The sequence below is a fragment of the Rothia uropygioeca genome, from assembly GCF_004136585.1.
Classification (GTDB): Bacteria; Actinomycetota; Actinomycetes; order Actinomycetales; family Micrococcaceae; genus Rothia.
This window is the reverse complement of sequence record NZ_NOIR01000003.1, coordinates 1-57,671: the sequence shown is the minus strand read 5'-3', so window position 1 is coordinate 57,671 and position 57,671 is coordinate 1. Positions and strand designations below refer to the sequence as shown.

Genomic DNA, 57,671 nt, shown 5'->3' with positions numbered 1-57,671 from the left:
GGGATAGGCCTCGGAGAGGATTTCACGTGCGCGCCCATCGGCGCGATCGTCCCCGAAGGAGCACGCAATGACGGCCCCATTGGCGACGTAATGGTTGATGTAGCTCCAGTCCACGGGCCCGAAATCGTCGCTGATCCGGCTCGGTGCGGGAACACTCACGATGTTCAGCGGGCGTCCTTCGGCGTCACTCTGGCCTTCGAGCGAGCGGCGGATTTCCTGCGAGACGGCGTGATCCGGATGCTCCGGATTTTCCTGAGAGTGCACGAGCACGGTGCCAGGGGACGCAAAGGCTGCAACGATATCCACGTGGCCGTTGGTTCCAAAATCGTCATAGTCCCTCGTCAGTCCGCGAGGAAGCCAGATGACTTTCCGTGCGCCAAGGGTCCGGGCGAGTTCGGACTCGACACGCTGCCGATCCGCGTAAGGATTTCGGCGAGGGTCGAGTTGGACGGTTTCGGTCGCGAGGACAGTTCCCTGTCCGTCAGTGTGAATTCCCCCGCCCTCATTGACCAGAACGGATGAGACGTGCTCGACGCCTGCAACTTCCGCTGCAAATCGGGCCAGACCAGCGGATTTCTCCCACTCAGCCCACTCATTGGCACCCCACCCGTTAAAAATCCAATCGACCGCGCCGAGGCGTTGCGGATCTTCGACGTCCCGGACAAAAGTCGGTCCGACGTCACGCATCCAGAACTCGTCCACCGGCGCCTCGACGATGTCGATGTTGGCCCCCAGCATCCGCCGAGCACGCTGAGTTTCGGAGGGATCAGCGACCATCGTCACGGGCTCGAATTCGGCGATCGTCCGAGCGACCGCGGCCCAGGCTTCGTAGCCTTCTTCCCGTTGGGTTTCCGAGGAACCGAGCGTTTCTCCACCGCAGGGAAAGGCCATCCAGGTCCGCTCGTGCGGATCCGTCTCGGCCGGCATGTTCCAGGCCATGAGTCCTTCTCTTTTCTCTTCGCGCTACGTCCCAACATGTATCGACGGCCGGCGAAGGCATCTTGTGAGTCCATTTAACGAACATGGTTCGTTTACGTTCTCAGCAAGAGTACATGTGATTTGGAATACTGTGAAGGCGATCATGTAGCGACGCCGTAAAAGACGAGCGCGCAAAAGCGAGGAGCCGAGATGGGACCTCCGGCCCGATGAGCGAGCGAGGCCTCGGGCGCTCAGGCGGAATCGACGTCAGACTTCAGGGCGCTCTGATCACGGCCGAACAGGGCCTTACCCAGTAGGCCGATCAGCTGCTGAACCTCTTCGGCACGCAACTCGCCCAGAGTCCGCTCCTGAGCACGAAGGACCTGCACCCGCGCAACCCTGCGCACTTCATCCCCCTCCGCGGTGGCCCGAATGCGTCGAATGCGCCGGTCTCGACCGTCGGGAATGCGCTCCACCAGTCCCTCGCTCTCCAAACGGTCAACCAAAGACACGATCTGACTGGGGTCCAGCGTGAGCATCTCCGCCAGCGCCTTCTGCGTTGGCGCTTCATCCTCCCCAGCGAGGCTGAGAACGCTGAACGATCTCGCATTCAGGCCGAAATCTTTCAGCTCGCGATTCGCATCGAGGGTGCCGACCGCCCCCAGCTTCTCGAGCAGAAATACTGCATCGCCCGCGATTTCGGTGGATTCCAGGGGCATCCCCCCTTCATCTCGGGCATCGCCGACCGTCCGCTGCACATCACATCGCTTGTTCATGAGGACATCATAGAACGAACCAATGATTGACTTTTTCAACTAATTGCGTTTAGGTGGCTGCAGATGTCACCCAAATCACATGAGGAGTGGATATGACGTTGCAGGACAAGGCCATCATCGTGACCGGCGCGGGAGCCGGGCTGGGTTTGGCCTACGCTCGTGAGATCGCGCGCCAGGGCGCCAGCGTGGTCGTCAACGACGTCGACCAGATCGTTGCGGATTCTGCTGTTTCCCGCATCCGGGAAGAGGGCGGCAAAGCCGTCGCGTGTGCCGTACCGGTGGGCACTACCGACGCCGCCACGCTGTTGGTCTCTGCGTCGCTCAAGGCCTTCGGCCGTCTGGACGGGCTCGTGACCAACGCCGGGACACTCCGGGACAAGTCGGTCCTCAAAATGAGCGACGACGACTTCGACTCGGTGATTCAAGTTCACCTGCGCGGAACGTTCACCTGCGTTCGAGAGGCCTACCGCCACTTCAAGGAAAACGACGTTCAAGGTTCCATCGTCTGCATCGGCTCTCCAACCGGTCAGCGCGGCAACTTCGGCCAAACGAATTATGCCGCCGCCAAAGCAGGAATTGTCGGTATGGTCCGCACCTGGGCCCTGGAAATGAAGAAAGCCGGCGTGCAGATCAATGCCGCAATACCTGTGGCCTCGACCGCCATGACCCGCACCGTCCCCTATTTCCGTAAAGCCATCGAGGCCGAGGACCGGCAGAGCCCTATGCCCGCGTTCTTCCGCCATGACCTAGGGTTCGGCACCGCGGAGGACGTCGCGGGTCTGGTCGCGTACCTCGTCGGCGGCGATCTGGGCGAGACCGGCCAGGTGCTAGGCATCGGCGGTGACCGGTTGCAAGTGTGGACGCACCCGCTGCCCGAGGCCACCGAATACCACGACGGCGGCTGGAGTTACGACGATCTGGCCAGGGACCTTCCGGCACTAGTGAGTGCGCACCGCCAACCCGTCGGCGAAGAGTTTCTGCCCCTGCCCGAAGAGCTCCGGCCCGAGGAGAGCTGATCATGTCTCGCTACGAATGCGCTGTGGACCCCGCACTCGTCTCGGCCATCGACATCCATACCCATATCGAGGAAGACTCTCACGGACACCAGTCAATGCCACGGGAGTTCATCGCTGCCTCGGAAAAGTACTTCAGGTCCGGGGACCGTACTCCGCGTCTGGAGGCCATCGCTCAGAGGTACAGGGATTGGGGCATGGCAGCCGTGGTGTTCACGGTTGATGCGGAGACCGCACTTCATCACGCCCCCATCAGCTCCGAAGAAATCGCCGAGCAGGCCGCGGACCACGCTGACGTTCTGATCCCCTTCGGCTCGGTGGACCCCCGCAAGAGTGAAGCGGCAATAGAGCAGGCCCGCACGCTCGTACACGATCACGGTGTCATGGGATTCAAATTCCATCCCTCGCTCCAGGACTTCGATCCTTCGGATGAGAACTTCTATCCTCTGTGGTCGGCGATCACGGAGCTCGGCGTCCCGGCGCTCTTCCATACAGGCCAGAACGGTATCGGCGCAGGCATGCGAGGGGGCGGCGGAATCAAAGCGCGATTGTCCCATCCAATGTTGTTGGACGACGTCGCAGCGGATTTTCCCGATCTCGACGTGATCATGGCCCATCCTTCGGTTCCGTGGCAGGAGGAAGCCAACTCCATCGCCACGCACAAGACCAATGTCCACATCGACCTGTCCGGCTGGTCGCCTAGGTATTTCCCCGATTCCCTCGTCCGGGCCACCAATCGATTCTTTCCGGACCGCGTACTGTTCGGCACCGATTACCCCCTTATCCAGCCCGATGCTTGGCTCAAAGCCTTCGAGAAAAGGGAATTCCGCGAGGACATTCGCGAGGACATCCTCAAGAACAATGCGGCCCACCTTCTGGGATTGACGCCGCGCGAGAACCCCGGGCAGGAGGCCTGAGATGTCGATGACAGCAGATCCAACTCGGACGCTTTTTCCGCTGTCCGATCCACTGGGAGTTTCCGCCTCGCTGAACGATAGTGAGCGCGGACTCCTCCTGACCCTTCAGGAAACCCTCGAGCGTGATGTCGCACCCCTTGTCAACGAGGCGTGGGACCAGGCGCGCTTCCCACAGGCCATCGTGCAACCACTCGTGGATCTGGATTTGGTGGAACCGGCGGCCCTCGAGGCCGACCCCCGCCCCATATTTCGTGGGTTCCGGTGCTTCACCCTGGCGCGGACGGACGCCTCGGTGGCAACGTTCCACACGGCACAAGCGGGCTTGTTCCGAACCGCTGTGCTCGAGGGCGGCGACAATCAGATGGTCGCCGAATGGCGCCCCAAGATTGCTTCCTGGGAACGCTTCGGCGTCTTCTGTCTCACCGAGCCCGAGCACGGTTCCGACGTCGCAGGCGGATTGGCCACCTCGGCCCGGCGCGAGGGCGAGACCTGGCGAATCAACGGAACCAAACGTTGGATCGGCGCGGCCACCCAGGCTGACTGGTTGGCGATCTTCGCCCGCGACGACGACGATGGCGAGGTCAAAGGTTTCCTGGTGCCCAGCGAAGCACCCGGTGTCAGCATGGAGACCATTTCCGGCAAAACCGCATTGCGCATCGTGCAGAATGCGGAAATCACGCTGGAGGACGTGTCGGTCCAGGAGTCGTTGCGCCTGAAGAACGTTCATTCCTTCAAAGACGTCGCAAGGATGTTGCGCCTCATGCGTTCGGACGTCGCGTGGATCGCGGCGGGCGTGGCCGCAGGGGCGTTCGAGGCGGCACTGCGTTACGTGGACCGGCGCCGGCAGTTCGGGGTACCGCTGGGTTCATTCCAGCTGGTCCAAGAGAAACTGGCCCGAATGCAAGGAAACGTCACACAAGCACTGTCACTCTGCGCTTCCTTGTCCGAGGCGCAAGAAAACGGCTCCTACCGCGACGAGCATTCGGCCCTCACCAAATCGACCGTGTGTCTTCGTATGCGCGAGACCGTTGCCCTGGCCCGAGAGGTCTGCGGCGGGAACGGAATCACGTTGGAGGCCGACGTCGCCCGGTACTTTGCGGATGCCGAAGCCATTTACTCCTACGAGGGGACGCATGAGATCAACAGCTTGATCGTGGGGCGCTCGCTGACCGGTATTGGCTCGTTTCTGCCTCGCACCAACACATAGCATCACCGGTCCAGGACGAAGGAGTTCTCATGACCACCATTGAATACGGAATAGGAACCTATCCCGCGCGCCGCGCCAAGATCCGCGGGGAAGATATCGCTTTCAGCTTCGAGGGATCCGAAACGACGTACGCGGAAGTCGCTGAGCGGGTCAACCGGCTGGCCGACGCTCTCACGACTCTCGGAATCCGCCCCGGCGACCGCGTCGCGTACGCGGGGTTCAACCACCCGGCTCTGCTGGAAGTCTTCTTCGCGGCGACGCTGATCGACGCCGTGTGCGTGCTGATCAATCCACGGCTTGCGGCTCCGGAAGTCGACTACATCCTGCGCGATTGCACTCCCGCGGTGGTCTTCTACGGCGAGGACCAGGCCCAGAATGCGGACCAATTGCGCACGGCTCTGGGCCCGAAGATCACGTGGTTCGGGGTAGACGAGGGTGAGTACGAGCCGTTGGTCGCCAGCGGTGGGACCGACGACGCGACCATTCCACTCGACGAGAACAATACGGCCCTGATCATGTACACGTCGGGGACCACCGGAAGACCCAAAGGGGTCATGCTCAGCCACCGTGCCCTGCTCTTCCAATACCTCAACGCGCTCATCGGGGAAGACTTTCGGCAGAACGACGTCAACCTAGCTGCGGCCCCGCTGTTTCACATCGCTGGTTTGAACATGCTGGCAGTCCCCACGTTCATGATGGGCGGACGGATTCTCATCCATCGACGGTTCAAAGCGGCCGATGCGCTCAAAGCCCTCACGGAACACCGGGTGAACACGGCGTTCATGGTTCCGGCGATGCTCGATGCGCTGTCCCACGAAGAGGGGTTCGACGAAGCGGACTTGTCCATGCTGCGAAATCTCATGGTCGGCGGCGCTCCGTTGCCCGAGCGCATGTTCCGCACGTGGGCGGCCAAGGGGATCTCCATCAGCCAAGGATTCGGGATGACCGAGACGGCCCCTGGCGTGAGGATGCTCGATCCGCGAGACGGCATAGTCAAAGCCGGCACGGCGGGCAAAGAGCACTTCTTCACCGAGTCGCGCATCGTCGATCTGGACGGCAAAGATGTGGCATCCGGCCAGGCAGGGGAAATCTGGGCCCACGGCCCAAACCTCATGAGTGGTTATTGGGGAAAGCCGGAGGAAACCGCCTCGGTGCTGCAGGACGGCTGGTACCACACCGGCGACGTCGGAAGCGTAGACGACGAGGGCTATCTGCGCGTCCACGATCGCATGAAGGACATGTACATCTCCGGCGGAGAAAACGTATATCCGGCCGAGGTGGAGAACGCCCTGCTCAACATCCCGGCTGTCTCGGAAGCGGCCGTGATCGGCGTCGAGGACGAGCGATGGGGTGAATCCGGAGTGGCCTTCGTGGTCCTCGAATCCGCGGCAAGCCACACGGGAAACCAAATCCGCGAACACTTGGCGAAGCGCTTGGCCAAGTACAAGATTCCCCGCGAAGTCCTGGTGGTCGGGGAAATGCCTCGGACCACCACGGGAAAGATCCAGAAGAACCTTTTGCGCAAGACCTACTGATCCCCACGGGATCACAACAACAGCACAACGTCAGGAGACCACCATGGCCATCGTCAACACCACTCTCGCAGAACTCAAGGACCTCGTGGGCAAAGAACTCGGCCCCTGCAAGGCCCAGAGAATCACCCAGGAGCAGGTCAATACGTTCGCGGATGCCACCGGCGACCACCAGTACATCCACGTCGACCCCGAGCGTGCCAAGAACGGTCCGTACGGGACGACGATCGCCCACGGATTCTTAACGCTGTCCCTCACCTTGCCGATGTTTGCCGAAATCCTCGACGTCACGGATGTTTCCACCAAGATCAACTACGGCTTGGAGAAGGTTCGTTTCCCTTCTCCTGTGAAAGTCGGAGACCGCGTCTGCATGACCTCGATTCTCGCGGAGGTCAAGGACATCGAAGGCGGGGTCCAGGTGGAGATCGACAACGCGGTGACATCCGAGGGCGCGTCCAAGCCGGCCGTCGTCGCCCGGTCCGTCTTGAGGTTCTACTCGTGATGCCACGGCGTCAGTCAGCAGAGAGGCCAGATAAAAAATGAGCATCCCCGCTTCGGAAGTCCGAGCAGAGCGGCTCGGCGCAAGGGACAAACAACGCGAGGCTCGAAGAGTCATTGCGTCGAGCTTCATCGGCAGCACGATCGAGTTCTACGATTTCCTGCTGTACGCGACGGCGACAGCGCTGGTTTTCCCACATGTTTTCTTCACAAACCTGGACCCGCTGGCCGGGGCTATCGCCTCGGCCGGCACATTCGCGGCAGGCTACATTGCGCGGCCCCTGGGAGGAGCCGTCTTCGGTCACTTCGGTGACCGTCTCGGTCGAAAGAGGATGCTCGTACTGTCGATGCTGTCCATGGGGTCGGCATCGACGCTGATCGGGTTGGTACCCGGTCAGGCAAGTATCGGCTCTTGGGGTGCGGTCATTCTGATCGTCTTGAGGGTCCTTCAGGGAATCGCGATCGGCGGTGAATGGGGAGGGGCAGCGTTGATGGCCCTCGAACATGCAAAAGGGGGAAAGCGAGGCTTCGCCGCTTCCTTCACCAACGCCGGAGCGCCCATGGGCGCCGCTCTGGGCACCACCGTGATGGGACTTGCGAACCACTGGACCGGGGATGCCTTTCTGGAGTGGGGGTGGAGAATCCCGTTCCTGTTGAGCGTGGTTCTGCTCGCGGTGGGCATTTTCATTCGGTCCAAAGTCTCCGAATCCCCGATTTTCAAGGAAGCGGTGGAGGAAGAGGAAAAGCTGGGCGACAAACCCAAACTGCCCATCTGGCAAATTCTCCGTCGCCCGAAGAACCTGATTCTGGTGATGCTGGGCGGGGCAGGCGGTTTTGCCCTGCAGGCGGTGATCTCGATCTTCGCCATCGGGTACGCGGTCGACAACGGCGCCGATCGTTCCCTGGTTCTATATCTGTTCGCTCTTGCCTCCGTGATCAGCATTCCGTGCGTGGTCGGCTGGGCCCGACTCTCCGACGTGGTGGGGCGCAAGCCGATCATGATCGCGGGGACCGTCATTTACCTGATGCTGATCTTTCCCATGTTCGGCTGGTACGCCTCGGGCAACCCAGGGTTGATTTTCCTCGCGATGGTCATCGGACTGTGTTCTCATGCAGCGATCTACGGGCCCCTGGCAGCGTTCGTATCGGAACAATTCGGAACCTCAGCGCGGTATACCGGCGCATCCATGGGCTACCAGTTGGCCACACTCATCGGGGCGGGTTTTACTCCCACCATCATCACCTCGATCTTCGCCAAGTCCCAGGGCGAGATTGCGCCGGTGCTGTGGTACCTGATCGCTTTGGGAGGGGTCTCCGCGATCTTCATTCTTCTGACCCGCGAGTCGAAGAACAACGATCTGGAGACCTACGAGCACTGAGACTGGAGAAAGCAGACTGCCCTCGCACGTGATGAGCTGCGGGGCGGCAAGTCCGGAATAGAAACTCTCACGGGCCGGTTGATCCAGGTGTGAACACTCGTAAAAATATCGGTTTCCTTTCCTTCGGCCATTGGACTCCGCATCCCACTTCTGCCACTCAGAGCGGAGCCGATGCCCTTGCGCAAAGCGTCGATTTGGCTGTGGCCGCAGAAGAACTTGGGGCCGACGGCGCTTACTTCCGCGTGCACCACTTCGCGCGCCAATTGGGTTCGCCTTTTCCACTTTTGGCCGCCGCAGGCGCCAGGACGAGTCGCATAGAGCTCGGGACCGGTGTCATCGACATGCGATACGTCAATCCTCTCGCTTTCGCCGAGGACGCCGGGGCAACTGACCTCATCGCCAGCGGACGTCTGCAACTCGGCATTTCGCGAGGCTCGCCCGAACAGGTCATCGACGGGTGGCGCTATTTCGGCTTCGAACCGGAGGACGGCGAATCCGACGCGGACATGGCACGCCGGCACACCGAGGTCGTCCTCGCGGCTCTGTCGGGCAAACACTTTGCGCGCCCCAACCCGCAGCCGATGTTCCCGAATCCGCCCGGGCTTCTACGTGTTGAGCCCTATTCCGAGGGGCTCCGCAACCGCATGTGGTGGGGTGCCGGATCGGATGCGACTGCACGCTGGGCAGCTCAGAACGGCATGAATCTCATGTCCTCCACGCTCAAGGACGACGAATCGGGTGAGCCCTTCCACGTGCAACAGCGCAAGCAGATCGAGGCCTTCCGAGAGGAGTGGGCCCAGCACGACCACGGCTTCGATCCCCGCACCTCGGTTTCCCGTTCGATCTTCGCAATCACGAACGACCAGGACAGGCGCTATTTCCTGGGTACCGGAGAACGCGATGACCAGGTCGGGTACATCGACAACACCAGATCCGTATTCGGCCGCTCCTACGCGGACGAGCCCGAGGCCCTCATTGAGCAGTTGCGCGCCGACGAAGCGATCCAGGCCGCAGACACTCTCCTGCTGACCGTGCCGAACCAATTGGGTGTTGATTACAACGCCCACGTGATCGAGTCGATCCTGGCCCACGTCGCCCCGGCATTGGGGTGGCGCTAGCGGCCGGAGACGGGCCGCCCTACCCGAAACCCGTGGTCCCCGCGCGCCGGGCAACACGAGGGGCATGCATATCAGGCAACCTGATTACCCGATGTGCAGGCCCGCATCCGAAGTACGGACTCGTTGCCTCGGCGCGCAGGGAATGAGGGAGCGTGATCCTAGATCAGCTCAGGCGGTACCACAGGTTATTCCACCAGTCGACGACCCGCTCCCACCAGGAGGCGTACCACGGCTTATCCGGCTTGGGCTTCACAGGCGTCGGCTTCGGCTTTACGGGCGTCGGCTTCGGCTTCACCGGCTGAGGTCCTGGACTCGGCTTTTCGGGTGCGGGAGTCGGGGGTGCAGGCACCACGGGTGCGGGAGTCGGCTTGGGCTCCGGAGTGGGTTTTGGTGCGGGCTTCTCCGGGGCAGGCGCGACGGCATCGAACGCCTTTTGGGCATCAATCAGCCCGGCGCCACACCCAAGTCCGCAGGCCACACCCATCGGCCTGGCGGAGGACTTCAGAACTTCCTTGATGCGAGACGGCGTCAGCTCGGGTGCCGCCGACTTCATCAGCGCGACGACCCCACTGACATGAGGCGAGGCCATCGAAGTTCCCTGGTACCAGCTGTAGACGGGCGCAGAGGGCGTCGTCGTTCCGGAGTTGAGCGTAGAAAGAATGCCGCCTCCCCGGGTTCGCACGTCGCCACCCGGTGCCATGATGTCCAGGGTAGATCCGAAGTTCGAGTAGTAGGCCAGCTCACCCTTGGCGTCACTCGCCCCTACCGTCACAATGTTGCTGCAGTTGGCCGGCGTGAACCCTGCGGCATCGGCCGTGCTGTTCCCTGCGGAGACGACCACAGTGGTCCCACGTGCAACGGCCCCGTTAACGGCGTCCTGGTAGATCCTTCCGCATTGTCCACGGCCACCCAGGGACATGTTGATGACCTGAGCGGGCTTATCGTTCATCGGGACGCCGGGAACCTTACCTCCGGAAGCCCACGTGATCGCATCGGCGATGTCGGAGGTCCACCCACCGCATTTGCCCAGAACACGCACAGGCTGGATCTTCGCATGGGGCGCAACCCCGGAGATCCCCTGGCGGTTGTTCTGTAGGGCGGCTATGGTTCCGGCGACGTGCGTGCCGTGCCACGAGGAGCTCTTGGGCTTATTGCCTGTCGTGCATTCGTTCGCGCCGTACCAGTCCCCTTGGTCATGAGGGTCAGAGTCTCTGCCGTCACCATCCCGAGCGGAACCAGGGTCGGAAATGAAGTCATAACCAGGAATCAAGTTGTCCTGGAGGTCCGGGTGGTCGGTTATCCCCGTGTCCAGCACCGCCACGGTGACGTCCTTGCCCGTAGACCTCTCCCATACGCCGGGAACGTTCGCACCCCACTCGCCATGAAGGCCCCACAGGCTGGCGTAGAACTCGTCGTCGATTGGTGCCGGAGTCTTCGGCGCGTCGGTGGCTTTCTGAACTTCGGACGTCTTCAGTGCGTCCTCGTCAATAGTCACCCGCGAATCCCGCTTGACGTAGTCGACGGCGGCATCGCTCTCCAAGGAGCGGATGAATTCGCCAGACTCGCGCTGGTCCAGTTTCTCTTCGGTGACGACGACGAAGCGGTTGTCGGCACCCTCGCGAATCTCAGTCGCTTCCGTGCCCGTGGACCGTTCCGCGTCGCTGAGGATCCGGTCACGCTCCTCAGCGGGGTGGTAGCCGTCTTTGTACTTGACGACGAATCTGTCGGCCTCGCCCTGATTCAGGTCGAGCCGGCTGTCCTCGATCAGCGCCTCCGCGGACGCGGACGAAGGGGCGTCGACGGCTCGGGCTGCGGTCGTCGCGCCCGTGGCCGCACCGAACGAGCCCGCGATCATGGTCGCGGCGGTCAGCGTGCATGCCCACCGGCGGGCAAACCCGGGGACGGCAATGAATGAACCCCTACGTTTTATCTTGTCCAAAGGGACTTTGTCAGAGTTTTGCATTTCTTATCCTCAGCTAAGTGATGACTGATGACGAAACCGCGGCGGAATACCGGACTGGTTCGCAGCGGTATCGGACGGACAGATAGGTTCGTCACGTCCAAAAAGAAAAGTACAACACTTGCAGAGAAAAGTTAAAATCAAAAGAATAGCTTTGGAATTATATCGGCATGAAACACAATTCGGGATATCGATGAGGACCGGGCGGCAGAAGGAAACGGCACACTCGCACGACCCCCAAACGCACAGAATCGACGTCCGTATTCGACTCTGGTGCGACGACTCCAGATCACCCGCGAGCTCGCGGAGCAGCTGTGGGGCAGGATCACTTCTGCCCAGGCGCGGACCCAGGGCGTCCACCGAGCGAATACTTCTGCGATCAAAGCCACCGCTACGGACACAGCATGCGGGCATTATGCCGGCAAGAATGTTTTCGACGGTTTCTTTCTCGCGTCTTCAAGGCAAATCATCCGGAGCAATGGGTGCTCAAAGGCGGGACCGCGATGTTGGCTCGGAAAGGCCGAAGAGCGGGCCCTTAGTCGATGAACTTCTCCGCCAAGTCCCGGGAGGCCTGCGTCAGCAATTGAACATCCGCGCCAACCAGTACGAATGACGCACCAGCGTCGAGGTATTTCTGCGCCTGCTCGTGGTTGAACGCGTTGACGCCGACCCTCTTGCCCGCGGCACGCACCTTGTCGAAGACCGACAGAACGGCCGCGGTGACGTCCGGGTGGGTCTGTTCTCCCAATACCCCCATCGACGCGGCCAGGTCCGAGGGGCCTACGAAAATCGCGTCCACCCCGTCGACCGCCGCGATCTCGTCGGCGTTGGCCACGGCGGTCTCGGATTCGATCTGCACGGTGAGCGAGATGGTCTCCTCCGCCCTACCGAGATATCCCTCAACGGCTCCCCACCGAGAAGCCCGGGCCAGGGCCGAGCCGACGCCGCGCACCCCGCCTGTGGGGTATCGAACGGCCTCGACGGCCCGCCGCGCTTCCTCGGCGGTATCGATCATGGGGACCAGAAGGTTTTGCGCACCCAGGTCGAGGAATTGCTTGATGAGCGCCGGATTCAGCTCGGGGACTCGAACCATCGGCGTCGTCGGATATGCAGCGAGTGCTCTGAGCAGCGAAGCGGTGGTTTCCAGCCCGATCGGAGAGTGCTCCCCGTCCAGCAGGACCCAGTCCAGTCCCGAGCACCCGGCGATTTCTGCCGCGACCGGGGAGCCCGAACAAACCCACATGCCCACAAGGGGCCGGTCCGAGGCGTCCAACGCGCTGGCGAAGGTTTCCGGAAGTTCTACACGAAACGGCATGTGATGGACCCCAAATCTCCGTAATCGGCATGAACGGTGTCCCCCTTCTCGACCCACATCGGGCGAGTGAAGGAACCGGCGAGGATGATCTCCCCCGCCTTGAGCAAATCCCCGTGTTCGGCGAGTTTCCGCGCGAGCCAGACGACGCCGGCCGCCGGATGGTTCAGCACAGCCGCCGCAACACCGGTCTCTTCGATCGTCTCGTTGCGGTACAGCATCGCAGAGACCCACCGCAGGTCCACGGCATCGGGGGCAACCGGGCGGCCACCTAGGACCATGGCGCCCAGCGCAGCGTTGTCGCTGATGGTGTCGACGATCGTGCGACCTTCCATCTCGACGCGCGAGCTCAGGACCTCCAGAGCCGGAGTCACGTATTCGGTAGCTCTGAGGACGTCGTAGATCGTGACGTCAGGGCCCTCAAGGTCCTCCTTGAGCACGAATGCGAGCTCGACCTCGATACGGACATTGGAATACTGACCGTGGTCGATCACCGTACCGTTCTCATAAACCTGATCGCCGAAGATCGCGCCATAATCCGGTTCGGTGATCCCGGTGGCCTGTTGCATGACCTTGGAGGTCAGGCCGATCTTACGGCCAACGAGTCGGCGACCCGCCTGCTCACCTCGACGTCGCCATTCGTTCTGGACGGCGTATGCATCCTCGACCGTCATATCGGGGAACCGAGCGGTCAGCCGCGGAATCATCCCGCGGGATTCCTCCGCCGAAGCGAGCTCGTCCGCGATCGACGTGAGCTGTTCGTTCTCGAGCATTTCTCTCCTTCGATGCATTCCGTGTCGATGCATTCCGTGGATGGTGCACGGGCTCCGCCGCCCGTGTATGTTGCCGGCGGCGGAGCCCCTCGGATCGAGTTTCTTTAGACTTGGTGCCCCAGTTTGAACCCCTTGGACGCCTGCCCACGGTAGGTGCCTTGTTCGTCGTCGGACCGCGTGTAGGAGAATCCGTCCGCGCCGATCGTCACGTCCATCTCCGACTTGTCGTCACGCTCACGGACTTCTTGCGGATTGCCGTCGAGGTCCAGAACCAAGGACGCCTCGGTGTACCACGAGGGCACAACGGGATTGCCCCACCAGTCACGTCGCTGGTTGTCGTGGACGTCCCAGTGGACCACGGGGTTGTCCGGGTCGCCGGTGTAGTAATCCTGGGTGTAGATCTCGATGCGGTGGTCATCCGGGTCAAGGATGTAGAGATAGAACGCATTCGACACGCCGTGGCGCCCTGGACCGCGCTCGATCCGGTCCGAAAGACGGAGGGCGCCCATCTTGTCGCAGATGTAGAGAATGTTGTGCTTCTCGTGGGTTGCGAAGGCCACGTGGTGCATCCGGGGACCGTTTCCGCCGGTCATGGCAGTGTCATGCACAGTCGCTTTGCGACGCATCCACGCGGCGTATTCGGTGCCTTCCGAATCCGAAATGTCCTCGGTGATCCTGAATCCCAAGCCTTCCATGTACCGGCATGCCCGCGGAACATCCGGCGTGACCTGGTTGAAGTGATCAAGCCGCACCAGCGCACCGGCCCCGTACAGGTCGTAACGCCATGCGAGACGCTCCACGTGCTCGACTTCGTAAAAGAATTCGTACGGAAATCCGAGCGGATCCTCCACGCGGACCGCGTCACCAATGCCTTTGACGAAGCCGTCGCGACGTCGCTCGGTACGGCAGCCCATTTCCTTGAAGTAGGCCTCGGCTTTGTCCACGTCCTCCGGTGTGCGCACACGGTAGGAGAAGGCGCGGACCGCGGCCACCGGACCCTGACGGATAATCAGATTGTGGTGGATGAACTCCTCCATGGACCGGAGGTAGATCACCTCGTCGTCTTCTTCCGTCACGACAAGGCCCAAGAGGTCTACGTAGAATTCGCGGGACTTCTTCAGATCGGTCACGATCAGTTCCATGTACGCGCAACGAAGGATGTCCGGCGCAGGGACCGAGGGGGTGGGAATCGGGTTATCGACTGTTTCTGTCATCTCAAGCGTCCTTGCTCTATCGATGGGTTGGTTGGGAGGCCGGGCGCACGTGCCAGGCCATTCGGGCGGCCGCAAGATCTGCGGCCGAAAAGGTCATTCGGCTTTGCCGAAGACCGGGTTGTGCACTTCACCGAGGTTGATGTGAACGGCCTGCTGGTCGGTGTAGAAATCGATCGAACGGTAACCACCTTCGTGCCCAAGACCGGAAGCCTTGACACCCCCGAACGGCGTGCGAAGGTCACGCACGTTGTTGGAGTTGAGCCACACCATCCCGGCGTCGACGGCCTGAGAGAAGTTGTGTGCCCGTTTGAGGTCGTTGGTCCAGATGTATGCGGCGAGCCCGTACTTGGTGTTGTTGGCCAGCTCCAGAGCCTCTTCCTCGGTATCGAAGGGGGTGATCGCGACGACCGGACCGAAGATCTCTTCCTGGAAAATCCGCGCGTCCGAGGGGACATCCACAAATACCGTGGGAGCCACGAAGTTTCCTTCCTCGAAGCCTTCGGGACGGCCCCCGCCGGCGACCAAGCGACCCTCGGACTTGCCGAGTTCCACGTAGCTCATGACCTTTTCGAAATGCTCCGGGTGTACGAGCGCACCGACCTCGGTCGTGGATTCGGAGGGCGGGCCGACCTTGACCCGCTTGGCCTGTGCGGCGTAGCGCTCGACGAATTCGTCATAGACACCGCGCTGCACGAGAATGCGAGAACCGGCGGTGCACCGCTCGCCGTTCAAGGAAAAGACGCCGAAGACGGTCGCGTTGATCGCGGCTTCCAGATCGGCGTCGTCGAAGACGACCGCGGGCGACTTGCCACCCAGTTCCATCGACAACCCCTTGAGATACGGTGCAGCGTTGGAGAAGATCAACTGGCCGGTCTTGGACTCGCCCGTGAAAGAGATCAGGGGGACGTCCGGGTGCTTGACGAGGGCATCGCCCGCATCTTCGCCGAAGCCATTGACCAGGTTGAAGACGCCCTCAGGAAGACCGGCTTCCTCGAAGATTCCGGCCCACAACGAGGCCGAGAGCGGGGTGAACTCCGCCGGCTTGAGGACCACGGTGTTGCCCGTCGCGATCGCGGGGGCGAGCTTCCAGGATTCCAGCATGAACGGCGTGTTCCACGGCGTGATCAGGCCCGCGACACCGATGGGCTTGCGATTGACGTAATTGGCCTGGCGTCCAGGGACCTTGAAGGCGTCGTCGTGCTGGGCAACGATCAGGTCCGCGAAGAAACGGAAATTCTCCGCGGCGCGCCGCCCTTGGCTCAAGGCCTGTGTGATCGGGAGGCCCGTGTCGTAGCACTCCATCTCTGCCAGCTGGTCGCCGCGTTCCTCCACGATATCCGCGATCTTGTTCAGAATTCGCGCACGTTCCCGAGGGAGCATCTTGGGCCAGGGGCCTTCGTCGAACGCCTTCTTCGCCGCGGCGACGGCGTCGTCGATATCGGCCTTCTTGCCCGCGGCTGCCGTGATGTACGGCTTGTTCGTGACGGGATTGATCACGTCGAAGGTCTCGCCGTCCTTGGAATCAACCGATGTCCCGCCGATGTAGTGGCGGATGGTCTCCGGAAGACCCTTCGGCTGGGCAGTGGATGTGGTGTTTTCGGTTGTCATAATGCTCCCTTCGATCAGGAATTCGTGGTGAAGTCTTCAGAATCTGCGGTCGATTGCTTGTTCTTCAGGTAGCTCGTCAGGGTGTTCTGACGGTGTCCGCGTGCCGCCCGCTCGATCTCCACACCGCTCGCCCCGTTCTCGATGAGTTCGAGCACGTGAGCATGTTCTTCGACGGATTCGCGAGCACGCCCGGGGACGAAGGAGAAGGTCGAATCTCGCAAGTGACCCAGTCGCTCCCATTCGGCACTGACCAATTCGGTGAGTCGCTCATTGGGGCACCGAGCGAAGAGAACCTGGTGGAACTCGTGGTTGGTCTGAGTGAATGCATGAGGATCGAAGTCGTCCAAGGAAGCCGCGAGGCGGTCATTGAGTTCGCGTGCTCGGCGAAGGTCCTCCGTGCCGAGGTTCGGTGCGGCGAGCGCGGTTGCCGCACCTTCCAGAATTCCCAGGGTCTCCATCGACGAGCGGTACCGGGATTCATCGACCATGGCCACCTGGGCGCCGACATTCCGCTGGAAAGTTACCAGGCCTTCCGCCTCAAGTTGCCGAATGGCCTCTCGTACCGGCACCACCGACATATCGAGTTGCTGGGCGATGGTGCTCAGGACGAGCCGATATCCCGGGGTGAATTCCTGCCGCGAAATCTTCTGTTTGAGCCACTGGTAAGCTCGCTGCGCTTTGCTCAAGCCGCTCGACGGCACCCGAGTCTCCTGGGTCTGGATCATGCGTGATCTTCCTGGTTAGTGGCGGAATCCTCACGGGAGGACAGCCATGTCTGGTACTGCTCTTTCCACTGTCCGACCGGCGGGAACAAACCGTCCACCGGATGGCCCTCGGCGACCCGTTCCGCGACCCAGGCATCCTGGGTCTCCTTGGCCTCGGCCCCGGACACCACGTCTTCGACCAAATCCCGCGGGATTACGATGACTCCGTCGTCATCCCCCACGATGACGTCACCGGGTAGGACGGTCGCGTTGCCGCATGCCACGGCTACGTCGGATTCCCACGGAACGTGCTTTCGGCCCAGCACTGCCGGGTGCGATGCGGTTGAGAACACCGGCAGCCCGATGTCCCGGACGGCCGCCGAATCACGAACCCCGCCATCGGTCACCACACCTGCGGCCCCGCGGCTCTTGGCCCGCAGCGCCAGAATGTCTCCGAGGGTCCCCGAACCGGATTCTCCGCGTGCTTCGATCACGATGACCTCACCCGGACCGACGGCGTCGAACGCCTGCTTCTGAGCGTTGTAGCCGCCGCCGTGTTTTGTGAACAGGTCCTCGCGGGCAGGGACGAACCGCAGGGTTTTGGCCACCCCCACAAGCTTGCTTCCTGGGATCGAGGGGCGCACGCCCTCGACGCTGACCTGGTTCAGCCCACGTTGCCGAAGTTGGGCCGACAGACCCGCGGTCGGCAATTCAGCGAGTCGTTCCCGCAGGTCCCCGGGAAGTTCGCAAGAATTCGCCGGTTCGGGGAGTCCGGCCGCTTCGCGGGAGCCCCAAGCTTCTTCGCGCTGCTTGTCGTCCACGGAGGGCAGAGCGCCCAGGGTTTCGTCGAATTGTCCGGTTCCTTCGACAACGCGCGTCGACAACCGCCCGGAAGTGGGGGCACCGGAGGCGCTCGGCGCATCTACCTCGACCTCGACGACGTCGCCGGGCTTCACGACGCTCGATCCTGCGGGCGTTCCGGTCAGGATCACGTCGCCCGGGTCGAGCGTGACGTGCTGGGAAAGGTCGGCGACGAATTGCGCGAGAGGGAAGATCAACCGCTCGCAAGATGTGCCATCTTCTTGGACCAGACTTCCGTTGACCCAGGTACGCACCCGGAGGGCCGTCGGATCCACCTGACGGGCATCGATCAGATCGGGGCCGAGCGGTGTATAACCGTCACGGCCCTTGTTGCGAAGGTTCGAGCCCTTGTCCGCCGCGCGGTAATCGTAAATACCGAAGTCGTTGGAGGCCGTGACCGAGCCAACGTAATTCCAGGCTTCCTCGAGCGCCACATTGCGCGCCTGCCGGCCGATCACCAGGGCGATCTCGCCCTCGAAAGCCAAGAGCTCGGTTCCTGCCGGACGCTCGATCTCAGCGCCGGATCCGGCCAGGGAGCTCGCGGGTTTCATAAAATAGGAAGGATTCGCGGGACGTCGGCCTCGCTGTGCAGCGCGCGACTCGTACGCGAGGTGAACCGCGATGATCTTGCCGGGTTGCACCGGCACCTCGGCGATGCCGCTCTCCTGCCGGTTCACTGCCTGCTCGGGGACCTCATACGGGGTGGACATCCAGCCTCCTCATTGATGCTTGATTCATGTCAGATCGTATATCATTTCAGATTTGGCAACAAGTACACCGCGTCACATTCGCAGTGGGATTCGGGGCCGGGGCGCCCGGCAGAGATCACACTACTGACGACCAGAAGCCTGCCATGCCGCGCAAAACCACCACCCCAACGGATCACCCACCCCGAACTGCGATCGTGAGACCTCGGTGTCTTCGACGTCTCATCTTGACCCGATGATGGGATCGTATATTATTCAAAATCATATACTTCGTATCCTGGATCACGTTACCTCCTGGATTACCACGCTGACACTCAGTGCCGCACCAATCCCGCACCGTAAGACAAAGGAGTCTGAGATGACGGCCCAACATGACCCAACCACCACGACGGCCGCACTGCGTACCGTCGAGCAAGCCAAGGAACAACGTCGTGTGATTGCCGGAACAGTGATCGGCACGAGCATCGAGTGGTACGACTTCTTCCTCTACGCCTCGGCCGCCGGGCTGGTCTTCGGCAAACTGTTCTTCGGACCGCTGGGCCCGCAAGCCTCCGTAATCGTGTCCTTCATGAGCGTGGGTCTCAGCTTTCTCTTCCGGCCTCTCGGCGCATTCATCGCCGGTCACTTGGGCGACAAGTGGGGCCGCAAGCGAGTTCTGATGGTCACCCTGATCGGAATGGGAGCCTCGACCACATTGATCGGTGTTCTTCCGACGCACGCGAGCATCGGCGCCGCCGCCCCCATTCTGTTGATCCTTCTGCGCCTGCTCCAGGGCGTCTCCGCAGGTGGCGAATGGGGCGGAGCTGCCTTGATGGCCGTGGAACATGCTCCTGTGGATCGTCGCGGCCTCTACGGCTCGTCACCGCAGATCGGCGTCCCCCTCGGACTGCTCATGGCCTCGGGAATGCTGACCCTCATGACTGCCATCGCACCGGGCGATGCCTTCATGGAATGGGGATGGCGCGTTCCGTTCCTGATGAGCGTGGTGCTCATTGCCGTCGGATACTGGATTCGTCACGGCGTGGAAGAATCACCCGTTTTCACCGAAATCGCTGAACTCAAGGACGAGCGCAAGGCCCCCATCGGTGTTTTGTTCAAGAAGCACGGCCTCCTCGTCATTTTCGCGGCGTTGATCTTCGCGGGCAACAATGCCGCCGGATACATGACCACCGGTGGATTCATCCAGAGCTACGCGACGAATCCGGACGGCCCCCTCGGCTTCGAACGCGGCCCAGTACTTCTTGCCGTCACCGGATCCGCGGTCACGTGGCTGATCTTCACGCTCATCGCCGGTTGGGCGTCGGACAAGATGGGCAGACGCAACTCCTACATCCTGGGTTGGATCCTCCTCTTCGCAGGAATTGTGGCGCTCTTCCCCATCGTCAACACCGGAAGCATCGGAATGCTGTTCTTGGGCCTGACCATTCTGACGATTGGGCTCGGATTCACCTACGGACAGCAGTCGGCGACGTACACCGAGCTCTTCCCCGCCTCGGTGAGGTTCTCAGGAGTCTCGATCTCGTACGCGATCGGCGCGATCGTCGGCGGCGCCTTTGCACCGACCATCGCCCAAGCACTGCTGAACGCAACCGGCAGTACTCATTCCATCACCATCTACTTGTGCATCATGGTGGTCCTGGGAATGGTCGCAACGCTCCTGCTCCGGGACCGCACGGGCATTCCGCTGGGCCACGGCAGCGAAAAGGAGCAGTCGGTCAGCCCGCTCGTCTTCGCCAAGAAGTAACACCCGACGAGTCCCCGACACGCCCCGGTTTGCGAACACAACCGGGGCGTGTCGGGATCTGGGACCAGGACCTTCAATGCGGTCAGACTGCACGGCGTGGTTTAGTATCGCTCAGGTCACGTTTGTTGTCCCGGCACAAAGGCAGTTATCCCATGAGCACAGCATCCAGCGAAGGCACACACCTGACGCGAACTCTCACCCTCCCTTCGCTGGTCCTTTTCGGGCTCGCCTACTTGGCGCCCTTGATCGTTCTGGGCATCTTCGGCGTCATCGCCGAGACGACGGGTGGGGCGGCATCGTCCGCGTACCTCGTGGCCCTCGTGGCCATGATGTTCACCGCCCACAGTTACGGGCGCATGGCAATCGCTCACCCAGTGGCGGGTTCCGCATACACGTATGTGCGGCGCTCGATCGAGCCCCGCACGGGTTTCCTGGTCGGCTGGACCATGTTGCTGGATTACCTCTTCTTGCCACTGGTCATCTGGCTCATCGGCGGTTCGTACCTGACGGCACAGTTCCCGTCAGTACCGATCGGGATATGGATCGTGATGTATATGGCGATCACGACCGCGCTCAATATCCTCGGAATCAAGGTCGCCGACAAAGCCAATTTCCTTCTGATGGCCTTTCAGATGTTGGTCATTGTGATCTTCGTTGCGCTGTGCATCGCTTCGGTCGTCTCAGACCGGGGCGCAGGTTCGTTGCTCAGCGTGCAACCGTTCGTGAACTCGTCCACCAGCATTACCGCGATCACCAGCGGAGCAGCCATCGCAGCGTACTCTTTCCTGGGTTTTGACGCGATCACGACTCTCACCGAAGAAACGATCGAGCCGAAGAAGAACATGCCCCGGGCGATCCTCCTGATTGCCCTGATCGGCGGAGCGATCTTCGTCGTGGTTTCCTACGCCACGCAGCTGGTCCACCCCGGTGGCAGTTTCCCCGACCCCGACTCGGCCGCGAGCGACGTCGCCCTGCAGATCGGCGGCTCTCTCTTCGCGGCGATTTTCCTTGCCGGACTCGTGATCGCCCAGTTCGCGTCCGGTATTGCGGCACAAGCCAGTGCCTCGCGCTTGCTCTACGCGATGGGCCGCGACGGCACGCTCCCGAAAAAGATCTTCGGCCGGCTCAACAGCAAGTTCCACACCCCGGTCATCAACATCGTGATCACCGGTGTGATCGGTCTGGGCGGAATGCTGATGGACGTCGCGACCTCGACGTCGTTCATCAACTTCGGCGCCTTCATTGCCTTCACAGCGGTGAACGTCTCGGTGATCTTCTACTTCTTCAGGCAACGGCGCCAGGGTAGGCGCCACAGCGTCATTGCCTACGTCCTGCTCCCCATCATCGGGGCGGTCATCAGCATTTTCCTCATCACGCAGCTCGACGTCCATGCGCTCACGGTCGGCATCATCTGGTTCTGCCTCGGCGTCGTCGTGCTGGGGTTCATTACCCGAGGGTTCAGGCAGGCTCCACCGGATATGTCGGCCATCTAGAGGTCCGCCGGGGGGCCTCCGCGAGAGTGCACCTCTTATAGGGTGAGCCCATGCGCAGATTCCTTCCGCTCTCCGCCCACATGCGTCTCCTGTATTCCCTGGCGCTGGGGGTTTTGGCGGCGTTCTTCACGACGCTCGGCGCGGACGTGAAATGGGGAGTCCTGGTGGGCCTGACCGTCGTGGCACTGGCTTTCGTGGCACTCAATGGGGCCATCCTGTGGCCCATGGACGCGGACCAGACACAACGGCATTCACTGCGCGAGCAGTACAACCCGGTATTGGAAGAACTCCTGATCACCATCGCCGCGGTCGTCAGCATGGTTGGAATGGTCATGGTCATGGTCATCGACGATTCGGGCCGCGGTTCCCTCGCAGCTCTCATAGGCTTGGCCGGGGTTTTTCTCTCCTGGGCGATGCTCCACATGATGTACACGACCCAGTACGCCCACTTCTACTTCAGCGGCGACAAGGCAGGGGGCCTGGATTTCGGGGAGCCCGGGAAACCTTGTTACGTCGACTTTCTCTACTTCAGTTTCATGGTCGGCATGACCTATGGAACCACCGACGTCGGAGTGATGACGAGAAGATTGCGCGCCATCGTGCTGCGCCACGGGCTGCTGTCCTTCGTTTTCGGTACCGTGATACTGGCAACCGGTGTGAGCCTCGTGTCCGGGATCTTCACCTAGGTTCGGCTGCCTGCCGAACCTCACATGCCCTGGGTAATGATGTCCAGGACGTCGTTGTAATGCACGCCCCCGGGCTTGAGGAATGAGCCGTGAGTATCTCCGGACATTAAATGAAGGCTCGCAAGGCCACCGCCCTGCTGGACCGCCTGGATGTACCGTTGCGAATTCTGCCAGGTGACCACCGAGTCCGCGGTGCCGTGGACCGCGGTCACGGGAATGCCCGTATCGATATTCTGTATGGGGTCGACCTCGGCATACCGGGAGGCGACCTGTGACGGGGGACCGCCCAATGCGTTGTACATGTCCTCGCCACTTTTCCTGGACGCGTAGGTCATGTCCAGAGGTCCGGACAGGGAGACAATCCGGTCCGGCCGGTACTTCGGCTGTCCGCCCAATCGATCCCTGTGGGCAGCGCCGCGGGTACTCGCCCAAACGGCCAGTTGGGCTCCGGCGCTGTGACCGACCACTTCCGATCGTCCGGACAGCTCCGCATGATTGTTCATCAATTGCGGTACGTAATCCAAGGCCGAGGAGACGTCGGTGAAGGTCGTCGGCCAGCCCCCGCCGGAACCGACGCGTCGGTACTCGATGTTGTAGACCGCCACGCCACGAGCCGCGATTGCTCGGGCGTATTTGCTGAATTTGTCCGCGCCGATGGAGTGATGCCATGCCCCTCCATGGACGAGAACGACCATGGGAACCGTCTTTTCTTTGTGAATCCCACCCGGTAGATACAAGTCACCCCAATTCTGGGACGGATCCGCCTGCCCCTGAACGGGGTAATTGATTCGTTCAATTTGCAGCCCGCTTCTTTCCGCCACGGGCTGCTCGGCCAACGCCACGGTGGAATTCTGAACACTCAGGTGAGGGGGTTCGTCGGATGAATGTGCCGTGCACGAGACGAGCAGCAGAACCACCACGAAAACAACTATGGTTTTTCCGGTTCGCACTTTCCACATGGTCACAGGCTGGTCGACCGCCACTAGGGTCCTTTCCACAAAAATCAGCGAACTGGTCCTCGGTACCCCTTCGCAACGTGTCCTGACGATGTCTTCGAACACGACCCGACTGATAGAGGTTACACATCAGCCTAACTTCGATATAAACATCATTGACCGGCTACAAACGTTAACTTTCCGGCATAGGCCGGACAAATCAAGAATTTGGGGTATCTTCACTGGTAGTACCCAGGTTTTTCCGCCTCAATGGCCAAACTGTGAAGAGTCCACAATGAATTTCTCCCCACTGTCGAGGAGGATCACGCGCATAAGCGTCGCAACGGTCCTTGCCATCACCCTGTCGTGCGGCCCCGCTCCTGCAGTAACCGCTCCTGCCCGAGCCGTCGAGTCGGGTACCGCCGCAGCCACCGAAGTCACCCCCAAGGGACCAACGTTCAACGAAATCGCTCGGACCGTTTATATCCCGTCAGACGCCGGTGTGCGCTACTACATCGACGTCGCCGGCAAGAACATCACCAAAGAGGGTCTCCCCTACGCCAAACCCGGCACCTACACCGAGGACGAGGGCATAGCCCCCGGCGCCCCCATCACGGTAACTGCCAAATCAGCGGGCTCGGCGACCGTTCTGACCGGTACGACACGGTGGGAGACGACGTACCGAGATCGTCCCTCCTATTCTCTCGAGGCAGGGGACGAGTTCAACGACCCCTCCGCGCTGCCGTCGAGCCAATGGTCGGTCTACACGACCCGTGCTGCGAACCTCGGAAACAACGGGAACACCGTGTACACGCCGGAAAATGTTTCGGTCAAGGACGGAAACCTCGAGATCAGGACCGAGCGCCACTGCCTGGCCGGTTCGCAAGAGCCTTCGGCCCAAACCGTCAGCCCGGGCGGTGCCGTATGCCCCAGCGGAACCCGAACGGTATACACCTCGGGCCGGATCAATACGGACTTCATTTACAACGCGCCTTTCGAAATGGACGTTCGGGCGCGAATGTCGGATGACGTTGTCGATGGCCTCCACTTCGCGGCATGGATCCGCAACAACCAGCCGTATTGCACGCAAGCAGGGATCGAGAAATCGGCCATTTCGGAGCTGGACACCATGGAGATGTTCAGCCAGCACTCCTACACAACCAATACCTCACATATCTCGTGCACCAAACAGGACGACGGAGGAAGCGGGACCAAGCGCGATGCCCACAAGCTCGATACCCAGATCGCAGGCGCATGGCACAACTTCAAAATGACGTGGGACGGGTACGCGATCCGGTATTACCTGGATGGTCAGCTGGTTCCCTCCAGCTGGGGTCAAACCCCCGAAACCACGAGTTCCACGGTAGGGATGAGCGACGAGGAGTTCCGCGCGACCCTGAACGAGAACCCATATCAGGCGATCATCGATTCGTTGGCTTTCCCGACCGACACCGGCTGGATCAACCCGCCCTGCGCCGATCGGCCGTTCCCTGCACGAGTGGACAAGGTCGACTACATTCGCATGTCGCCCCGCGAGGATGTCTTCCCCACCGGCGCCATCAAGTCCAAGTGGAAAGAATCCGCTTGGCTCGGAGCACCGGTGACGGGTGAACGCGATGCAGAAGTACCGGGATCCCGGGTCCAGACTTTCGAGAACGGGTTGGTCTACTGGTCCGAGAGCACGGGGGCTCACTCCGTCCGTGGCGGCATCAAGGGGTCCTATGAAGCCCACGGTGCGGCGGGCGGCCTGCTCGGCCTGCCCACATCGGATGAACGCCAGCTGAAGGGTGGCGCGTCGCAAAGCTTCCAGGGCGGTCAGGTCCACTGGTCGCCGAGCACGGGCGGACACGCCAGCGGCGGGGCCATCCAGGCGTACTGGGCAGGTCAGGGCTGGGAGAACGGTTGGCTCGGATATCCGACCAGCGATGAGTTCACGGGCCTCGCCGGAGGCGGAGCATCCCAAACTTTCCAGAACGGAACCCTCTTCTGGGACGCTCGCACAGGCACAGTACATCCTGTCAACGGTGCGATCCTCGGGCGATACGGTCAATATCAGTGGGAATCCGGAAAACTCGGGTATCCCCGCACCGGCGAGCAGAAACTCAGAAATGGAGCCTCCCAGGTCTTCGATGGGGGCCAGATCCACTGGTCGCCGAGCACGGGCGCACATGCCACCGGCGGTGCGATCAAGTCCTATTGGGCCGACTCCGGTTGGGAAAACGGGTGGCTCGGTTACCCGACCGGTGAAGAGTCCCCCACCGGCGACGGCGGGGTCCGGCAAACGTTCCAGCACGGAACCGTGACCTGGCACAGGGACCGCCCGATCACGGCCGAGCGCAGATAGGGCAGACAATCACAAGGCGGCCAGGAGCTCGAGGCTCCTGGCCGCCTGCTCATGAAGACGTGCGCCGTAGAGGACTAGACGTGCATGTGCCGGTCACCGGCCCCGCCCGTTTTCCCTTCGTCGCCGCTTTGCGAGGCAGCGGCTCCGGCTGATTGTGGCGATTCCGGGGCAGGCCGGCCCATCCCCAACATTTCTTCGACGTGCGGCGACGTCCTGCGTGATTCTTCGACGGCCTCGACGATCCACGTTGCTCGGATGCTATTGGTGATGCGGCAGTCCAGGACGTACGTCCCGTCCTCGCCACTGGCCACCCATTGCTCGAAGTCGGCGAGGTCGCCCAGGCTGCGAACGGTGCTCCCTCGCGCGCCGAGAGCCGCGAAGATCCCCGCGAAGTCGACATCGGGAATCAGCATGGGCTCCGGAGCCAATCCGCGCGCTGCATATTGATGCACCTCGGCTCCGTATCCGGCGTCGTTCAGGAAAACGATCACGCCGCGACGGGTCGTTCGCACGAAAGTCTCCGCATCTGCGATCCCCATGAGACCACCACCGTCCCCAGAGACCAGCACGGGAAAACGGTCGCCCGCGGCGGTCACGACACCAGCAGCCGAAGGGAAGCCCAACCCGATCGATTGGAATTGCGTGCCCACGGTGATGTGGCTGTCCGGCTCGGTAACGCGGAGATAGGTCAGCGGCCACTGCATGAAATGGCCCCCGTCCGTGAAGACCACGCGGTCCTCGGGCAGGACCTCATTAAGGCGGCTCATGATGCGTCGAGGATCGAGCCGGCCATCCGGTGCGGTCTCGACCCCCTCGGTCCGCTCCTGGGCCTCGTCCGATGTGGGGGAACTGATCGGCTTGCGCCCGGAGACGCCCAACCGGTCGAGGTTCTCGCGAATCGAACGAACGGCGTCGCGGGAATCGGACCGGCAATACTGGTCCACCCGGGGGTTCGTGGCTTCGTCGGTGATACCGATCTGAATCACGCACGCCTTGTCCCCGAATGCATTCCCTAGAGCCATCGTGAACTGGTTGAGCCCCGCACCGACCACGAGGACGACGTCAGCCGCGGCGATCTCCCGGGCCGCCAACGGTGCGGAGAACCCGCCGCATACGCCGAGGTCACGATAATTGGTGACCCGGTCGGCCGCAACGGAGAAGTACCCCTGCGTCGGGACGGTCGTTGCGACGTCGGCCCCGAGGGCTTCCGCGAGCGAGCGGAGATCGGAACGAGCCTCCAGAGCCCCACGTCCGGCGAGAATCAGGGGACGTTGTGCGTCGGCGAGTGTGTGGGCGATCTTGGCCGCAAGCACCTGGTCGGCCCGAGGCAACGGCTCTGCCTCGGGGAGATCCGGAATGATTTCCCCCCGTTCGCCAATCAATTCAGGCGCGAGGTCGTAGGGGATCGCCAGGACGACGGGGCGCGAATTGCTGATCGCGTCCGCGAGCGCCTCAATGGTCACGCTGCCCGCGTCCTGCACCCCCACCGTGTATGTGGGCACGCCCATGGATTCGGCGGTCATGGTCTGGTCGATGTCCAACGGCCGCGGGCCGGTGGTCGGTTTGGAGCCCACGACCAGCACAAGCGGCATTTTGGCCAGCGAGGCCTCGGCCAAGGAGGTCAACGCGTTGGTGAACCCTGCCCCGTAGGTTGCGGTCGCAACCGCAACTTTGCGGGTCATCCGGTAATAGGCATCGGCCGAGGCCACAGTAGCGGTCTCGTGGCGAACGGGGATGGGCGGGACGCCCAGACGTTCGAGGGCATCAATGAAATAGGCGTTGCCGTTGCCCATGAGGCAGAAAAAATGATCGACATGGCGCGTCAGGGCGCGCGCAACCGTTTCGGATACGGATTGCATGATGTTCCTCCGGAACCACATATGAACTTGTAAGCCATATATGTCTCGCTCCGGGATCGCCGTAGCTGAGTGTCCCTTTTTCGAACACCGGACATAACCTGTGATGTCGGACACGCCTAACATAGGCCTTTCCGGCGGATTGCGCAACCGTTACCGCGCGAGGGCATCAAGAAGGAAGTCCCGCGCGGTTCCGGACCATCACCTCGCCCAAGCCCGCCTCAGGAGCCTGAGCCCTCTCCATGCGAGATCACGGCCGCTGCCCGTCCGAGCCTCGCGGCAATTTCCGCTCGGTCGCCTTCCCCCACAAAAACTGCCGCAAGGGCTGCCGGCTGACCGTCATCCAGGGTGAGGGGCACACCGACGGAATGCAGCCCCATAATGACCTCATCGGTCGTCTCGGCCCAACCCTTGGCCACCGCATTCTCAACCTGCGCTCTCTGCTCCCGAGTGATTCCTTCGGGCCACTGCTCCTCCGGGAGTATCGAAAGGATCGCTTTGCCCGGTGCACCCAACGTCACCGGGTGGCGAGTTCCTGGACGTTGGGCAACAACGGCGACGGTCTGCGGCGGCTCCACGCTCGCAAACGTCAGACATTCGCCCCGATCGTAAACCGCCAAGAAACACGTCATCCTCAAGTCACGGGCGGCGAGGGTCAACTCGGGCACGGCGACTGCCTGCAAGTCCCGCTCGACGCCGGCCGCGAGCGCCGCGAGCCGAGTCCCCAGTGCCAATCCGCCGGTATCTTTCCGAACCACCAACCCGTGCTCTTCCAGGGTGCGAATGAGGCGGTAGGCCACCGAACGGTGCACCCCGAGCTGCCGGGCGACGTCGTCGATACTCAGGGGTTCAGAGGCATCCGCCAGGATCTCCAGGACCCTCAGCCCCCTACTGAGAGTTTGCGATCCTGCTCCATTCGGCGCGGAGGGCATGGGCATATTTCACCTTCACTGAGATCCTTGCCACGTGTGACGTGGGTCGTATATGATTTATTCCAGATTCGCTATGTGAACAATACGTTCGCATATAGAACATCGAATATCAATCAAACTCCAACAGCGCGGTTGGGGAAGGAGTTCGTCTCACATGCAGTTCCACCATCACGGATACGTCTCGGGGGATCCGAAGATTAAGGAACCAGCCGGTTACGGCATCGACCGATCCGAGGAACTGCCCGACGAGATGGACGTTCTGATTGTCGGGACGGGGCCCGCCGGGATGATCCTCGCAGCGCAGCTCTCGCAGTTCCCGGAGGTCAACGCCCGCATCATCGAGCGCCGCCCCGGGCGCCTCGAGATCGGCCAAGCGGACGGTATTCAGGCACGCAGCGTCGAGACCTTCCAGGCCTTCGGTTTCGCCCGTCAGATCATCGACGAGGCATACCACATCACCGAAATGTGCTTCTGGAAACCGGACCCCCAGAATCCCGAGAACATTGTTCGTGCCGCCCGCCCCAGCGACGACCCTCAAGGTGTGAGCGAATTTCCTCACCTGATCGTCAATCAGGCACGAGTACTCGACTACTTCGCGGATTTCGCACGCCAGGCCCCGGGACGCATAACCCCCGATTACGGCATCGAGTTCTTGGACCTTCAGAACACGGGCGAAGGGGAATACCCCATCGCCGCCCGGTTGCGGTATACCGCCGGAGAACGCGACGGCGAGGAGCGCACGGTTCGCGCCAAGTACGTCGTCGGATGCGACGGCGCCCGTAGCCCCGTCCGCACCTCGATCGGCCGGAAGCTCACCGGAGACGCGGCAAACCACGCGTGGGGCGTCATGGACGTGCTGGCCACGACCGACTTCCCGGACATTCGCACCAAATGTGCAATTCAATCGGTGAACGGTTCGATCTTGCACATCCCCCGCGAAGGTGGACACTTGTTCCGGATGTACGTGGATCTGGGCGAAGTGCCCGTGGATGACAACCACGCCGTGCGCAACACGACCCTGGACGAGATCGTCGCCAAAGCCAACGCGATCTTGCACCCATATTCCGTCGATGTGAAGTCCGTGGCCTGGCACAGCGTGTACGAGGTGGGCCACCGACTGACGGACAAGTTCGACGACGTCCCCGACGAGGAAACGGGTCAGCGCACGCCTCGCGTGTTCATTACCGGCGATGCCTGCCACACGCACTCCGCCAAGGCCGGTCAAGGCATGAACGTCTCGATGCAGGACGGGTTCAACTTGGGCTGGAAGCTCGGGCACGTCCTGACGGGCCTGAGCCCGGAATCCCTGTTGACCACCTACTCCGAGGAACGGCAGGTCATCGCGAAGAACCTTATCGACTTCGACAAAGAGTGGTCGACCCTGATGGCCGCCAAGCCCGAGGACCTGCCCGACGAATCCTATCTGGAAGACTTCTACGTCAAAACGGCAGAGTTCCCCGCGGGGTTCATGACGGAGTATGCCCCGTCGATGGTCACGGCCGGAACAGATCATCAGGAGCTGGCCAGTGGCTTCCCAATCGGCAAGCGTTTCAAGTCGGCCAGGGTCAACCGAGTCTGCGATGCCAACCCACTGCACTTGGGGCACCTGGCCGAAGCGGACGGACGCTGGCGCATCTATGTTTTCGCCGATTCACCGGCCGCTGGAGAGGATTCCCAGCTCACCGAATTCGCGGATTGGTTCGCTCACGATCCGGCCTCGCCCCAGGTCAGGTACACGCCGCGAACCGGGGATGACGACGCCGTCTTCGACACCAAGGTCGTGTACCAGCAGCCTCACACGGAGGTCGACATCATGCGGGTTCCCCCGATCTTCAAGCCGTCGGTCGGAGAATTCGGCCTGACCTGCTTGGACAAGGTCTATGCGACGCTCCCGGACGACGACATTTTCGTAGAACGCGGGATCAGCAAGGACGGAGCGATCATCGTCGTGCGCCCGGATCAGTACGTGTCCGCAGTTCTGCCTTTGAACGACCGGCAAGGCCTCGCGACGTTCTTCGAGCCGATCCTCGCGGAACGCTGATAGGGCAGAAGCCGGACGGGGCGATCCGAAGGGCCACAGGATCGTCCGGTCCGGCTCCGCTCCACAAGCACTTCGAGGGGCGGAATCGGAAACTGCCGGAGCAAAACGGCCACGCCATAAACATAGCCACGCTTAACATTTCAGGCGGTTCCGTTCCTCTGCCCCTTGAATCCTGCCGGTGGGCGTCTGATCAAATTCTGAGGCTCTTCCCTGCCCGGCGAGTTGGTGGACACGTCCGGCGCACGTGGACATGATGGACTGATAATCCAATGTCTGTACGCGACGGAGTGAAACATGGCTGAGAGCCGAAATCCGCAACACAATTCCCCCAACTTCCTTTCGGAAGCAGACGCGATTGCCAACGAGCTCAGCCATCTCCGACGGACCCTTCACCAGAACCCGGAGCTCGGCAATGATCTGCCCCAGACCCAGGCGACCGTCATCGAGGCCCTGAACGGGTTGCCGCTCGAGGTCCACCGCGGCAAGAACGTCTCGTCCGTCGTTGCGGTCCTCGAGGGAGGCAAGCCCGGCCCGACCGTTCTTCTCCGGGGCGATATGGATGCCCTGCCCATCCGGGAGAATTCCGGCGAAGAGTTCTCATCCACCAACGGCAATATGCATGCATGCGGACACGACCTCCACACCTCAGGTTTGGTGGGAGCCGCCAAATTGCTCAGCGCGCATCAGGATGAGCTCCCCGGCAAGGTCGTCTTCATGTTCCAGCCCGGAGAAGAGGGCCCCGGCGGCGCGAAGCCCATGCTGGACGAGGGACTCCTCGGGGTCACCGGTGAACGCCCGATCGCCGCTTACGGATTCCATGTGGCCCCGGGCGAACCCGGTACTTTCGCATACCGCTCCGGCACGGTCATGGCGGGCGCCTACAACTTGAGCATCACGGTGCACGGCAAGGGCGGTCATGGTTCGGCCCCGCATTCCTCCCTGGACCCCGTGCCGCCGCTCACCGAGATCGCTTCGGCCCTTCAGAATGCCGTGACCAGGCAGTTCAGCGTATTCGATCCCGTGGTTGCGACGATCACCCAGCTCGAAGCGGGAACTGCTGCGGTCAACGTCATCGGCGACGACGCCCGCCTCGGCGCAACGGTGCGCGCCATGTCTCGTGAATCGGGCGACAAATTTGGCGTCGTCGTTCACCGCCTTGCAGAAAACATCGCCGCGGCACACGGTTGCACGGCAGAGGTCGAATTCTCGACCCTCTATCCACCGACAGTATGTGACCAGTCCGAGACGGAGTGGGCCGCCGCAGCCCTCCGGAATGCACTGGGCGAGGAATCCACCCGGGAGATCCCCGAACCCCGCATGGGCTCGGAAGACTTCTCCTTCGTTCTGGAAGAGGTCCCGGGGACATTCATGTTCGTCGGCGCAAGCTACCCGGGAGTGGACCCCATGACCCAGCCGATGAATCATTCCGCAGAAGTCCGTTTTGACGACGCCGTCCTGCCGACCCAGTCCGCGGCACTGGCAACCCTCGCGTTCGAACGCCTGAACGCCGCCTAGAGGCTCTCACCACTGCCCCTCCCGTCCGACCGAAACACCGCAAAGGACCCGATTTCCTCCGAAATCGGGTCCTTTGCGGTGAGCGGCCGCGACCCGGCCGACCGCGTCAGGCGGCGTCGTCCTGGAGGACACGCGTTCGGTAAACCGACGGCGATTCGCCGTACTCGGCCTTGAACGCCTTGCTGACGTGCGAGGGGTCCAACAACCCGTATCGGGCGCTGATGGTGTGCACCGTCTCGTTGCTCAATAACGGATTCGCGAGGTCCTGCCGGATCGCTTGCAGCCGTCGATTGCGGATGTAGGAAGCAACCGTCAGCCGGTGCGACGCGAATCGGCTGTGCAGCTGACGCACCGAAACGTAAAGATGTGCGGCTATCCGGCTGGGCCCGAGATCGGGGTCCGCGAGGTGGTGCTCGATAAAGGACATCGCCTCGTGGAGCAGGAAACTGTCCGCCAGGTCCTGGCCGTGATCCTGGGATTCGGCCGACAGGACCGTGACCAACATGTCCAAGGCCGAGCGAATGAGATTCATCGCGTGCGCCCCGTGGAGCAGATCCATATTCTGCGCCAACTGTTCGAAGAGCGGTACCGCTACTTTTCCCAGCCCCTGATCGCGGCTGATGGGTCGCGCCGTCACCATGCTCATCTGGTCCGGGGGCATCTGAACGTAGGATGCCGGGAAGTGAACCACCAGCCCGTGCTGAGGCTCGGTATAGGACAGCTCGTAAGGCCGTTGCGTGACGTACAGGGCCAAGTCCCCCGGATACAGGAAACACTCACGGTCGTCCTGGGCTAGCCTCGACGTCCCCGCGAGCTGAAGGCTCAACTTACAGAAGGCCGCTTCGTTGCCGGAAATGAGGTCGGGACTCCTGGTCACAATGTGTGGGTCAGTCACCATGTCATGCAGGTGCACATCCCCTACCGCAACCTGGTGGACTTCGGCCCGGAAGTCATGTCCCGGAGGAAATGTCATCCGCAGCGGAGCGAAGAATTCCGCAGCGAAGTCCCGCCACTCCTGCTTCGTCAGTCCGGATCGTGAAGCACGGGTCACATCTGCCGGATATTGGGTCACGTCATCACCTTCCAAGCTCTCCGACGAGGCCCCATTGCCCGTCGCTGCGGCGGAGTCTGCATGCCGGCCATTCCTTGTCGAATTTATCATCGCAGTGACCCGGAACACGCTTCAGGCCAAAAGGCCTGCACTGTAAAGCAACTAGTCGGCATGGGAATACAGAGAACATGGAAACATCTCATCCCAATGAAGCGAGGAGCCTCCATGAGTAAGCTGCCGTCCACCTACAGCGAGCTTCTGTCGAGTGTCGACGCGGGCCCCCGGGGCCGTGAAATCCATGATCCGGCCACCGGGGACCTGGTCGCTCATGCGCCTCGGCACACCACCGACGATCTCGACCGGGCAGTATCCACGGCACGAAAGGCGCAACCCGATTGGGGCAGTGTCAGCCACCAAGAACGCAGCAACCTCCTTCTTCAGGCCGCCGATGCCGTTGAATCCTGCGCAGAGCCATTGGCCGAACTGCTCTCCCGCGAGCAGGGAAAGCCGTTGAACGGCCCCAATGCCCGCTTCGAGGTCGGTGCCGCCGCATCCTGGTTGCGCGCCAACGCGAGTTTCGAACTTGACGAAACCACCTTGGTCGACGACGAGGAGACGCACGCCATCCTGCGGTACCGGCCGATCGGTGTCGTCGGAGCGATCGGTCCCTGGAACTGGCCGATGATGATCACCATATGGCAAATTGCCCCGGCCCTGCGCATGGGAAATACCGTCGTCGTGAAACCGTCCGAATACACACCTCTTAGCGTCCTGGCGTTGTGTTCGGTCCTCAATTCTGTTCTGCCCGACGGCCTGCTCCAGGTCGTTTCGGGTGACCGGGAGGTCGGAGCTGCCCTCAGCAGCCATCCGGATATCGACAAGATCATGTTTACCGGTTCCACAGCAACCGGCCAGAAGATCATCGAGTCCTCGGCCGAAACCGTCAAACGTCTCACCCTCGAGTTGGGCGGCAACGACCCGGGCATCGTGCTCGACGACGTCGACCCGTCCGACATCGCCGAAGGGCTGTTCTGGGGCGCATTCATCAACACGGGCCAGACCTGCGCCGCCCTCAAACGCCTCTACGTTCCGGATTCGATCTACGACGATGTCTGCCAGGCCCTCGTGGACATCGCACACAAGATGCCGATGGGCATCGGGCTCGACGAAGACAATGTATTGGGTCCGTTGCAGAACAAGGCACAGTACGACGTCGTGCACCGACTCGTGGAGGCCGCAAAGGACGGCGGCGGCCGCATCTTGATGGGCGGTGACCCCGCTGCCGACCAGTCGGGTTATTTCTATCCCACCACTCTGGTCGCGGACATCGACCCGGAAAATCCGTTGGTCACTGAGGAACAATTCGGACCGGCGTTGCCGATCATTCGGTATTCCACGGTTGAGGAAGCGATCGAGGCCGCGAACTCGGTCGACGTAGGACTCGGAGCCTCCGTGTGGTCCTCCGATACGGACAAGGCCCGCGAAGTCGCTTCCCGCATCGAATCCGGCACAATCTGGATCAACGGACACGGCGGCGTGGATCCTAGGATTCCGTTCGGCGGTGTCAAGAAGTCGGGTTATGGCCTCGAATTCGGTGTAGAAGGACTCAAAGCTTTGGGCGTTCCCCAGGTCATCAACGGTTAGGAGAAATCATGAGTACCACTGATTATGTGATCGTTGGTGCCGGATCGGCCGGCAACGTTCTGGCCCGCCGACTTCTCGACGCCGGTCATTCCGTGACTCTTCTCGAGGCCGGAGGCGAAGAGACCAATCCCGATATCCGGCATCTCTACGACCTGGGGAAGATATGGCACAGCCCCCAGGACTGGGACTACTTCACGGTTCCCCAGGAAGGTTGCTCGGGACGCCGACTTCACCTGCCGCGCGGCAAGGTCATGGGCGGTTCGCACGCATTGAACGCCTGCATCTGGGTCAGAGGAGCCAGGCGGGACTACGACACGTGGGCCTACCTGGGTTGTCCCGGGTGGACGTGGGACGAAGTCCTGCCGTATTTCATCAAGATCGAGAACTTCGACGGCCCGGCCTCGGACCTCCATGGGGCGGACGGCCCCTTAGACGTTCGGACAGAGTTCGAGCGGAACCCCATCCAGGAGGCTATGGTCGACGCCGCCCAAGAGGCCGGTTTCCCGTTGAACCCGGATTACAATTCCGGGGACCCGGAGGGAGTTTCCCGCATGCAGCTCAACGTCCGGGACGGGGAGCGCTACAACACGTGGCAGGCATACCTCGAGCCCGTTGCGTCCCTCGAAGCGCTGACGCTGATCACGGGGGCCCGTGTTCGAAGGGTCCTTTTCGAGGGAACGCGGGCGGTCGGGGTCGAGTACGACCAGGGCGGGGCCACGCACGAAGTTCACGGCGGCACGGTCATACTGTGCACGGGCGCCTTGGGAAGTCCGGAAGTCCTCCTGCGCTCGGGCGTAGGACCGCGGGAAGAGCTCGAGGCTCTGGGGATCAACGTCGTCGCCGATGTTCCCGGGGTAGGGAAGAACCTTCAGGATCACTTGTTGTCCCCCGTAATTTTCACGACGGAGGACTCGCACCCCGTCCCTGACCCGAATGTGGCTCCGGCAGAGGTTCACCTGTTCGCCAAGTCTCGCCCGGATTTGACGGTTCCGGACACGCAACCGATCTTCTTCTCGGTTCCCATGTATTCGGAGGGGTACAGCAAGGGCACGATGAACGGGCCGGACAAGGCGTTCAGCCTGCTCGGCGGACTCGTGCGGCCCGTCAGCCGAGGGTCCGTGACTCTGACAGGCTCCAGTCTCGATGAGCCGGTCGAAGTAGATCTGGGCGCACTGAGCCAGAAGACCGACGTCGACGCCCTTGTCGCATCGGTACGCCACTGTCGGGAGATCGGTCGGCAACCGGCCCTCGCGGACGCGTGGGGCGCTCAAGAAATATGGCCGGGTCCGGATGTCGCCGACGAAGACCTCGAGGAATATGTTCGCGATTCGGTCGTCACGTACCACCACCAGGTGGGAACCTGCGCCATGGGCAACGGCAAGGGCTCCGTCGTGGACCCCGATCGTCTTGCGGTCAAGGGCACGGAGGGTCTGCACGTCGTGGATGCTTCGGTGATGCCGTTGATTCCTACGGGCAACACCAACGCTCCGACCATCATGATCGCCGAGCGTGCCGCGGACAGCCTCGTCTAGCGCCGCACTTCGATCGCCGGAGAACCGAGAAGGCGCCACCAAGATACCCAATGGTGGTGCCTTTTCGGGGACTTGGCGATAGGGCCGTCGGGAGGCGCTAGATGCCGCGGCCAGGCGTGAGGATTCCGTTGGGGTCGAGGGCCGCTTTGAGGGCCCGCTGCGCGCGGAGGGTCGGCTCGTCGAATTGGAGAGGAAGCTCACGGTGCTTGATCGACCCGACACCGTGCTCTCCGGTGATCACCCCACCTAGGCTGATCGCAAGTTCCGTGATGCGGTCGACCACTTCTTCGGCACGGGCTCGGTCCTCGGGAGTCTCATCGGATTCGACGGCCGGGTGCAGGTTCCCGTCGCCCGCGTGGGCCAGGATACTGACCCCGCGCCCGGATTCTTCCGCGATTGCTTCAACGCCGCGGATCATCTCGACCAGTTGACCGACCGGAACCCCGACGTCGCAATGAACCGCGTACTTCCCCGCCATGAGCGCCCCGTTGGCCAATCGTCTCGCCTCCAGCAGGTCATTACCCTCCTGCACGTGCGTACGTGTTGCCCCCAATCGTTCACAGGTTGCCGCCAGAATTTCCGCGTCACGCTGCGCCGTCGGCCCCTCGGTCTGGCCCAGAAGCAACGCGGCCTCGGGCTGAGGAAGCCCGCTCGGCTCGAATTCCTCGATCAGGCGAGCGCAGATGGAATCGATCAGCTCGAGGACTTCTGGCCGCGGGTTGGTCGAGACGATCGAGGTGACGGCCCTGCCGGCCGACTCGATATCGTCAAAGCTCGCGAAGAACGTCCGCGGTGTTCCTTCCGGGACCGGTTTGAGGCGAACGGTGGCTCGCGTGATGACGCCGAGGGTCCCCTCCGAGCCCACGAAAAGAGGTGTCATGTTGAGCCCTGTCGCATTCTTGATGGTCCGCGCACCGGTGTGGATGATGCTGCCGTCCGCTAGGACCACCTCGAGTGCCGCAACCGCCGCGGCGGTGGTTCCATGAGCAATGCATCTCAGCCCGCCCGCGTCGGTTGCAATGTTGCCGCCGACAGTGGACAAATGCACGCTTGCCGGATCCGGGGCGAAGAACAGGCCGTGCCGCCGAACTTCCTCGTCCAGCTTCGAGGTGATGACCCCGGGTTCGACGTCGGCCAACCTGTTTTCGACGTCGATGTCCAGTACTTGATTCATTGCCTCGAGAGATATGACCAGCCCTCCCGGGTAGGAGACCGCCCCTCCTGAAAGGCCCGAGCCTGCCCCCCGCACAGAAACCGGAGTGCGTGTCTCGTTAGCCCATGCCAAGGCCGCGGAAACGTGTTCGGCGTTTCGTGCGAGGACCACACCCAGCGGCGCGCCTTCCGGCACAGCGAGTGAACGGTCGTCCGAAAAGTCACGGAGGGTTACCGGGTCTGTGAGAAGCCGGCCGCCGAGGCGATCTTTCAACGCGTCAGTACTGGCCTCAGGGCCTTTTGGGGTCGTCATTGTCCCTCTCCTGATTAATCGGCTTGCGGGCCGCCCTCATGGGGACGCCCCGCAAGGGTGCACTCTAGAACTCTCCCGTCGGGTGGAGCAGCGTCCGAACCGCGACCGAAAGCGTCGCCAAGTCGACCTGCTGGGAGCCTTCCGAGTAGCCCTGGATTTCCAGGTCCATCTCGTCGGTCAACCTCGCGATGCTCGGAGCATAGGCCGGGTGGTCATCTTCCCACTCGAGCAACGCCGAACGGGCTTCTTCGGGCCCGGTGATCCGGGCAGTCCCGGGAAGGTCCTCGAGCACACGCTTCGTGAACTCTTCGGTCGCCCGGTACAGGTCTGATCGCAACGATGCGCGCGCGATCGATTCCCACCGACCGACACGAGGCAACTCGGTGACCGCCCTCAACAATTCGTGCACGGCATACCGGTCCATCACCGCAAAGTACACCAACGCGGCCTGACGAGGTTCGACGCCGGTTTCCTCTGCAACCAGCCCGACGTCCAGGAGAGTCAGCGATTCCCAGAGCTGCGCCCAAGAACGTGCCAGCTCGTCGTTGAGGCCCCACTCCTCGGCTTGGTCGAATCGGCGGCGGATCGAGGCCTCGGACTTCTGTCCCACGAGCTCCAGCACGTCGTCGCGGAGTGCGACGCCGGGGCATAGCTCTTCGATGACGGAAGCGATAACATCGCGACCCGCCCGGGTGTCGTCGCCCTTCGCAACGAGTCCGTGACGGATGACCCAGCGAACGGCCCTGTCCGTGAACCGCTGAATGTCCTGGATGACCGTCCGCCACGCTTCGGGGTCGGCGTCGGCCGGGATCTCCCGGTGAAGTCTGCGCAGTTTCCGCACGTCGAACAGTTCGCGGATCGCCAGGAAGGCGCGCGCGACGGTCACGACCGAAGCGCCGGTCTCTTCCATGACTCGGAAAGCGAAGACGATGCCCGCTGTATCCACGATCTCATTGGCAACGCGTGTGCAGATGATCTCGCGCCGCAAAGGGTGCTCGCCGAAGTGCTGTCCGAACCTTTCCGTAACGGGTTCGGGGAAGTACTCGTGAAGGACTTCCTCGAGCCAAGGATCGTCGCCGAACCCGGCGTCCAACAGAGCCTGTGTCAGTTCGATCTTGGAATAAGCGGTCAGGACGGACAGCTCGGGGCTCGTGAGCCTCTCACCGTTCTCACGCCGTTTCTCGAGCTCCTTGTCCGACGGCAGGAATTCGACGTCGCGGTTGAGGCCGGCGTGCTCCTGGAGGAAGTGGATGAATCTCGGCGCGCTGCTGTTGGTCGGTCGGGTTCCCAGCCGTTCGGCATGGAGCAACATGTTCTGGTCACGGTTGCTCCGCAGAACCATCTCGGAGACTTCGTCGACCTGTTCTTCGATAAAACGAGCGCGTTCCTCACGGTTGATTTCTCCCCGCTCGACCAGTCGGTCGACCAGGATCTTGAGGTTGACCTCCCGGTCTGAGGTCTCGACCCCGGCAGAGTTGTCCACCGCGTCGGTGTTCACCAGGATCCCGTTCTTGGCCGCCTCGATGCGTGCACGTTGGGTCAGACCGAGGTTTCCGCCTTCGCCGACCACACGGACGCGAAGCTCTGAGGCATCGATGCGAAGAGGGTCGTTGTCCTTGTCCCCGGCGTCCTGATGAGTTTCGGTGGATGCCTTGACGTACGTTCCGGCTCCTCCCGTGTAGAGCAGGTCCACGGGTGCGCGAAGGATCGCGGAAACCAGTTCCGCGGGGGAAAGCCGCTTGGTGTCTTCACCCAGCCCCAGCGCTTCGCGCGCCTGGGGTGTGATCGTGATCGACTTGTCGGTCCGTTTGTAGACCCCGCCTCCCTCGGAGATGAGAGACGTATCGTAATCCGTCCAGTACGGCCTCGGCAGGTCGAACAGACGCTGGCGCTCCGCGAAGGACCGGGTGACATCCGGGTTGGGGTCGAGGAAGATGTGCCGGCTGTCGAAGGCGGCCACGAGTTTGGTGTGTTCGGACAGCAGCATCCCGTTGCCGAAGACGTCTCCGGCCATGCCACCGATGCCAACGGCGGTGAAGTCCTCGGTCTGACAGTCCACACCCAACGAGGCGAAATGCCGCTTAACCGATTCCCACGTGCCTTTGGCCGTGATGCCCATTTCCTTGTGGTCGAATCCCACAGACCCGCCCGAGGCGAAGGCATCTCCCAGCCAGAAGCCGTTGTCCTGGGAAATCGAGTTGGCAAAATCGGAGAAGGTCGCGGTTCCCTTGTCTGCGGCGACCACGAGGTAATGGTCCGGCTCATCCAGCACGACCACGCCCTCAGGCGAGACGACCTCGTGTTCTCCGTTGTCTCGGGTCACCATATTGTCGGTGACGTCCAGCAAAGACTGGATGAACAGACGGTAGGATTCTTCGCCTTCTTTCTGGTAGCCCTCGGGGTCTTCGTCGCGGCCCGGGGCGTTCTTGGGGAAGAAGCCTCCCTTGGCGCCGGTCGGGATGATGACAGAGTTCTTGGTCATCTGGGCCTTGACCAGGCCGAGAATCTCGGTGCGGAAGTCATGCCGGCGGTCGGACCAGCGCAACCCGCCTCGGGCTACCTTCCCGAACCGGAGGTGGACGCCCTCGACCCGGGGCGCGTAGACCCAGATTTCGAAGGCGGGGCGAGGCAAGGGGGCTTCTTCGATTTCTCGCGGGAGGAGCTTGAGAGCTATGGATTCCTTGCCCAGGTAAGCATTGGTGCGGACAGTCGCGGAGACGACCTCCGTCATCGTCCGGAGGAAACGGTCCTGTGTCAGGTCAGGGACGTCGTCGAGAGCATCGAGGATCCGCCCACGGATTTCTTCCTGCTTCTCGCGACGCCGATCCGCGGCGGCACCACTTTCCCACTTGGGGTCCAGTCCCACCTCGAACAGCTCGACCAACAGCTTGGTGACGTGGGCATTCGCGACCAAGGTATCCGACATGAAATCTCTGCTGTACCCGACCCCGAGTTGCAGCAAGTAACGACAGTAGGCCCGCAGCACCGCAACGGTGCGCCAAGAAAGAGACTCGAACATGACCAATCGGTTGGCGGAACCGGCTTCGGCCCGACCCGCGAGCACCGCGCAAAGGGCCTCTTCCAAGAGAGGCAGCACTTCGTCAACGTTCACGGTTTCGGGGAAGACGACTCCGAAGTCGTAGAGCGCAAAAACTGCACCATCGGCGTTTCGGACATCGTAGGGGATCTGGTCCACCACGTGAAGACCCAGGTTCTGCAAGATCGGCAGAAGATCCGAGAGGGCCCGGGGTTCACGAAGGTAGACGCGGAGTCGAACTTCCTTCTCCGAAACGGGATTCTGGTTGTCATTTTCTGAGGGACGGAAAAGTCGAATCGCAGCGGGACGCTCGGGGCCGGCTTGTGCCAAATCCTGCAGTATTGAGGTGTCAGTGTGCTCCTCGGGAAGCTCGTACCGCACGCGTTCCACAGTTGTACCGGTTTTCTCCTGGTGAGCCATGCGACTCCCCCTTCCCTACAGACATGAGCCGCACAGGTGGCTCAAGTTACGTTTTTCCAAGGTTAAGGCTCGGGTGCGTCATAAATAGAGCCAAGACCAAGATGTGGAAAAACGTTACGTGCGCGAGTGGCCCGCCGAATGGGCAATATCGTTCGTCTCTTCGCCCTTCACGAAGCCGCGCGCGTCCCGGCCCGCGGTGTCTTTTCATGACGTCGCAAAATGGCCACCGTTGTCACACGGAGCAATATAGGGTTGGGGTGAATCGATCCGGAGGATGAATGAGCGAAGAACGCACTGACCGAGACTGGATTTCCCGCACTGTCCTTCCCGGCGGCGAGGAGCCGGACCCACGGTTCACCCTCGCCAACGAGCGCACTTTTCTCGCCTGGATCCGCACGTCCCTTGCCTTCCTCGCCGGCGGTATCGCGCTGGAGACCATCGGCGACGGAATCTTCCCGGAGGGTGTCCACCGGGCTTTGTCGATTCTGGTCATCGCGATCGCATTCCTGATCAGCTTGGGGGCGGCGGTTCGCTGGTGGCGCATCGAGGACAATATGCGCAAGGGCCGGCCGTTGAGCCTGCCCCTTATTGTCCCGTTGCTCAGCCTGGGCGGAGCCGTTGCGGCTTGCCTCATCTTCGGCATGATCCTCGGCTGATCGTGCATATCGACCCCGAGGCCGATTCGCCCGCCGATCCTGGTCTGCAGCCGGAGCGGACTGCGCTCGCTTGGGGCCGCACGCTTCTCGCTGTCGGCGTGGTCGGGGCCGGATTCCTGAGGTGGCTCCCCCACTTCGGGTGGTGGGTGGTGCTTTTGGCCCTTCTGGCCTGGCTCGTTTCTCTGTCGATCTACGGGACCCAACGTCGCCGTTACCGGCGGCAGTCCCGGGGCGTCCGCCACGGTTCTCTGTCCGCCGCCCCGGTCGCGGTCCTTGGAACCGGGGCCGCGGTCGCGTGTCTGTGCGTGATCGGCGTCGTAATCATCCTGGTGACCCGCGGCTAACCGCGCCGTCGGCCCTCACCCGTGACCCACGGTGGTTACTTTCGCCGACGCCGAAAGCCAGCTTCTCCCCCAACGCATGACGCCGGGCCGGAACGTTGGCGTTCCGACCCGGCGTCGAGGCGTTGTTTGCTCTAGATCAAACCGCGCAACGTGCGAACCGCGACTGAAAGCGTCGAGATACGGGGTGCGGCGTTCTCCCGTCCGAGCTCCTGGTCCAGCTCACCCATGAGCCGTTCGATGCGCGATGAATGCACCGGATGCTGGTTCTCCCAGGCCGCCACAAGTTTTTGGGCTGCCTCGGTGTCCCGCGGCCACGAAGTGGCACCCGCTGGATGCAAGTCGCCCTGCGTGACCTCCCGGGCAACAGTCACCGTGAGAGCCGCGACCGTCTCGTAGAGGTCCGATCGCAGTGATGAACGAGCCAACGTTTCCCAGCGGTCCTCGCGGGAGAGGTGAGAAATCGCCACGAGCAACCGATCGATATCGAATCGATCCGACAGCGCATAGTACAGCAAGGCCGATTCCCGCAGGTCGCACTCGGTTTCCTCGTTGAGAACAGCGATGTCCATGAGCGGGTAGATGTCGAGCAGTCGCGCCCACGTGGCCGCGAAGTCCTCGGGAATGCCCCAGGAGCGCGCCTGCTTTTCGCGTTCCTCCAGGCGCTTTCGGGTTTGCTCTCCGAGCAATCCGGGCACTTCCGAACCGAGCTCGAGGGCCGGGGCATACCGGTCGATCACGGCCCTGATCTGCAGGTGTTCGGGAACTTCGCTGCGCAGATCCCCGGTGGCCAGAGAACCCTCGTTGATCAGCCAGCGGGTCGCACGGTCAATCAATCGCTGGGTTTCCCGTGCGATGGCCCGCCACGCAGCGGGGTCGATATTCGCAGGAAGCTCGCGATGAGCCCTCATCAGCTCGCGAATATCGAACAGCTCCCGAGTCACGAGGAATGCGCTGGCCACGGTCGCAACGGAGGCACCGGTTTCCTCGACGGCGCGGTATGCGTACGTGATCCCGGCCAGGTTGACCATCTCGTTAGCCACGCGCGTGCAGATGATCTCCCGCCGCAGCGGATGGTCGTCCAGCTGGGCCCGGAATCGCTCCGTGACTGCCTCGGGGAAGTACTCGTCGAGAATTTGCGAGAGCCACGGGTCGTTGCCGAAACCGCTGGCCAGCAACGAATTGGTGATATCGATCTTGACGTATGCGGTGAGAACGGCCAGCTCGGGTCCGGTCAGTCCCCAACCTTCGGCGACTCTCTCCTCCAGCTCGTCATCGGAGGGCAGGAATTCGATCTGGCGATTGAGTCCCGCGCGTTCCTCGAGATGATCCATGAGGCGAGCAGCCGTCGCGGTGGTCGGCATGGTTCCCAGGCGTTCGGCCTGCAGCAGACCGTTCTGCTCCCGGTTGGTTTCCAGGACGAGGGTGCGGACGGCATCTGTCTGTGCCTCGATGAACGAGGCGCGCTCGTCGGCGTCCAACAGTCCCCGGGAGACCAGGCGATCTACCATGATCTTGATGTTGACCTCGCGGTCGGAGGTTTCGACGCCGGCAGAGTTGTCGATCGCATCCGTATTGACCAGGATTCCCTGGCGCGCAGCTTCGATGCGGCCGAGCTGTGTCAGTCCGAGGTTGCCACCCTCACCGATCACGCGAGCGCGCAGCTCGGACCCATTGACGCGCAAGGTGTCATTGGCCTTGTCTCCGACCTGGGCGTTGGATTCCGAGGAGGCCTTGATATAGGTCCCGATGCCGCCGTTGTACAGCAGGTCTACCGGAGCCTTGAGGATCGCTGAGACCAATTCGGCCGGAGACAGCTGAGTGATCCTTTCGTCCAGTCCCAGAACTTTTCGGATTTCAGGTGTAAGCGCGATCGATTTTTCCGACCGCGAGAAGACCCCGCCGCCCTCGGAGATCAGCGAACGGTCGTAGTCCTGCCAGGAAGAACGCGGCAGATCATAGAGGCGCTGGCGTTCCGCGAAGGAAGCTGCGGCGTCTGGATTCGGATCGATAAAGATATCCCGGTGGTCGAATGCCGCGACCAGGCGCGTGTGTTCGGAACGCAACATGCCGTTACCGAAGACGTCGCCGGACATGTCGCCGATGCCGGCGGCCGTGAATTCTTCAGTCTGGCAGTCGATCCCGAGTTCGGCGAAATGCCGCTTGACCGATTCCCAAGCACCGCGAGCTGTAATTCCCATGGCCTTGTGGTCGTAACCCACGGAGCCACCCGAGGCGAACGCGTCACCCAGCCAGAAACCGTATTCCTGGGAGATCGAATTGGCGAGGTCCGAGAACGATGCGGTGCCCTTGTCGGCGGCAACCACCAGGTAGGTGTCATCGCCGTCCAGGGCGATGACGTTCTCCGGAGTCACTACGGACTGTTCCCCGTTCCCTGTAGTCACCAAGTTGTCGGTGATGTCCAGGAGAGAACGGATGAAGAGGCTGTAGGCTCCTCGCCCCTCGTTCATCCACGCCTCGCGGTCTGCCGAGGGATCCGGCAACTGCTTGGCGAAGAACCCTCCTTTCGCGCCGGTCGGAATGATCACGGCGTTCTTAACCATCTGGGCTTTGACCAGACCGAGGACCTCGGTTCGGAAGTCTTCGCGCCGGTCGGACCACCGCAGGCCGCCGCGCGCGATGTCACCGAACCGAAGGTGCACACCCTCGACGCGGGGTGAGTAAACCCAGATCTCGTATTCCGGACGCGGCAACGGCGCCGCGGAGATCTCCTGCGGGAGGAGTTTCACCGCGATCGACGGCCCGTCCTGATAAGCGTTGGTCCGGACGGTCGCGGAGACCACCCCGGTCAGGGCCCGCAACATCTTGTCGGCGTCGAGGGTCGGCACCTCGTTGAGCGCGGACTCGATCTCGTCCAGAATCTCTGCCCGACGTGCTTTGCGTTCCTCGACCGATTCGTTCCGAGAAGGATCGAAGCTGGTCTCGAAGAGCCGAACCACCAGGCGCGTGACCTTCGGATTGGCCAGCAGAGTATCGGCCATGAAAGCGTGCGAAAGACCCGTGCCCAACTGGACCAGGTAGCGGACATAGGCCCTCAACACGGACACGGTGTGCCACGGGAGCTTTTCTGCGAGGACCAATCGGTCCAGAGAGTCAGATTCGGCCCGACCCGAGAGCACGGCACACAGCGCGTCTTCATAGAGATCGCCGATCTCTTTCGGGTTCACCCCCGCCGGGAACGTGACTCCGAAGTCATAGAGCAAGAAGTCGCGACCGTCCGCGGTGGTCAGGTCGTAGGGCTTCTGGTCGATGACGGTCAGACCGAGGTTCTGCATGATGGGCAGGAGCTCGGTCAGTGTCTTGGGCTCACGCAGGTAGGTTTTGAGACGGTATTCGTTCTCGACATCGCTCCCGTCCGCGGGACTCTGCCTGCCGTGAATCCTCACGGCTGCTGGGCGATCCGGACCGGCGACCTCGAGAGCCTCGAAGATTCCAGCGTCGGCGACGGCCTCGGGGATCTCGTAATCGGCACGATAGGTTACCGGCGCGGCGTCGAACCAGCGCTTCGCGATCTCGGCGCTCTGGCTGCCGAGTGCCGCTTCGAGGGATTCGGGCCAAGAACGCGTCGCGGCCTGGAGCTTCTTCTCCAGATCGGCCACGTCGATATCCGGGATGTGATTGGGTTCTGCAAGGCGCAGACGCAGGAACAGTCTCGCCAGGGCGGATGCCGAGTGCCGGACCTCGAAGTCGATCGACGCCAGATCCATCGCCTCGCTCAGTACCTTTTCGATGCGAATTCGAACGCCGGTGTTGTATCGGTCGCGGGGCAGGAATACCACCGCGGAGACGAACCTCCCGAACTCGTCAGGGCGAAGGAATAGGCGTGTGCGGCGTCGTTCTTCAAGGCCGATGATTCCGGCGAACGTCTCCGTCAGGGAGTCCTGGTCGGCCTGCAGCATTTCGAGGCGCGGGTAGTCCTCGATCATGCCCGTGAGCGTCTTGTCCGAATGCGAACCCGGCTGGAAGCCGAGTCGATTCCGGATCACGCGAACACGTTCCCGCATGAGCGGGGCCTCGGTAGCCGGCAAGGAGTATGCCTGCAAAGAGAACAGGCCCAGAATCACGTACTCGCCGACGACCCGGCCGCTCGAATCGAAATCGCGAATGCCCACGTAATCGAGGTATTCATGGCGATGGATCGTCGAGCGGGAGTTCGCTTTGGTCACGTAGACGATCTTGGAATCCCGCGCATTGTCCTGGGAAAGACCGGTGAGGTGTTTGGAGCGAGGGGTCATCGGGTCCTGCTGGATTCCGTCCTCGCGGTGCTCGGCCAGGATTCCGAGCCCGGTTCCGGGTCGATCCGAGATTGTCAGCCCTTCCGGCCCGTCCCGGAGATCACGCTCTTTGTACCCGAAGAACAGGAAGTTGTCACGGGCAATCCAGTTCAGGAACTCCTGAACCACTTTGGGGTGTTCCGCGGCATCCGGAGTGCCCTGGGAATTGTTCCTCGAGGGTTCCGGAAGGTTTCCGACGCGGTCGGAGAGGTTCAGGACCTTCTCGCGGACGGATTCGGCATCAGTATCCGCGTGTCGGACATCGCGAAGAACCGAACGGACGCTTTCGACGACGTTCTGTGCGGTTTCCTCGTCGTCGCATCCCAGAAGCTCGACCGATATCCAGGACTCGACGGCGCTGTCGCGTCCTGCAGCGCCTCCCAGGGACGGCAGGGCCGCGGTATCGCCGCTGGCCACTTGTTGCTTGAGGTTGAGGCCGCGAAGGCTTTCGATCGTGCCGGTCTGCTTGTTCCTGTGCACCAGGAACAGCGGGTGGAACAAGGCGTTGGAGCCGCCGTACCTGGCCGCAACCTCGGCGGTGACCGAGGAGACGATAAACGGCATGTCGTCGGTGACAACCATGAGAATCCACGAGTTTCCGTGGTGGATGACCTTGACGTTAGTTCCGTTCGGCTCGCGCGTCTCGGCAAGTTCGCGGTGCAACTGGGCCCGCTCGACCAGCTCTTCTTCGCTGAATTCGGCCAGGTCATCTTGGGTTGCGTGCTGATAATACGTTGAGATCCAGGACTCTCGGTCCCCTCCGTTGCCTCCAGGGCTCCCGTTCGAGCTGGGGGAGCTCTTGGATTCGGGTTCGGCGGGATCGGACTGCTGGTTTAAGGGCACGTCAATAACCTTCCTCGAAGACGGGACCACCTCGTTGTGGTCGTCTTTACTCCACTAGGATACTCATCCCACCACACGAAATTCAGCCTCGACCAGGGCGAGTTTTGCTATGGGCAACATTTGTTGTCTCTGAGCGTCCCTGCGGTAGCCGTCGTCAAGCCTCGGGACATCATCAAGGCCAATGACGACCCGCGAGTCGCGGCTACAACCAGGAATACGTCCGGGTGAAGAACACGGGCCGATCCGCGCTGTATCTCTCCGGGGACCGCGTCAGAGACAAGAGCCGCGTCCTTCACTCACCAGTTCGGCGACGTAGACGGCTCGGCAAAGGCCTAGACCCTCCGCTCCGCCCTGGGACGCAGCAGCGCTGCAACGCTATACACGCAGAACCGTGGATATGTATGGATAGCGTAAGCGACCAAGCCACCCTGCAGAATTCCCTGACAGACCTAGACTGGGCGGGTGACTTCCTCCGCCCTCGCCATGGTCCTGGTCGCCGCCGTTCTCCATGCGGCGTGGAATCTGGCGGCCAAAGCGAAGCGTGGTGACGCATACACCTTCGTCTGGTGGTACGCGGTGGCGACTGCGGCGGTCACCGCACCGATCGGCATCGGGCAAATTATCCAGTCCGGCGGGTGGAACATGGTCGGACCAGCACTCGTGTGGGCTCCGGCTCTTTCCGCTGCCATCCATATCGGCTACAACCTCGCACTTCAGACCGGGTACGATCGCGCTCCCCTCGGCGTCGTCTATCCCGCGGCTCGAGGAACCGGGCCGATCCTGACCATGATCGTGGCGGTGGCATTTCTGTCCGAACGCCCCGGTTGGTGGGCTCTTGCCGGGGCATTGGTGATCGTTGGCGGGATCGTGGTTACGGCGGTGCCCGGGAGGAACCCGGATCCCAGCAGGAGCCTGCTCGAAAACTCCGTGGCCGCCACGGACGGCCCGTCCGATTCCTCCGGCTCGCGAATTCTCGCGGGCCTCCGCTGGGGAGTGCTCACGGGCACTTTCATCGCCGGATACACCTTGTGGGACGACCATTCGGTGACCGCTCTGAACCAATCCCCGATTCCCTATTTTGCGCTGTCATCGGTATATCAGGCGGTATTCATGACCGTGGGGTTGGGACGGCGACGCCGTTCCGCCTTAAGCGGTTCCCTGAAATCGAATTGGCGCATCATTGCAACCATCGGGGTTCTCTCGCCCGCAGCGTACATCCTCGTGCTCACAGTGATGCAAACCCAGCCCGTTTCGTTGGTCGCGCCATTGCGCGAGACAAGCATTGTGGTCGGTTCGTTGCTCGCCTGGCTCATCTTCAGGGAACCACGACCTGGCAGACGCCTTGTCGGGGCGCTGCTCGTGGTGGGCGGCGTCGCTTTGATCAGCCTCTAGCCGAGGGTTGACGCCGGGCACGACTTCGAGCCACAACCCGCCCTGATGAGGGAGATGACCAGGGTAAATACGCAGCTTTCCGCGCTGAGCCCGTTCGCATCTTCAAACGTGCGTGGGCACCGTCCGCCCGAAGTAAAGATACCGGTGCCTCATGACGGCACACCGGGAGATGCACGACCAGGCGGCGGCGTCAGCCGGTTACAGCTTTACGGGAGACGACTGACATTCCCACGAGGTGGATCGTAAATCCGCACGCGGGCCCCACATACAGGGCGATGATCGTGCGGGGCACGAGGTCGAGAGGCAAGAAGAGCAGCGCGACCGCGACGACCGCCGCTACAACCCACCCGAGAATGTACAGCCGGTGCGCATTGAGAGCCAGGACCGCGGTACCGGACAGAACCAGCAAGGCCATGATCGCCGATCCGAAAGTCAGCGTCCCCAGCAACCACCCGTGGATGACATCGTGATAGGCGGCGGATTCCTCCGGTTTGGGCGCGTAGATGAGGAAGAACAGCCATGGACCGATGATCCACGCCAGAACCGCCCCGAAGAGCCCGATCCCGAGGAGGGCTCCGGAAGGCTTGACCATGGCCGCCAACGGGCGATGACGCTGCTTCAGGAACGCGGAAATCGCCACGCCCTGGAACGCCTGCAAGGGGATCATGATCGGCGAACGCGTGATCGAGATCGCGAGGATCAATGCACCCATTGCGATCTTGGTGTAGGTCGAGGCCTCCGCCCCGGCACTGGCCTTGAGGATCACCGGCAAGCCGACCATCAACACGGCCGACGCCGCTGAGGAACCCATCGCAAAGAGAACGTTCTGGACGAACCGTCCGGTCCCGACGTCGGCCTTAGCGGCGAACGTTCGACGACCTTCCCGAGTGAACAGGGCGATGAGGATCCAGAGAAGCACGGGAGACACCGCAGCCGCCTCGAGACCCCCAATCGACCCGGCGATCAGAGCCACCGCGACCATGGCGACCAGACGCCACGCGGCCTCGCCCCCGCCGAGTCCGGCGAACTGGAACCATTTCTCGCGCCCGGCGGCGGCACCGCTCATGGCCGAGTGCAATGCGTACAGGCACGGCCCGATGCACAACATCAGCACCGCAAATCCCGTACCGCTGGGAACCTGTCCGTGTGCCCACACGGGCGAGGTCGCGGCGACAATCACCGCGATGACGATTCCGAAACCCGCGGCTATCGTCATCACATGTGCCCCCGGACGATCCGGCTTGTCCAGATTCGTTCGCAGCTCGGCGGCACCGACCGCGCGAGTCGTCTCCTGCTGAAGCCCCGCAACGATTCCGTAGATACCGAAGAGCGCCGACCAGAAAACCAGGAATTCCGTGACCTGTTCGCCGGCAAGCGCGTGCTTCGCGATGAAGGTTGCGCCTAGCGCCGAGACAGCCGAAATCATGGAGGCCAACAGGATCCCGGTGGATTCCTTCTTGGTGACGGACCTCTGCCCGGCCTTATTCTCGCCGGTTACTTCGGACCCCACACCGCTGACCTCGGGGGCCTCCCCTTCGCCTGCTCGGACCATTCGATCCCCTACTTGACCAGGTGAGATGCCAGGTTTTTGACGCCACCCCAGTTTTTGGTCTTCGCGGCCTTGGGCAGCAAGCTCGCCGCGTGGAGACGGGAGGAGACGTGCAGGCGTGCAACCGCCGCGGCTTTCTTCCATCCCAGAGCGCTCATTTCTTCCGCCATGGTCTCGAAGAAGCGGCGCTCTTCGTCGAATCGCGTGCCGTCCAGTGCGCGCCACGAGGAATCGGAGGCCTTGTGGCGGCGGTACATGAATGCCGCGGTTTCGTCATAGAAAAGGGCACCGCCGGTCATCGCAACGTCCATGACCAGGCACATGTCCTGCACCACGTCGAGCCCCTCGCGGAAGCCCAGTCCGACGATGGTTTCCGCACGCCACCCCAGGGACGGGAAGTACAGCCAGTCGCCGCGCAAGATCGACACGGCAAGCTCTTCTCCCTTGAGCAGGGTCGTCTGGTTAGGACGGTAGAAGGCCTTGGTTTTCTCGACCAACGTATTTGACGGCGCGTTGTTCTCGTCGATCACGAATACGCCTGGCTGGAAGATATTCGCGTCCGGGTTCTCCTCGGCCGCCTTGACGAACCAGTCGACATAATTCGGCATCATGACGTCGTCCGCGCCCATGATCACCACGAGCTCGTTCTCCACGAAGGTGAGGCATTTGCGGTAGTTTCCGTTGGCACCGAGATTCTTCTCGTTGCGCATGTAGGTGACGCGGTCGTCCTGGAGGGATTCGAACCAACCGGGGATCGAGTCGTCGGGATAGCCGTCGTCGACGACGATCAACCGCCAGTCCGTGTTCGTTTGGTGCAGTACGGATTCGACCGCCTGCTTCATCAGGGAGACGTCTCCGTAGTAGGGGAACAGAATGTCAACGGTCATGGCTTCTCCGTCGGGTCGTGGGGTTCATCGGTGGTCCGGTGGTCGGTGTTGCGGGTCGAGGGACGGTCGGGGCCGTCCTCATGGCCATCGGACCCAGCCGCGCTGGACCCGTGGATGTCGATACTGTGCGGTTCACCCTGGTCGTCAACCTGGATGATGGGCAACGAAGAAGTCGGATTGCGGTTTCTCTCGACCCGCTCGAGTTGACGGTTGAGCAGTGACCTTTGGATCGCGGCTTCCTCGGCCAGGACGCGCGTCTCGTCTTCGAGTCTCGAGATCTCCAGTGACAAGTGGAGGCAGACGCCCAGCAGTAGGACAAGACCGATCAGGAAGAGAAGGTTGACCGGCGTCACGACGCCGACCAACGAGGAGAGCGAGTCGAGGAGCTTCGGGAAGATCATCAGGATTGCGATGACCACCGCGGTCAGTAGCCACAGGGCAGCGTATTTCTCGCGGAGTTTCAGGTTCCTGACCAGGCGGATCACTGCAACAACGAGGATCAGCCCGAGGATCAGAAAGAATATCGATGCCGTATTCACTCGTGGCCTCCCTCGGCGTCATTCAAGGAGATGCGTTTGCGCGTCATGGAGATGAAGAACGCGAACATTGATCTGATCAGGTAAATCGCGGATTTCCACGGATTGTTGGAGGGAGTGCCTGCCTGTCGCTCCCGCATTTCGACCGGTACCTGGGTCACCGACAGGCCTGCACGGAGCGCCATGGCCAATGAGTCGACCGTGTCCCCGAGATACTCGGCGGGGAAGTATCGGCAGTACTGGGCGATCGCGCGCCGGTTCGCCGCGCGAAATCCGCTCGTGACGTCCGTCAGCCGGGTTTTGGCCACACGAGAGAACATCGCGGCCAGCATGCCCATGGCCCAACGGCGAGGACCGGTGGCCTTGTAACTGCCACGCTCAGCGAAACGTGCCCCGATCGAGATATCGGCATGGTCCAGCCCCTGCAGGACCCGTTCGATGTCCCGCGGATCGTGTTGACCGTCGGCGTCCACCTGGATGGCACGGTCGTATTCGAGGCGCTGGGCGTATTTGAATCCGGCACGCATCGCTCCACCGACACCCATGTTGTAGGGCAGCTGTAGAACGCTCGCGCCGGCAGCCCGGGCAATGCGCGAGGTGTCGTCGGTCGAGCCGTCGTCGACGACCAACAGGTCGTGGTCCGGCATGGTGGACTGAAGCTCACGGATGGTTGATCCGATCACTTCTTCCTCGTTCCATGCAGGCATGATGATGAGGCAGCTCACCGTGGGATGAGCGTCGGATGAGTTCGCCATAGTTCCTCTAGCCTACCTTCTCGCGGGGTTGACCAGCGTGTACGGGACGCGGCCTATGGGCAATTACCTTTGTGCCACCGCTCTCGTTGTGCCGACTAATCGCACGCCGTGATCTTGAGCAGTTTCGCTTCCCCGGCCTGGTACACCGGTGTGGCAACGCCGCTGTTCTCAAGATCCTGCAAGCCCTGGAATGCGGCGGAATGGTCTCCTTGGTTGACCTCTTCAGTGCCGAAGTCCAAGACGTACTTGGCGTTGTCCTGCTTGACGGCCTGGCAGACCTTCGGATCTTCGCCCGCTTTGTTGAGCGAACTATCGAAGAGTTCTGCGTTCTTGGTGGGGGTGTAGAGGGTGTGAGTTGCCGTGACTTCACGATCCGCGAGCGCGTAGGCGAGAGCGCCACCGGTCCACGGGTTCACGATGATCGTGTCGTCCTTCGGAACGTAGTCGTCGAGGTGCTCGATGACGTTGAGTTCGTCCTTGTCAACGAGTTGTGCGTCCTCGGAGGCGAAGTAGCTCCAATAAGAAGAATTGACCATATCGGTCAGGGGGCGCGAGAACTGAGTCAACCCGAGGGCGAGGATCACCGTGATCGCAGAAACCGCGCCGAGAACCTGCGGGCCACGGTCCTTCCAGCGTTCCAGGGCGGATGACGTCAGGAGGGCCTGGGTGATCCAGTGCACCCCGACGATGGCCAGTGGCACAGCGGCCACCGGCAAGAGGGCCGCAAGTCGATACGGGTCGTTGTACCACACGCCGGTCGCCCACATCCGGTCCTGGTCCCACTGGAGCCAACGCACGCAAATGTAGTAATAAACCAGCACGCCGTAGACGAGCGCGAGCCATACGTTGCGGCGCGTATACAAGACCGCAAGGATACCCAACATGGCCAGGACCGAGAGCACCCATTGGGCCTGCGTCAGACTCAAAGGGCTATTGAGCAAGGCCTCGCCGAATGCTTGGGTATCCGACGTCGCCGGTCCCCACGTTGCCGCACCGGGTTCCGGGCGTACGAGTCCCCACAGGTACCAAATGACCCAGAGCAGGAGGACCACCAGGACGAGCTGCACGGCCGCGATTCCGAGGCTTGTTCTACGGGTTGCGGCGCGCCAAATCTGTACTGCGCCGCGCACCACCAGAATCGGCACGGTCATGATCAGCAACGACATCACGGCGTTGGGGTGCGCGAAGGCGATGCCCAGCGCAACGACGATACCCAGCAACAGGGCCTGGACCGTATTGACCCGGCGTATTGCCGAGACCCGAAGCATGTTGATGAGGAGCCCCAGGCCGGCCGGGATGAGGGCCAACCCCAGGAAGTTGGGGTACAGCACCCCGAAAAAGATCAACAGCACGGGGAAGGCCGCGAATCCGGACAGGATGGCTCCCGCGGCCACGACGGAGGGGAGGTTGAAGCGCATCATCGAACGCATCAGGTACAGGACGGACAGCGGCCACACCACTACGGCGACGACTATGATCATCGCGTTGGTTGCCGCCGGAATTGATCCTTGGCTCGCCGTCATGAAAACAAGCGAGACGACGTCGTGCCATGCCGCAGGATAAAAAGTTGCGTCCGTCCCGCCGGCCGTCATGTTGCTGACGAACAGGGATGAACCATTGTGCTGTTCGGCAATGTATCGAATGACGTTGAGGTGGAAGTTGTTGTCGAAGGTCTGCGAAAACCTGTCCGGACCGCCAAGGGAATTCTTCATGGTGCGGAGCATTGCCAACGCAGCAATAACGAAGGAGATCCAGTATGCAAGCTGGCCGCGCGAGAACCACCGCGCGGGAACAAGATCACCCCCGAGACGCGAAGGCCCGGTCCATCGGGATGACCCGGCCGATACGGTCGAATCCGAAGGATCGTTCCATGGCTCGCGGCCCTTCTGAGCCCTCCGGGAGGCCTTGGTGCGGTTCTTGTCCCGCACCGGATAATCGGCGACGCCCAGCGTGCGTGCCCCCCATGCGATGAGCCCGAAGACTACCCCGGTGACGAGTCCGGCGGCGAAGGGCACCCAGATCGCCCATTCGATGCCCACCATCGGCGAGAGGACTGCTGAGACCGCAATCAAACCGATTGAAACCGCGGGAGCCAGAGCGACGGCGTCGAAGCCTCGCATCCGGACGGCCAACGTGACGAGGAGTCCCGGCACGATCATCAGGATGAGGCATACAGCCAGGGCAGGTACCAGGCTCAACCATTCCATGGGCTCAACGGCTCCGATCAGTTGGGTGCATATCGAGCAAACTCCCACAATCTTAGTGCTTACAACGGTTCTTGTTGGCTGGCTCACCGTGAGGTTGCTAACCGTTGGGCGTTAGTCGCAGGCCGTGACCTCCAAAATTTTGGCATTTCCGGACTGGTACACGGGCTCGGCGACCCCCGCCTGCTCAAGGCCCTGAAGACCTCCGTAAACGGAAGCATGGTTGACTCCGTTCATCTCGCGCGTGCCGAAGTCCAGAACGTAATAAGCCCGTATCGTGTCCACGTCACGACACACTTCAGGATCGCTCAGAGCGCGTTCCAGGTTCTTGTCGATTCGGCTGACCTCTGGGGTGCGGGTTTCGAGGAGATGGTACGAGCTGACTTTCTGTCCCGTCAGCGCATAGGCCATCGCTCCGCCTGTCCACGGGTTGACCATGAGCGTATCTTCACGCGGGACGAAGTCAGGCACATGGCGGATAACGTCGAGTTCGTCGTTCGTCACCAGCTCCGAGTTCGGAGTAGTCCGAAAGCGCTCTTCGGCGAGGCTTCTTCCCTCCTTCATGGAGTTCGCGGCGAAGATCGGCAGGGAGATGGCAACGACGGCCAGTAGACCCAACACAATTTTCACGGTCTGAACGAGAGCTGGACGCGATGCGGGGCGCACTTCGATGCGCGTGCCTGCCTCCCATTCGAGCGGCCGACGGACCCCAAGCGATCTCCATCCGGTCAGTCGCGCGTACAGCACCTGCAGGACCCAACCCGAGGCAATCGCAATCATGGGGATTCCGATGGTCGGGAAGAGGGCAGTCAATCGGTACGGATCGTTGTACCAGACACCCGTCAGCGCGTCCCGCCACTCCCATGGCATCGTCTCGACCGCAATATAAAGAATGACGAGTATCGCATACGCGAAAACCATCCACGCATGACGCCGCAGGTACAAAAGAATCACGGCGCTGACTATGATCGCACTGCAAATGACCGCGGAGACTTCGTACCCCGCAGGTGCCATCCCCAGAGCGTCCAGAATGGACTCCCCCACGGGGATTTGGCGCAGCGGATTCGGCTCAAAGGTTTTGGGGCGGAGCAGAACCCATATGAAGGGAACCACCGCAAGACAAAGCACGAGGATTGCGATCTCAATGGCCGGATACCGGGGACGACTCGAGCCCGCCGGCAGGGATCTGCTGCCCGTAGACCGGGCCACTCCCGTCACGAGAGAGACGATGCGAGCGATAACAGCCGGAACCGCCACCGCGATGAGAGACACGATGGCATTGGGGTGGGACAGTACGATCCCCAGGGCGCCCATGATCCCCAGGACAAGTGCCTGGGACCGTAGGATCCTGGAGTCCGGTCCGCCGCGGAGAACCCAGATAATGAGACCGAGCCCGGCCGGAACGGCGGCATTGCCCAGGAGGTTCGGGTAAAGAATTCCGTATGTCTGGAGCAATACCGGGAATACCACGAAGGCGCCCGAGAGGGCGCCTGCCAACAGCCAGGAGTACCGGTTGCGTGTCAGCGACCGGATCAAGAACATGATGCTGACCGGCCACACGAGTGCCGTCACGAAATAGGTGACCACATTGGTGGCCGCAGGAACCGATATGCCCGTTGTCGAGACCAGGATTGCGGCCAGTGCGTGCCAGACCGAAGGGTAGAAGAACGCTGGCGTGCCACCCGCGTTCAGAGACCCGACAAACATCGGCGAAGCATTTCCGTTGTCGACGATGTACCGAACAGCATTGAGGTGGAAAGTGTTGTCGAACGCCTGGGAAAAATGTTCCATCCCGCCGGTGATGTGAGCGGTCTGCCAAATGCCCACCGCGGCGCCGATGGCCAATCCCACCCAGGCCGCGGTCGAACCCCGCCGCGAACCCAGAACAGGCAACGCCGTTGTGATCGTTGATTCCGGCTCCGGCTCACGCCGCCGGAGCCTACTCACATAGCTTCTGCGAGGAACGAGGTAGATGACCGCCGCCACGACGAGGCCCAGGGCCAGGGGCATCCACCAGCCCCACGGCACACCGAACTGCCCGCCCACGACCGAACTCATCCCAACGCAGAAAAGCGATATCACAGGAGAGAGGGCGAAAGCGTCGAAGCCTCGTATACGAGTGGCTGCGGTGACGAGCAATCCGGGCACGACAAAGCAGAGACCACACACAATGAAAGCTAGAATCATGAGGCGCTCCGGGACAGGTCAGGCGGCGTACAGGCAAAACACCTGGGCTGCAAAAAAGCTACAAGAGTGCTCTGAATAAAACGTATTAAGCACCTCAAGAAAGTATATGTCGTTCACATCTTCACGTACTCAGCGGTCCGGAGGAAGAGGGTACACGCGTTGACTACGCTGGACCCATGAGCAGAAAAAACACGGTCGACGAGTCCTCCGCGGCACAGAATCCAAGGGGACATCCCACCGTACGACGGGGGCATTGGCTTGATCTAGATCCTCGCACAACCTACGGGCTCGCGAGGCTTCGGTATCAGGTCTTCACGATGGGCCAAGGAATTACGTCCGAACAGGATCTTGACGGGAGAGACCTCGAACCCGGCACCACTACATATTGGATCGAAGAGGACGGCGTCCCGGTCTCCACATTGCGTGTCCTCGTCCAGCCCTCGGGGAATCCCGCAATCGGGCGGGTCGCGACGTCGCCGGACCACCGCGGCCAAGGTTTGGCAGGCATGCTTGTGGAAGCAGCTGTTTCGGACAATGCCCACGAGCTGATCGACCTGCACGCACAGGCGTACCTCGAGAAATGGTATGAGGGGTTCGGGTTCGTCCGTGCAGCCACCCCAGACCTCGAAGCAGGCATCCCACACATCCCCATGCACCACCCCACCACCCCACACCACCAAAAACCACGGTAACAAAAGAAAAAAAAAGGGGGCCACACATTAAACACAAAAAAGGTGCAGCACGATGCACACCACCCACCCCCACACAGAGGACAAGCAATGCACACCGCACCACACCACAAAAATATTTCGGCGGCGACCTACTCTCCCACAC

General features: G+C 61.9%; 41 protein-coding genes (1 of these 41 running past the window's edge). 19 read left to right on the top strand and 22 right to left on the bottom strand.

The window, feature by feature from the left end; genetic code table 11:
• Together EWR20_RS08360 and EWR20_RS08355 are read right to left on the bottom strand one after the other, a co-directional pair.
• On the bottom strand, positions 1-939 hold the 5' portion of the coding sequence (locus EWR20_RS08360) for an agmatine deiminase family protein (protein WP_129360223.1). The gene continues 102 nt to the left of window position 1, outside the view; the window shows 939 of its 1,041 coding nt (coding positions 1-939); it begins with the start codon at positions 937-939; its stop codon lies beyond the left edge, outside the window.
• A gap of 230 nt (positions 940-1,169) precedes the next feature.
• Positions 1,170-1,694 (bottom strand): MarR family winged helix-turn-helix transcriptional regulator, encoded by a 525-nt coding sequence (locus tag EWR20_RS08355; protein WP_238147670.1) that lies wholly within the window; start codon positions 1,692-1,694, stop codon positions 1,170-1,172.
• A gap of 86 nt (positions 1,695-1,780) precedes the next feature.
• On the opposite strand from EWR20_RS08355, the gene EWR20_RS08350 reads away from it, so the two are divergent.
• The 7 genes from EWR20_RS08350 (at position 1,781) to EWR20_RS08320 (ending at position 9,358) form a co-directional block, all read left to right on the top strand.
• On the top strand, positions 1,781-2,710 hold the full coding sequence (locus EWR20_RS08350) for an SDR family NAD(P)-dependent oxidoreductase (RefSeq protein ID WP_394342284.1): 930 nt from the start codon (positions 1,781-1,783) through the stop codon (positions 2,708-2,710).
• 2 nt (positions 2,711-2,712) lie between these two features.
• Positions 2,713-3,624 (top strand): amidohydrolase family protein, encoded by a 912-nt coding sequence (locus EWR20_RS08345; protein ID WP_129360221.1) that lies wholly within the window; start codon positions 2,713-2,715, stop codon positions 3,622-3,624.
• 1 nt (position 3,625) lies between these two features.
• Positions 3,626-4,831, top strand: coding sequence for an acyl-CoA dehydrogenase family protein (locus tag EWR20_RS08340; RefSeq protein ID WP_129360220.1), 1,206 nt, complete (start codon positions 3,626-3,628; stop codon positions 4,829-4,831).
• Positions 4,832-4,860: 29 nt separating this feature from the next.
• On the top strand, positions 4,861-6,366 hold the full coding sequence (locus tag EWR20_RS08335) for an acyl-CoA synthetase (protein WP_129360219.1): 1,506 nt from the start codon (positions 4,861-4,863) through the stop codon (positions 6,364-6,366).
• Between the two features lie 43 nt (positions 6,367-6,409).
• Complete coding sequence (locus tag EWR20_RS08330) at positions 6,410-6,865, top strand: MaoC family dehydratase (protein ID WP_129360218.1); 456 nt, start codon at positions 6,410-6,412, stop codon at positions 6,863-6,865.
• 37 nt (positions 6,866-6,902) lie between these two features.
• A complete protein-coding gene (locus tag EWR20_RS08325; protein ID WP_129360217.1) occupies positions 6,903-8,240 on the top strand; it encodes an MFS transporter in 1,338 nt (445 codons plus the stop codon).
• 89 nt (positions 8,241-8,329) lie between these two features.
• A complete protein-coding gene (locus tag EWR20_RS08320; RefSeq protein ID WP_129360216.1) occupies positions 8,330-9,358 on the top strand; it encodes an LLM class flavin-dependent oxidoreductase in 1,029 nt (342 codons plus the stop codon).
• A gap of 163 nt (positions 9,359-9,521) precedes the next feature.
• On the opposite strand, the gene EWR20_RS08315 is transcribed toward EWR20_RS08320, so the two are convergent.
• The 7 genes from EWR20_RS08315 to EWR20_RS08285 all read right to left on the bottom strand — a co-directional run bounded on the left by EWR20_RS08315 (position 9,522) and on the right by EWR20_RS08285 (position 18,500).
• On the bottom strand, positions 9,522-11,321 hold the full coding sequence (locus EWR20_RS08315) for a S8 family peptidase (protein ID WP_238147668.1): 1,800 nt from the start codon (positions 11,319-11,321) through the stop codon (positions 9,522-9,524).
• 532 nt (positions 11,322-11,853) lie between these two features.
• On the bottom strand, positions 11,854-12,633 hold the full coding sequence (locus EWR20_RS08310) for an HpcH/HpaI aldolase family protein (protein WP_129360215.1): 780 nt from the start codon (positions 12,631-12,633) through the stop codon (positions 11,854-11,856).
• Positions 12,618-13,403, bottom strand: a complete 786-nt coding sequence (gene hpaH, locus EWR20_RS08305) for a 2-oxo-hept-4-ene-1,7-dioate hydratase (protein WP_129360214.1) — start codon at positions 13,401-13,403, stop codon at positions 12,618-12,620. Before hpaH ends, EWR20_RS08310 begins: the two co-directional genes overlap by 16 nt.
• Before the next feature lie 104 nt (positions 13,404-13,507).
• Positions 13,508-14,617 carry a 3,4-dihydroxyphenylacetate 2,3-dioxygenase gene (gene hpaD / locus EWR20_RS08300; protein WP_129360213.1) on the bottom strand — a complete coding sequence of 370 codons (1,110 nt, stop codon included), beginning with the start codon at positions 14,615-14,617 and terminating at the stop codon, positions 13,508-13,510.
• 93 nt (positions 14,618-14,710) lie between these two features.
• Positions 14,711-16,225: a 5-carboxymethyl-2-hydroxymuconate semialdehyde dehydrogenase gene (gene hpaE / locus EWR20_RS08295; RefSeq protein ID WP_129360212.1), complete on the bottom strand. Its 1,515-nt coding sequence runs from the start codon at positions 16,223-16,225 to the stop codon at positions 14,711-14,713.
• A gap of 14 nt (positions 16,226-16,239) precedes the next feature.
• Positions 16,240-16,950: a GntR family transcriptional regulator gene (locus EWR20_RS08290; protein WP_129360211.1), complete on the bottom strand. Its 711-nt coding sequence runs from the start codon at positions 16,948-16,950 to the stop codon at positions 16,240-16,242.
• Positions 16,947-18,500 (bottom strand): fumarylacetoacetate hydrolase family protein, encoded by a 1,554-nt coding sequence (locus EWR20_RS08285; RefSeq protein ID WP_129360210.1) that lies wholly within the window; start codon positions 18,498-18,500, stop codon positions 16,947-16,949. The genes EWR20_RS08290 and EWR20_RS08285 overlap by 4 nt, the downstream gene beginning before the upstream one ends.
• Before the next feature lie 355 nt (positions 18,501-18,855).
• Between EWR20_RS08285 and EWR20_RS08280 the strand changes: the two genes are divergently transcribed.
• From EWR20_RS08280 to EWR20_RS08270, 3 genes are all read left to right on the top strand, one after another.
• Positions 18,856-20,241 carry an MFS transporter gene (locus tag EWR20_RS08280; protein ID WP_129360209.1) on the top strand — a complete coding sequence of 462 codons (1,386 nt, stop codon included), beginning with the start codon at positions 18,856-18,858 and terminating at the stop codon, positions 20,239-20,241.
• A 152-nt stretch (positions 20,242-20,393) separates the two neighbouring features.
• Positions 20,394-21,734, top strand: a complete 1,341-nt coding sequence (locus tag EWR20_RS08275; protein ID WP_129360208.1) for an APC family permease — start codon at positions 20,394-20,396, stop codon at positions 21,732-21,734.
• A 50-nt stretch (positions 21,735-21,784) separates the two neighbouring features.
• On the top strand, positions 21,785-22,420 hold the full coding sequence (locus tag EWR20_RS08270) for a DUF1345 domain-containing protein (RefSeq protein ID WP_129360207.1): 636 nt from the start codon (positions 21,785-21,787) through the stop codon (positions 22,418-22,420).
• Between the two features lie 20 nt (positions 22,421-22,440).
• Here the strand turns inward: EWR20_RS08270 and EWR20_RS08265 are convergent, their stop codons facing one another.
• Positions 22,441-23,403, bottom strand: coding sequence for an alpha/beta hydrolase (locus EWR20_RS08265; RefSeq protein ID WP_165000997.1), 963 nt, complete (start codon positions 23,401-23,403; stop codon positions 22,441-22,443).
• A 247-nt stretch (positions 23,404-23,650) separates the two neighbouring features.
• Between EWR20_RS08265 and EWR20_RS08260 the strand changes: the two genes are divergently transcribed.
• Positions 23,651-25,699 (top strand): family 16 glycosylhydrolase, encoded by a 2,049-nt coding sequence (locus EWR20_RS08260; RefSeq protein ID WP_165000996.1) that lies wholly within the window; start codon positions 23,651-23,653, stop codon positions 25,697-25,699.
• A 74-nt stretch (positions 25,700-25,773) separates the two neighbouring features.
• Here the strand turns inward: EWR20_RS08260 and EWR20_RS08255 are convergent, their stop codons facing one another.
• Together EWR20_RS08255 and EWR20_RS08250 are read right to left on the bottom strand one after the other, a co-directional pair.
• Positions 25,774-27,558 (bottom strand): thiamine pyrophosphate-binding protein, encoded by a 1,785-nt coding sequence (locus tag EWR20_RS08255; RefSeq protein ID WP_129360204.1) that lies wholly within the window; start codon positions 27,556-27,558, stop codon positions 25,774-25,776.
• A gap of 218 nt (positions 27,559-27,776) precedes the next feature.
• A complete protein-coding gene (locus tag EWR20_RS08250) occupies positions 27,777-28,493 on the bottom strand; it encodes an IclR family transcriptional regulator (RefSeq protein WP_129360203.1) in 717 nt (238 codons plus the stop codon).
• 148 nt (positions 28,494-28,641) lie between these two features.
• On the opposite strand from EWR20_RS08250, the gene EWR20_RS08245 reads away from it, so the two are divergent.
• Both EWR20_RS08245 and EWR20_RS08240 read left to right on the top strand, forming a co-directional pair.
• Positions 28,642-30,528, top strand: coding sequence for an FAD-binding monooxygenase (locus EWR20_RS08245; protein WP_129360202.1), 1,887 nt, complete (start codon positions 28,642-28,644; stop codon positions 30,526-30,528).
• A gap of 294 nt (positions 30,529-30,822) precedes the next feature.
• Positions 30,823-32,043, top strand: coding sequence for a M20 metallopeptidase family protein (locus tag EWR20_RS08240; protein ID WP_129360201.1), 1,221 nt, complete (start codon positions 30,823-30,825; stop codon positions 32,041-32,043).
• Between the two features lie 106 nt (positions 32,044-32,149).
• Here the strand turns inward: EWR20_RS08240 and EWR20_RS08235 are convergent, their stop codons facing one another.
• The gene (locus EWR20_RS08235; protein ID WP_238147667.1) at positions 32,150-33,115 is read right to left on the bottom strand and encodes an AraC-like ligand-binding domain-containing protein; all 966 of its coding nucleotides are present in this window, start codon (positions 33,113-33,115) and stop codon (positions 32,150-32,152) included.
• A 204-nt stretch (positions 33,116-33,319) separates the two neighbouring features.
• Between EWR20_RS08235 and EWR20_RS08230 the strand changes: the two genes are divergently transcribed.
• Together EWR20_RS08230 and EWR20_RS08225 are read left to right on the top strand one after the other, a co-directional pair.
• Entirely contained in the window at positions 33,320-34,738 is a 1,419-nt protein-coding gene (locus EWR20_RS08230) for an aldehyde dehydrogenase family protein (RefSeq protein ID WP_129360199.1), read from the top strand.
• Between the two features lie 8 nt (positions 34,739-34,746).
• Positions 34,747-36,270, top strand: coding sequence for a GMC family oxidoreductase (locus tag EWR20_RS08225; RefSeq protein WP_129360198.1), 1,524 nt, complete (start codon positions 34,747-34,749; stop codon positions 36,268-36,270).
• 97 nt (positions 36,271-36,367) lie between these two features.
• Here the strand turns inward: EWR20_RS08225 and EWR20_RS08220 are convergent, their stop codons facing one another.
• Together EWR20_RS08220 and EWR20_RS08215 are read right to left on the bottom strand one after the other, a co-directional pair.
• A complete protein-coding gene (locus EWR20_RS08220; protein ID WP_129360197.1) occupies positions 36,368-37,735 on the bottom strand; it encodes an FAD-binding oxidoreductase in 1,368 nt (455 codons plus the stop codon).
• A 64-nt stretch (positions 37,736-37,799) separates the two neighbouring features.
• Complete coding sequence (locus EWR20_RS08215) at positions 37,800-41,192, bottom strand: NAD-glutamate dehydrogenase domain-containing protein (protein ID WP_129360196.1); 3,393 nt, start codon at positions 41,190-41,192, stop codon at positions 37,800-37,802.
• Between the two features lie 278 nt (positions 41,193-41,470).
• On the opposite strand from EWR20_RS08215, the gene EWR20_RS08210 reads away from it, so the two are divergent.
• Positions 41,471-41,848 carry a YidH family protein gene (locus EWR20_RS08210; protein WP_129360195.1) on the top strand — a complete coding sequence of 126 codons (378 nt, stop codon included), beginning with the start codon at positions 41,471-41,473 and terminating at the stop codon, positions 41,846-41,848.
• Positions 41,849-41,850: 2 nt separating this feature from the next.
• Positions 41,851-42,192, top strand: a complete 342-nt coding sequence (locus tag EWR20_RS08205; RefSeq protein WP_238147666.1) for a DUF202 domain-containing protein — start codon at positions 41,851-41,853, stop codon at positions 42,190-42,192.
• Between the two features lie 131 nt (positions 42,193-42,323).
• Here the strand turns inward: EWR20_RS08205 and EWR20_RS08200 are convergent, their stop codons facing one another.
• A complete protein-coding gene (locus EWR20_RS08200) occupies positions 42,324-47,327 on the bottom strand; it encodes an NAD-glutamate dehydrogenase (protein ID WP_129360194.1) in 5,004 nt (1,667 codons plus the stop codon).
• A gap of 462 nt (positions 47,328-47,789) precedes the next feature.
• Between EWR20_RS08200 and EWR20_RS08195 the strand changes: the two genes are divergently transcribed.
• Entirely contained in the window at positions 47,790-48,719 is a 930-nt protein-coding gene (locus EWR20_RS08195; protein ID WP_129360193.1) for a DMT family transporter, read from the top strand.
• 190 nt (positions 48,720-48,909) lie between these two features.
• Here the strand turns inward: EWR20_RS08195 and EWR20_RS08190 are convergent, their stop codons facing one another.
• The 6 genes from EWR20_RS08190 to EWR20_RS08165 form a co-directional block, all read right to left on the bottom strand.
• Positions 48,910-50,271, bottom strand: a complete 1,362-nt coding sequence (locus tag EWR20_RS08190; protein ID WP_238147665.1) for a hypothetical protein — start codon at positions 50,269-50,271, stop codon at positions 48,910-48,912.
• An 8-nt stretch (positions 50,272-50,279) separates the two neighbouring features.
• Positions 50,280-51,155: a glycosyltransferase family 2 protein gene (locus EWR20_RS08185; protein ID WP_129360192.1), complete on the bottom strand. Its 876-nt coding sequence runs from the start codon at positions 51,153-51,155 to the stop codon at positions 50,280-50,282.
• Positions 51,152-51,694, bottom strand: a complete 543-nt coding sequence (locus EWR20_RS08180; RefSeq protein ID WP_129360191.1) for a DUF2304 domain-containing protein — start codon at positions 51,692-51,694, stop codon at positions 51,152-51,154. The genes EWR20_RS08185 and EWR20_RS08180 overlap by 4 nt, the downstream gene beginning before the upstream one ends.
• Positions 51,691-52,446 (bottom strand): glycosyltransferase family 2 protein, encoded by a 756-nt coding sequence (locus EWR20_RS08175; protein WP_238147664.1) that lies wholly within the window; start codon positions 52,444-52,446, stop codon positions 51,691-51,693. Before EWR20_RS08175 ends, EWR20_RS08180 begins: the two co-directional genes overlap by 4 nt.
• Positions 52,447-52,541: 95 nt before the next feature.
• Entirely contained in the window at positions 52,542-54,653 is a 2,112-nt protein-coding gene (locus tag EWR20_RS08170) for a DUF6541 family protein (protein WP_129360190.1), read from the bottom strand.
• 111 nt (positions 54,654-54,764) lie between these two features.
• Complete coding sequence (locus EWR20_RS08165) at positions 54,765-56,837, bottom strand: DUF6541 family protein (RefSeq protein WP_165000995.1); 2,073 nt, start codon at positions 56,835-56,837, stop codon at positions 54,765-54,767.
• Positions 56,838-57,013: 176 nt separating this feature from the next.
• Here EWR20_RS08165 and EWR20_RS08160 point away from each other — a divergent pair, with 176 nt between their 5' ends.
• On the top strand, positions 57,014-57,529 hold the full coding sequence (locus EWR20_RS08160) for a GNAT family N-acetyltransferase (RefSeq protein ID WP_129360188.1): 516 nt from the start codon (positions 57,014-57,016) through the stop codon (positions 57,527-57,529).
• Positions 57,530-57,671: the final 142 nt, after the last annotated feature.

Excerpts from the sequence above, each read along its gene's own strand:
- EWR20_RS08160 (WP_129360188.1), top strand. The coding sequence starts at position 57,014 with ATGAGCAGAAAAAACACGGTCGACGAGTCCTCCGCGGCACAGAATCCA.
- EWR20_RS08290 (WP_129360211.1), bottom strand. The coding sequence starts at position 16,950 with ATGATCCAGACCCAGGAGACTCGGGTGCCGTCGAGCGGCTTGAGCAAA.
- EWR20_RS08215 (WP_129360196.1), bottom strand. The coding sequence starts at position 41,192 with ATGGCTCACCAGGAGAAAACCGGTACAACTGTGGAACGCGTGCGGTAC.
- EWR20_RS08340 (WP_129360220.1), top strand. The coding sequence starts at position 3,626 with ATGTCGATGACAGCAGATCCAACTCGGACGCTTTTTCCGCTGTCCGAT.
- EWR20_RS08260 (WP_165000996.1), top strand. The coding sequence starts at position 23,651 with ATGAATTTCTCCCCACTGTCGAGGAGGATCACGCGCATAAGCGTCGCA.
- EWR20_RS08325 (WP_129360217.1), top strand. The coding sequence starts at position 6,903 with ATGAGCATCCCCGCTTCGGAAGTCCGAGCAGAGCGGCTCGGCGCAAGG.
- EWR20_RS08220 (WP_129360197.1), bottom strand. The coding sequence starts at position 37,735 with ATGACGACCCCAAAAGGCCCTGAGGCCAGTACTGACGCGTTGAAAGAT.
- EWR20_RS08225 (WP_129360198.1), top strand. The coding sequence starts at position 34,747 with ATGAGTACCACTGATTATGTGATCGTTGGTGCCGGATCGGCCGGCAAC.
- EWR20_RS08285 (WP_129360210.1), bottom strand. The coding sequence starts at position 18,500 with ATGTCCACCCCGTATGAGGTCCCCGAGCAGGCAGTGAACCGGCAGGAG.
- EWR20_RS08245 (WP_129360202.1), top strand. The coding sequence starts at position 28,642 with ATGCAGTTCCACCATCACGGATACGTCTCGGGGGATCCGAAGATTAAG.
- EWR20_RS08335 (WP_129360219.1), top strand. The coding sequence starts at position 4,861 with ATGACCACCATTGAATACGGAATAGGAACCTATCCCGCGCGCCGCGCC.
- EWR20_RS08275 (WP_129360208.1), top strand. The coding sequence starts at position 20,394 with ATGAGCACAGCATCCAGCGAAGGCACACACCTGACGCGAACTCTCACC.
- hpaD (WP_129360213.1), bottom strand. The coding sequence starts at position 14,617 with ATGACAGAAACAGTCGATAACCCGATTCCCACCCCCTCGGTCCCTGCG.
- EWR20_RS08310 (WP_129360215.1), bottom strand. The coding sequence starts at position 12,633 with ATGCCGTTTCGTGTAGAACTTCCGGAAACCTTCGCCAGCGCGTTGGAC.
- hpaE (WP_129360212.1), bottom strand. The coding sequence starts at position 16,225 with ATGACAACCGAAAACACCACATCCACTGCCCAGCCGAAGGGTCTTCCG.
- EWR20_RS08255 (WP_129360204.1), bottom strand. The coding sequence starts at position 27,558 with ATGCAATCCGTATCCGAAACGGTTGCGCGCGCCCTGACGCGCCATGTC.
- EWR20_RS08230 (WP_129360199.1), top strand. The coding sequence starts at position 33,320 with ATGAGTAAGCTGCCGTCCACCTACAGCGAGCTTCTGTCGAGTGTCGAC.
- EWR20_RS08280 (WP_129360209.1), top strand. The coding sequence starts at position 18,856 with ATGACGGCCCAACATGACCCAACCACCACGACGGCCGCACTGCGTACC.
- EWR20_RS08270 (WP_129360207.1), top strand. The coding sequence starts at position 21,785 with ATGCGCAGATTCCTTCCGCTCTCCGCCCACATGCGTCTCCTGTATTCC.
- EWR20_RS08190 (WP_238147665.1), bottom strand. The coding sequence starts at position 50,271 with ATGGTCCGAGCAGGCGAAGGGGAGGCCCCCGAGGTCAGCGGTGTGGGG.
- EWR20_RS08165 (WP_165000995.1), bottom strand. The coding sequence starts at position 56,837 with ATGATTCTAGCTTTCATTGTGTGTGGTCTCTGCTTTGTCGTGCCCGGA.
- EWR20_RS08185 (WP_129360192.1), bottom strand. The coding sequence starts at position 51,155 with ATGACCGTTGACATTCTGTTCCCCTACTACGGAGACGTCTCCCTGATG.
- hpaH (WP_129360214.1), bottom strand. The coding sequence starts at position 13,403 with ATGCTCGAGAACGAACAGCTCACGTCGATCGCGGACGAGCTCGCTTCG.
- EWR20_RS08240 (WP_129360201.1), top strand. The coding sequence starts at position 30,823 with ATGGCTGAGAGCCGAAATCCGCAACACAATTCCCCCAACTTCCTTTCG.
- EWR20_RS08210 (WP_129360195.1), top strand. The coding sequence starts at position 41,471 with ATGAGCGAAGAACGCACTGACCGAGACTGGATTTCCCGCACTGTCCTT.
- EWR20_RS08355 (WP_238147670.1), bottom strand. The coding sequence starts at position 1,694 with ATGAACAAGCGATGTGATGTGCAGCGGACGGTCGGCGATGCCCGAGAT.
- EWR20_RS08345 (WP_129360221.1), top strand. The coding sequence starts at position 2,713 with ATGTCTCGCTACGAATGCGCTGTGGACCCCGCACTCGTCTCGGCCATC.
- EWR20_RS08250 (WP_129360203.1), bottom strand. The coding sequence starts at position 28,493 with ATGCCCATGCCCTCCGCGCCGAATGGAGCAGGATCGCAAACTCTCAGT.
- EWR20_RS08170 (WP_129360190.1), bottom strand. The coding sequence starts at position 54,653 with ATGGAATGGTTGAGCCTGGTACCTGCCCTGGCTGTATGCCTCATCCTG.
- EWR20_RS08330 (WP_129360218.1), top strand. The coding sequence starts at position 6,410 with ATGGCCATCGTCAACACCACTCTCGCAGAACTCAAGGACCTCGTGGGC.
- EWR20_RS08175 (WP_238147664.1), bottom strand. The coding sequence starts at position 52,446 with ATGGCGAACTCATCCGACGCTCATCCCACGGTGAGCTGCCTCATCATC.
- EWR20_RS08315 (WP_238147668.1), bottom strand. The coding sequence starts at position 11,321 with ATGCAAAACTCTGACAAAGTCCCTTTGGACAAGATAAAACGTAGGGGT.